This is a genomic window from Terribacillus jepli (assembly GCF_047228925.1).
Taxonomy (GTDB): Bacteria; Bacillota; Bacilli; order Bacillales; family Amphibacillaceae; genus Terribacillus.
On sequence record NZ_JBFEGH010000002.1, the window covers coordinates 1 to 56,110 of the forward strand.

Below are 56,110 nucleotides of genomic sequence, written 5' to 3' on the forward strand. Positions count from 1 at the left end.
CTGAGCCAAGATCAAACTCTCCATGAAAGTGTTGATGCTTTGTGCTCGTTAGAGCTGACGTTGATCTTAATGATCATGTCGTTTAGTTCGTAATTGGTTGTTTTGTTCAGTTTTCAAAGATCAATGACTGTCTTGCGACAGTAACTATATACTACCACCATGATTCGAGACTGTCAACACTAGTTTCTAAGAAAAATAGATTATTAGCAAAGAAGACGTCGAAACGCCTCCTTTGCCATGTTTCTCATCTCACTTGAAAACTAGTTCGCCTTTCCATTCCAGCATACCGCCATCCATATTGATCACATCATACCCTTGGTTTTCCATGAAGGCTGCTGCATTCATGCTCCGGTGGCCACGACGGCATACAAGTACATATGTCCCGTCCACAGGTAATTCCGCTAGCTTTTCAGGAATCTGCTGCAGCGGAATATGAATGGCACCCGGAATCATGCCTTGCTCCACTTCTTCATCTTCCCGTACATCAATCACTTTATAGGCAAAAGTGCCGTTTTCAATAAGTCCATCAAGTTCTTCCGGTTGTATATTGCGCATCCCACAGTTCTCCTTTACTTAAATAGAACCCCTCCTGAAAGCACAGAAGGGATTCATCTATCAATTTGCTACTACATTCACCAGCTTGCCTGGAACGACAATCACTTTTCGAACAGTCTTTCCTTCAAGCCAGCTTTGCATTTGTTCATTATCAAGTGCGATTTTCTCCAGCTCTTCCTTGGATGCATCATGCGGAACCATTGCTTTTGCCCGCACTTTACCCATCGCCTGTAATACGATTTCGATTTCTTGTTCTACAAGCTTCGACTCATCATGAATCGGCCACGCCGCATACGTAATGGTTTCCTGATGACCGAGTTTGCTCCACAGTTCTTCGGCGATATGCGGTGCAACCGGTGAAAGCAGCTTAGTGAATCCTTCCGCAAATTCGCGCGGGATGACAGGTGCTTTATAGCAATCGTTGATGAATACCATCAATTGGGAGATGCCTGTATTGAAACGTAAAGCCTCAAAGTCCTCTGTCACTTTTTTCACTGTTTCGTGGTAGCTTCTTTGCAGTTCTTCGGCATCGATATCCTGGACCTTATCCGAGAGTTCCCCTGTTTCTGTAATGAATAAGCGCCATACCCGATCAAGGAACCGACGGGAACCATCCAGTCCATTTGTAGACCAAGCGATCGAAGCATCCAATGGACCCATGAACATTTCGTATAGACGAAGTGTATCTGCGCCATGAGACTCGATGACATCATCAGGATTGACAACATTCCCTTTGGATTTACTCATTTTCTCATTGTTTTCACCAAGAATCATCCCTTGGTTGTACAGCTTTTGGAAAGGCTCTTTTGTCGGGACTGCTCCGATATCGTAAAGGAATTTATGCCAGAAACGTGCATATAGCAAATGAAGGACAGCGTGTTCTGCTCCACCGATATATACATCGACCGGCAGCCACTTCTTCAGTGTTTCGAAGTCGGCAAGCTTTTCCGGGTTCTTCGGATCGATGTAACGAAGGAAGTACCAGCAGCTTCCCGCCCATTGTGGCATTGTATGTGTTTCCCGTTTCCCTTTCTTGCCTGTTACCGGATCTGTAACATTCACCCATTCCGTAATATTTGCAAGCGGGGATTCACCAGTACCAGATGATTTGATTTCATCAGTCTTCGGAAGTACCAGCGGCAGCTCTTCCTCCGGCACACTTGTCATCGTGCCATCTTCCCAATGGATGATCGGAATCGGTTCACCCCAGTAGCGCTGGCGGCTGAACACCCAGTCACGCAGGCGGTAGCTTACCTTCTTGGAGCCGTGGTTATTCTCTTCCAGCCACTTGATAGCTGCAGAAATAGCTTCCTCTTTATTCAAACCGTCCAGGAATTCAGAATTGATATGCGCCCCCTCACCAGTATGCGCTTCTTTTTCAATATCAGCACCTTCGATAACTGCTTTGATCGGCAAATCGAAAGTCTTCGCAAATTCATAGTCACGTTCATCATGTGCCGGTACAGCCATGATTGCTCCGGAACCATAACTCATCAGCACGTAATCAGCGATCCAGATCGGCATTTTTTCCCCGTTAACTGGATTGATGGCATATGCACCAATGAATACGCCTGTTTTCTCTTTTGCAAGGTCGGTACGCTCCAAGTCACTCTTTGCAGCTACTTCTTCCTTATAGGCATCGACTGCTTCGCGCTGGCCATCGGACGTAATTTTGTCAACAAGCGGATGCTCAGGGGACATGACAGCGAATGTAGCCCCAAACAAAGTATCCGGACGGGTCGTAAACACATCGAAGCTTTCTTCTGTGCCTTCTATGCGGAAGGTAACTTCGGCACCTTCTGAACGGCCGATCCAGTTCCGCTGCATCTCTTTCAAGCTATCCGGCCAGTCCAGTTCATCCAAGTCTTCCAGCAGGCGGTCTGCATAGGCAGTAATACGTAGAACCCATTGCTTCATCGGTTTACGGATGACAGGATGACCGCCGCGTTCGCTCTTTCCATCGATTACTTCTTCATTGGAAAGGACAGTACCAAGTGCAGGGCACCAGTTAACTGCTACTTCATCAACATAAGCAAGCCCCTTCTTATACAATTGAAGGAAAATCCACTGCGTCCATTTATAGTAATCTGGATCTGTTGTATTCACTTCACGATCCCAGTCGTATGAGAAACCAAGCTCTTTGATCTGCCTTGTGAAGGTTGCGATATTCTTTTTCGTAAATTCTTCAGGATCATTCCCAGTATCCAGCGCATACTGCTCCGCCGGCAAACCGAAAGCATCCCAGCCTATAGGATGAAGCACTTCATAGCCTTGCATCCGTTTCATACGGGACAAAATATCCGTCGCTGTATAACCTTCAGGGTGCCCGACGTGCAGACCCGCACCTGATGGGTAAGGGAACATATCCAAGGCATAGAACTTTTGTTTTTCAGAGGAAGTATCTGTTTTGAACGTTTTGTTTTCTTCCCAATAAGCTTGCCATTTCTTTTCGATTTCATGATGATTGAATGACATATCGTGTGCCTCCTGTACTCTCTTCAACTTGAACAATCTGACCGTGAAGCAAAGAAAAAAGCCTCTCATCCCAATAATGGGACGAGAGGCTTCTCCCGCGGTACCACCCAACTTAGCGCAAATGCGCCCGCTCGACATTCCTTAACGCGGAAAACGGCAAAAAGTACTGGCAGTTCCCTTTTGCAATTCCAAAGGCGAGTTCACAAGATGCCGGGACGGCTTGCACCAGAGTGCCGTCTCTCTTAAACCAAGCAGTGCTTGCTACTACTCCTTCTCCTCATCGTTCACAGTATTGTTGTGTTCAGTGTACGGAACTGCGCCGCATTTGTCAAGATTCGGCAGCTTCCGTACGGAATACCGAAACAGCCTCCTGTAGTTCACGTGTTACGCGGTCAAGCTGACCGACTGTCATGGCTAGCTGCTCATATGCTCCATACTGGGCATTGGTAGAATGATGGACAACATCCGTCTTTGCTGTATTTTCCTGAAGTGTGCTGCTAATTTGTTCCACTCTGGCAAGCACCTCCGCCCCAAACCGTTCAGACTGGACACTTCCGCTCTGGATTTGGTGCAGCCGGTTGGCAATGGATTCGAATTTTTCCTCGATCTCTACAAATGATGATTCCATACTTTCCATGGAAGCTGTTTCAGCTTTGGCTGTTTCGTGACCGAATTGCACAGCCTCTGATAAATTCATCGTACCCTTGCGGATTGCACCTACTGTCTGATAGATACTATCAGCCGAAGATTTGGATTCATCAGCAAGTTTACGGATTTCCTCTGCAACGACAGCAAAGCCTTTACCCGCCTCACCGGCCCTGGCCGCCTCAATTGCCGCATTCAAAGCAAGCAAATTAGTCTGTTCCGCAACGGAAGCAACCGACGCAACCATTTGCTCGATTTGCTGTGAGTATTGTATGAAATCCCGCAAAGACGCTTCCATCAACTCCCTGCTTTCTCCGTTTCGGACTGTCAGCTTCTGCTGATTCTTTACAGTTTCACGACCGCGGAGGGCAGCTTCTGACGCAAGTTTTCCAAGTTCCACTGTCTCTGTCGCAAATGCACTGTTCTCACTTCCTTGCTTGTCCATCTGTTCAATCAAGGCCACCGTCTGCTGAAGATCGGAGGAAATGCGCTGGGAGCCGGATGTAATTTCGCCGACTGAAGCAGCAATTTCCTTATGCAGTCCTTGAAGATTCCGATTGTCCTTATCAATTTCTTCAGACATTCCAGCCACTTCATCACTTGCTTTCTCGATGGACCGGATCAGGCTCTTCAACTGTTCTGTCATTTGTCCGAATGAATGATTCATCTCGCTGATTTCCAGACTGCCAGCCTTTTCTATCGGCTGTACAGTCAAATCTCCGGATGCAATCTGATTTGTCCTTGATGCCAATGCCAGTAATGGATTAGCAATCGATTTGCTCGTCCTTCTCGAAGTATAACTTGTGATGAGAATCAGCAATAACACACCAACAACCGACACCACTATTACAAAAGTAATTTGATTCTGCAGTGCAAGCTGTTCATCTTCATATGCTGCCGTACTGTATGCATTCGCCATATATATATCATTCAGCAGCCCTTGGACTCGGCTCGATAACCGCAGTGCTTCCATCTCATTCACATTTGTCAGGAGGCTCGTCACTTCCCCTTGCCACTCATCGTATTTTTCCAATCCCGCTTTGAGATAGGCGGATGACTGGCCTTCTGATGTTGCTGCCAGTTGCTCGAAGCTCGATTGGCTCTGTTCCAAATAAGAACGTAATTCTGCAGCCGATGTATCCGTACGAATCGTAGTGGTGTTCTTTAGTATCTGTCCCGCATTATTCAGCTGGCTGTCCAGCTTCTGAAGCTGCAGGAGGTGCTGGACTTGCTCGTAGCTTGAGGCATTGATTCTCACCATACTGAAGATGATGAATGCAATAAGCGCTAAAGCTAATATACTCGTAGCTGCTGATTGAAGAAAAAGTTTCCGTGTCAGTTTCATTTAGCTCACTCCGATTCTATCAGCTTCTGTGTTGCCGTGTGAACTTTCCCTTCGACTGTGTCAGTGATACTGACCACAGCAATCGGACTCAAGCCTACCGCTTGTTCCCCCAAACCAATCACATCACCCTCAGGCAGTTGTTTGCCTTTGGATAACCGTTCCAGAAATTCGAATAAGACATGATCGATTTGCAGCATGGCAGATGTAACGACATGATCAGGAGCAAGATAGGCTTGGTCACCACCAGCTCCGATCACATATCTATCTGCCAAGGCCGCTTGCTCGATCATTGCTTTTCCGGCATCTCCCGGTCCAGCGAAAAGAATATCCACTTCCTCATCGATAAGCTCCCTCGCCAATCGCTTACCGGCAGCTTCATCATCTGCGGATGCTTCCCTGACGAGCAGTTCGGTTTCTTTGGAGGTATCCTCCACACCTTGTTGGAAACCTTTAAGATATGCACTGGATCGATCACCAATAAAGCCTGCCTTGTTAGTTTTTGTAACGGTGGCAGCGGCTACACCAGCCAAATAACCTGCCTGTTCGGCATCAAACTGGTAACCGTACAAATTATCGCCCTTCAAATCGGTTTCAAAAGCGATGTATGTAATACCAGGATTGGCTTTTGCTTGCTTGGAGACAGCATCCTTGGCTTCTGACTCTATCGTGATGATTGTATCCATACCTTCTTCAGCCAACTCTTCCAATGCTCTCTCATAGGATAGCTCTGGGGTTATTTCCTTATATGTATAAACTATATCAAGACGGTCTCTTGCTTTAGTCAGCCCCTCGACTGCCACATCATTCCATTCCTGATCACCGAGACCCGCGTCTGTCAGTATGATTCCGATACGTTTCTCTTCATCCAGTTTGGCAGCTGCCGAATTGGCGGCACACCCAGTTACATAACATAGAAGCAAAATACAAATAGGTATTAGGATGCACTTATGCATGTCGATATACTCCTTTCTTTTCCATTACACTACTACTATGGTCCTTATTCCGACACGTTTCTACATAATTTCGGTAAATTATTTGTAAAATTATCTTTACATAAGATAGATTTGATTTGCTAAATGGAAGCAGGTAGCGTACAACTAAGAGAGAACAATTTGTCAGAGAGAGGATTTCAGGAAATGCTAAAACATGTCATCGCTTATGCACACGAACTGATGGAGCAAGTGATCCAGCCAGGGGATACGGTTATTGATGCGACATGCGGCAACGGTAACGATACACTCGTGCTCAGCCGCTTGGTCGGAGATGAAGGAAAGGTGCTGGCATTCGATATACAGGAACAAGCCATCGAGATGACAGGCAAGCACTTGGCCATGCACGATGTCACCAATACGACTTTGATCCTGGATAGCCACCAGCGTGTCGATCATTATATAAAGCCTGCAGATGAAGGAAAGCTTGCCGGTGCTATTTTCAATCTGGGTTACCTGCCCGGAAGCAATAAAGCAATTACAACCAACGCAGAAAGCACCATCACTGCCATCGAGAAAATTCGCCATGCAATGAAGCCAGGCGGCAGAATCGTATTGGTTGTTTACCACGGCCATCCAGAAGGCGCGATTGAAAAAGAGGGACTGCTTGCCCATGTGAAGGATTATGATCAAAAGTATTATGGTGTCTTGCAGTACCGCTTCCTTAATCAAAAGAACAATCCGCCATTCATCATTGCCATCGAGAAGAAAAAATGAAAGAAGCGCGAGCCCCTTCAGCCAATCGGGGTACGCGCTTCTTTCATTTTATTATATGCTTTGATGTTCAAGTGGAAAAACTTCGATTTATTGCCGCTGGCCCTAAGCAGCGATTTTATCATCTGCTTGCCATCGGCTAGCAGACTCACCTTACTATCTGCCAAGTACAAACCGACAAGCCCATGATGGACCATTTCATGGAAAGAAGCATGAGGCAGACGCTGTACACTTTCATTCGTCCGTTCGATGAAATACTGCAGTCTTTCGCGCATTTCCTCAGAGTCCCGGTAGTAGTGACAGAAGTTCAGATCACCTTCGGCCTCATCCTCCATCTGATCGATATAATAATCCAGCAGGATATGCAGACCTTGCATATACGGGAAATAGCTTCGATAGATATCTTCAGCCAATTGATGATCAAGCTCCATCCCCATTCCGTAAGATACGAAGCAGAAGATGCCGAGTGTCGATCCGCTGCAAGCCGAAAATTCATACCAAGTAAGGTCACGATGGTCCTCTTGATAAAGGGAGAACCAATTCGTAAGCCGCTCGATTCTCTCTTCCTTCGCTACATGCTTATGCACTTGCAGATCGCCATATAAACCGGAAAGCTTCAGCAGATAAGGCTGCATGATTTGCAGATTCGGCTGTTTTCCGAGGATTGTCTGGCAAGTGAAAACGAGAGAATGCAAATAGCCGCCATCTTCACCCTCCTCGCGTAATGCGTAATAATCCTTCAGCTTTTCGCCAGGCTGCAGCGCATCCAGCATGGATTGATGCAAAAGCCGGAAATCATCAGGGTCAAGCGAAGTGCTGCGATCGCATAAATTATCAAGATAGTCACTGATGGTCTGATACGCAATGATGAACTTGATAGCCTGTTTCCACGCATCCCCTGCCAGCAGACTGTATACAGCCCCTCCCTGACAATGGAAGCGTTTCGTCCGGATACTTTCCAGTGCCTGTTTCCGCAATTCCGGGTCCGGGATTGCTTCTGCCCGCTGTTTCCATAGTTCCAATTCTTTATGTACTTCAGGGAATATTTTCCGATATACTTGATGCATAAGTAAAACCGATGACTTTGGTATTTGTTGGGCCATTGTTCAATATCGCTCCTCGAATCCGGGATTGTCTTCTTTCCAAAAAATCCATTAATTCTATAAGAACATAAACGAAAGGAGTATTCAAATGATATACGAATACGACAAGAAACGTCCACATGTCCACAATGAAGCGTATGTAGCTCCAGATGCTGTTATTACAGGGGATGTAACAATTCAAAAAAACGCCAGCATCTGGTTCAAAACGGTCATACGCGGTGATGTTTCACCCGTTATGATCGAAGAAGGTGCCAATGTCCAGGATCTCTGTGTTCTTCATCAAAGTCCTGATCTCCCCCTTATTATAAAGAAAGGTGCCACGGTCGGTCATCAAGTGACACTGCATTCCTGTACGATTGGAAAGAATGCTCTGATCGGCATGGGATCCCTTATCCTTGATGGAGCGGTCGTGGAAGATGGTGCGTATGTCGGAGCGGGTTCACTCGTACCTCCAGGAAAAACAATCCCTTCCGGCAAGCTCGCATTCGGCAGACCTGCCAAAGTCGTGCGGGATTTGACGGAAGCCGATTACCAGGACATGGAGCGAATTCGGTTGGAATATATCAACAAAAGTAAACTGTATAAAGAAACAACGTAAAAAAACCGTCCCTCTTGTTGGGACGGTTTTTCTGTTATACGGTCTGCAGCTTGCTTTGCACTCTGTCAACTTTTTGGAATTCCGCAAAGTCGTATTTACGTTCAACGTAAATTTGATGCCATAGCATGAATGCAAGAACAGTCCAGATTTTACGGCTGTAATCACCCTTGCCTTGGCAATGTGCATCCAGCAGATTAAGAATATAATCCTTATGCAGGAGATGATCTGTCTGACTTTCATGGATGAGCTGCTTCGCCCAGCCATTCAGTTCATTTTTCAGCCAGTGGCGCATAGGTACCGGGAAGCCGAGTTTTTTACGGTGCAATACGTGATCAGGTACAATGCCTTCCACTGCTTCACGCAGCAAGCTCTTCGTCGTATTGTTGGCGATTTTCAGATCTTGCGGAATCTCGCGGGCCACTCGGAAAACTTCTTTATCAAGGAACGGTACGCGAACCTCTAGTGAATGCGCCATTGTCATCTTATCGGCTTTAAGAAGGATATCTCCGCGAAGCCAAGTATGGATATCGATATACTGCATCTGGTTGACAGGAGGCTCATTCTTGACGTTTTCATATAAAGGTGCAGTTAACTGCTGATAGCTGATTGAGCTGTCATACGTTTTCAGCAGCTTTTGCAGATCGTCTTTCTCGAACATCTTGGCGTTGCCGATGTAGCGGTCCTTCAACGGAGTCGTGCCTCGTTCCAAGAAGCTCTTGCCGCGCACACCTTCAGGGAGGATCTTCGCTACACGGGCCAGCAATGCCTTGGCAGGTCCCGGGATGCTGTCGAACATACGCAGGGACTCTGGCTCACGATAGATATTGTATCCGCCGAACAGTTCGTCGGAACCTTCGCCTGAAAGGGCAACGGTCACATGCTTGCTGGCTTCCCTTGCCACGAAGTACAGTGCCACAGCGGAAGGGTCAGCTAATGGATCATCCATATGCCACATGATTTTCGGAAGCTTTTCAAGATATTCTTCCGGTGTGATGATGTGCGAATAGTTTTCCACGCCGATTTTTTCAGCTGTTTCTTTCGCCACATCCACCTCAGAATAGCCTTCACGCTCGAACCCTACGGAAAATGTCTTTAAGTTCGGGTTGAATTCCTTTGCGATTGCCACGATGACGGAGGAATCGATTCCGCCTGAAAGGAAGGAACCGACTGGTACATCACTTCGCATATGTTTGCTGACGGAATCATACAGCACGTCCTGAATTCGGGTGATCCAAGCTTGCTTGTCCATGATTTTCGGTGAGAATGTCGCATGCCAGTAGCGATGGAATTCGATTGGTTCACCTTCGCGTTTTACGAAGTAATGACCTGGTTCTACCTTTTTGATACCTTCTGTCATAGAGAACGGATCGGGTACGTATTGGTAGCTCAGATATTGCTGCAGCGATTCTGTATCCACAGTATCGGATTCTTCAAGAAGGGTGATGCTTTTCTTCTCGGAAGCAAAGAAGATTTCCTCGTCAGTCTCTTTATAGAAGAGCGGCTTGATGCCGAACGGATCACGAGCTCCGTAGAATGTCTTCTTTTCTTTATCCCAGATCAAAATGCTGAACATACCGCGAAGCTCCTTGAATGCTTCCGCTCCGTATGTATGGTACATCGCTGCGATGACCTCGGTATCGGATTCTGTCTTGAACTCAGAACCTTTCTCCAGCAATTCTTCACGAAGTTCTACATAATTGTAGATTTCTCCGTTAAACACCATCCAAATTTTCTCATCATCGTAGCTTAGCGGCTGGACACCAGCCTCGATGTCAATGATACTCAAACGGCGGAAACCGAATGATACATGCTCGTCATGGTAATATCCTTCATCATCCGGGCCACGGTGCGTGATGATGTTGTTCTGTTGTTTGAATTTATCCTTATCAGCTTGCGTTAGTTGTTTTACGTTTTTTCTGATGACGCCAATCAAACCACACATTTACTTATTAGCCTCTCTTTCATTACTTCTAGCCATTAATTATAGCATAAAACAATTCGGTTCTTGAAGGAAGATTATGGGCGCCGACGCAAAAAAAGCAAGAGCGGAAGATGCCGCTCTTGCTTTTACAGTTGATTATGCGAATGTATAGCTTTCCAGCTGCACTGCTCTGTCTGTCCGCTCCCAAGGGAAGTTTTTATCTGTACGTCCGAAGTGACCGTACGCAGCAGTATCTTTATAGATTGGCTGGCGCAAGTTCAGCATCTTGATGATGCCGGCAGGTCGAAGGTCGAATAGCTCGCGTACTGCTTTGACCAATGCTTCCTCGGTTTGTTTGCCTGTTCCGAAAGTATCGATGCTGATGGAAACGGGCTCAGCCACACCGATTGCATAAGCAAGCTGTACTTCACATTTATCCGCAAGACCTGCTGCAACGATGTTCTTCGCCACATAACGCGCCGCATAAGCGCCGGAACGATCCACTTTCGTTGCGTCTTTGCCGCTGAATGCACCGCCGCCATGGCGTGCATAACCGCCATACGTATCAACGATGATTTTACGGCCAGTCAATCCAGCATCACCTTGCGGACCGCCGATAACGAAACGGCCTGTCGGGTTGATGATATATTTCGTATTTTCGTCTAGCAGCTCTGCTGGCACAACAGGTTTGATCACAAGCTCTTTTAGATCAGCATGGATCTGTGCTTGCTCCGCTTCAGGATGATGCTGTGTAGAGATGACGATCGTATCAATCCGTACAGGCTGATCGTTTTCGTCATATTCCACCGTTACTTGTGTTTTCCCATCCGGGCGTAAGTAATCCACGACTTCCTCTTTGCGTATGTTCGCCAATTGCTTGGAAAGACGGTGAGCCAATGAGATTGGCAGCGGCATGAATTCCGGTGTTTCATTGCTGGCATACCCGAACATCAATCCTTGGTCACCAGCACCGATGGCATCGATTTCTTCATCAGTCATCAAACCTTCGCGGGCCTCAAGCGCTTGATCGACGCCGCCTGCGATATCGGGTGATTGTTCATCGATTGCTGTCAGCACTGCACATGTATCGGCATCAAAGCCGTATTTAGCACGTGTATAACCAATTTCCTTGATTGTCTTACGCACGATGCTTTGGATATCTACATAAGCGTTCGTTGTGATTTCGCCAGCTACTAGTACAAGACCAGTCGTAACTGTCGTTTCACAAGCTACACGGGCGTTCGGATCCTTGGATAGGATTTCATCTAATATAGCATCCGAAATCTGGTCACAGATTTTATCCGGGTGGCCTTCAGTAACGGATTCTGAGGTAAATAATCGACGATTAGCAGTCATTCTGCCAAATCCCCCTTCAACTACGATTAATACGGAAGTTTTACTCTTTCCAAGTATGTTATTAAGAAACTTGATAATGGGTGAAGGTGAAAGAACACTACAGCAAGTATTGTTCTTTTTCTATTATTAAGCCGTTACATGAAAAAAACCTTCCATCATAACAGAAGGCTGGCTTATTCCCTCTCTTATCGTTCAAGGTATCCCTTGCTCAGGTTGAGCACCATTTCACAAATGTGACGGTTGCCGGGTTTCTTAGGGCCTGTCCCTCCGCCTACTCTGAATAAGAGTGTTTTCCGTTCGCAACTATGTTATCGAAACAGCCTTCAGAAGTCAACCAAATCCTGCAATTGCCGACAAATCTTATCGGAATTATCCGTCAACTAATTCTCGGCTAATGATTGCAAATCAAAATAGTATGTATTAATATTTTAATGCGTTATACTAATTTAAAATCAATTCAAAAGGCGGGATCTATATGCGAATGATGCACGCAGTAACAGCGTTAGAGGAATTGCGCAACCAATCCAATATGAAAAGGAACCTATCTGCGGCTCAATTGACTGAGGCGGCATTGTCCCGCCAAGAGGCACGCTTGACAGAAACAGGTGCCTTGCGGGCAGCTACCGGCAAATATACCGGCCGCTCTCCAAAAGATAAGTTCATTGTCAAAGATGAACTTTCTGAAAACAAGGTGGACTGGGGCAAAGTGAATCAGCCAATAAGTGAAGCCACTTTCGATCATCTGTTAGGCAAAGTCGTCGATCATTTGCAGGCAAAAGAAGAAGTATTCTCATTCCAGGGATTTGCAGGAGCCGATGAACGCTATCACCTGCCGATACAGGTGATCAACGAATACGCATGGCATAACTTATTCGCCCATCAGCTGTTCATCAGGCCGAGTGATGAGGAACTGGCATCCCATAAGCCTTCTTTCACTGTCATCTCTGCTCCAGGCGTAAAAGCTGATCCGTTGGTCGATGGCACCAATTCGGAAGCTTTTGTGATCGTTTCCTTCAAACAGCGTATGATTGTGATTGGCGGCACGGAATATGCCGGTGAAATGAAAAAATCCATCTTCTCTGTAATGAACTTCCTGCTTCCGCAGCAGGAAATCATGCCGATGCACTGTTCTGCCAATGTAGGTGCAGATGGCGATACTGCTCTATTCTTCGGTCTATCCGGAACGGGTAAGACGACGCTTTCCGCCGATCCGAACCGGCCTTTGATCGGGGATGATGAACATGGCTGGTCACCAGATGGCATTTTCAATATCGAAGGCGGCTGTTACGCAAAGTGCATCAATCTTTCCGCAGAAAAAGAGCCTGAAATCCATGGTGCGATCAAATTCGGAACAATCCTTGAAAATGTATCCGTTGATGAAGCCGGCATTTGTGATTATGAAGATGGCTCCGTTACAGAAAACACACGTGCTGCCTACCCGATCGACTATATCAAGGGCAGTTTACCGAAAAGCTTGGCGCCCCATCCCAAAACGATCATCTTTTTGACTGCGGATGCAACTGGCGTGCTGCCTCCGATCAGCAAGCTGACGACCGAACAGGCAATGTACCATTTCTTGAGCGGCTATACGAGCAAACTTGCTGGCACGGAGCGTGGTGTGACGGAACCGGAAGCGACATTCTCTACCTGCTTCGGAGCCCCTTTCCTGCCGCTGGCACCATCCGTATATGCTGATATGTTGGGTGACAAAATCAGCGAGCATCAGGCAGAAGTGTATTTAGTCAATACTGGCTGGACCGGCGGAGATTATCATTCGGGTTCCCGGATGAAGCTTGCTTATACAAGAACGATGGTACAGGCAGCACTTCGTGGGGAGTTACGCGATGTCGATACAATCCAAGATCCCATTTTTGGCCTGCATGTTCCTGTTTCCATCGCTGATGTACCTAAAGCGCTCCTGATGCCGGAGAATGCATGGGAAGATAAAACAGCCTACAAGGAAAAAGCGCAGGAACTGGCTGTTAAGTTCCATCAGCATTTTGCAAAATTTGATTTTATTGACGACGCGGTACGCCAAGCGGGTCCGCTATACAAATAAAAGAGAACTGCCCCGAGAGACAGCTGTCTTTCGGGGCAGTTCTTTACATCGTTTTTTCGAGTTGATCTATGTGGTGCAGTGCACTGGGTAGCACTTTATCTTTCATCATGAAGCTGTATTCTGCATGCTGTGCCAGGTGGGAAGGAAACTTTTCCACCATCACTGGTCCATACGTCTCCAAGTAATTGGATTTCTTCTTCAGTTCCGAGATAATGGCGTAATAGACATTTTTCACAATATGCCCCGCTTTGCCGGCTACAAAATATTGACCGACATATCTCAACTGCTGGACAACGCCACCAGTCTCCTCCATCACTTCCCGCATGGCGGCATGCTCTGCCGTTTCGCCTTTTTCTACCTTGCCGCCTGGGAACTCCAATCCCCGATCTTTATGGCGTGTGAGCAGCCACTTGCTTCCGTATCGGCAAATCACCCACACATGTTTAGGCTGATCAGAAAATGGATGATCAGCGAAAGACATCTTCACTTCATTGTTATAGTAATCCCTGAACGTAATCATCATCCCACTGCCTTCTTCACATCAAACCTACAAGTATTTGACTGCTGCGATCTTCCAGCCTCCGTCATACAAGAATTTGATCTCGATTGTATAGTTACCGTGCAAATCATCGGTATTGCTTTGTGTAATTGTAACATACTTATCGGAGTCTGTTTCCACTTTGTATGAATTATCCGGGTCGAACCATGCAGGTGTTTCAGTCGGCAAGATATACAAGCCATCCGCTTCTTCCGAGAAATAGAAGTCGACGATCGATTCGCTTACGTCCCTTGTGGCTACTTCGTCAAAACTCTTCAATAATTCTTCTTTGGAATTGTAGTTCAAGACTTTGTAATTTTCATCTGTCTCCTGGGTGACTTTGTCCATGAAGGAAGAAGTAAGCTGTTCTATTTGTGCATTATCCAATTCCTGCTTTGCGGGAAACTGGCTTTTTTCGGCTGTTACTGCAGTTATATTGTCTGATTGGTATGATAGCGCGAATGCGAATGGGACTAGGAGCATGATGATGACACCTATTGCTTTTTTCCATGTTGGTTTAAGCATAATCAGTCCTCCTTATGTTGTCATAGTATAGCTATTCCTCATCTTTCCTTTTTTGAAACACAGGATTGGTCATGAAAGCTAACTACTAGCTTCTGCATCGAGCGAAGAACTCCTCCGAATCAAAAACCATATATTTGAAGTTCATAGTAAAGTTTACGCATCTGCCTCTAGGCATTCTTTATCTATTTCATCTTAAGCAATGAAAAATTTGTGGGGATTTCTCCTCAATTGTTGATTTTTGTAAAAAAATGTGAAACAAAACGCTGTAAAACTCGTTAAACTTTGGTAAGCTTTCCAAGGCGGACTAATTTTCAGGAATGATTTGTAATAAGACATACTTACGCAGAAATAAAGTGATTGAGTCCGTTACTTTACAGAGCAAATTATCTTTGGAGGGATTAGATGAAAGCGGTAAAACATCTTGGCTGGTTCGTATTGGCACTGGCACTATTTCTGACTGGATGCGGTACAGACAGCGCTTCTACAGATGCAGAAAGCAAAGAGAAGAAAGGTCCTACACCTGAAGAAATCCTGCAAAGCACATCCAAAGCCAATGAAGATCTGAATAGCTATGATATGGATATGTCAATGGATATGGATGTGAAAGCAACTGGTATGGATCAGTCCATGACAACGACGGCGAACGGAACGATCGTGATGGATCCATTGTCTTCTAAGCTCAGCATGGAATCCATGGGGGAACAGTTCGATATGTATATCAAAGACAATATGATTTATATGTATGAGCCAGCTTCTGCTATGTGGCTGAAAATGGATGCTGAATCGGAGATTGGCGCTTCTCTTGAAACCGATCAAGTTGCTGAGCCTTTGGATGAGCAGATCCAGCAAGTGAAGGATTTGGCTGATAACATCAAAGTATCAGAAACAGACACAGAATATGTACTGGATGTTGTAGTAGCCGAAGATAAAATGATGAGCTTCATGGAAGAGCAGATGGGTGCAGCAGGCGAAAGCATCGAGAGCTTGGGTAACTTCACTTTCGATAAGTTCAACTACACCATCTCCATCGATAAAAAGACCAATTATCCGAAGAATATCAAATTGGATATGGTCATGAATATGGAAGATGCGGGTGACGAAGCAACTGTCAACGCAGTGGTGGATATGAATTACGACAACTTTAATGCAACAGAAAGCATTGAAATTCCGGCAGAGGCTGAAAGTGCAGTTGATATCTCTGACCAAGCAGCTTTGACTTATTAAACAGAAAGAGGCACCAGGATATCCCTGGTGCCTTTTTTTAGATATTATATTTCACATCGGCGTCTTTCTCTAATTCATCCACTCTTTCAAGCATGACTGTCTGCAGATTCTGTTGTTCCATCATCGTTTTCAGCTGATCCTTGATGTCATCATATTTTGGCAGACTGTCTTCTTGATTGCTTTCTTTTGCCTGTTTTTGCATCTCTTCGTAATATGTCTTCATATCGTCTTCGGTCACTTCTTTCGGTGACAGCTCGTTATCGACATATTTATTTACAAGCAGGCCTTCTTTCAGCCGCTGCTTGTACTCATCTTCCGTTGTACCGGCAGCTTCCAAAGCTTCCTTGAATTTGTCTTCATTTTCAAATTGGTCTTTGGCAGATTGCATTTCCTCATCCACTTCTTTATCGGAAACCTCGTAGTCCTTATTCTCCGCTTCTTGGAAAAGCAGTTTATTTCCTACAAGACTTTTTAATACTTGATCCTTTAATTCTTTTGCACCATCATCTGTTGTCGGATCCTCGCCGTTTGCCTGTGATTGTTGCTGTGCAGTGGATAGGAGTGAATTATATTCCTCACCTTTAATCTCGGTACCATTGACAGTCGCGACTGTTTCGTCCGGATCCACTTGCTGTTCCTCCATCTTCTTCTGCATTTCTTCTGCTTGCTTCTGCGCTTTTTGTTCAGCACTGGAAGAATCAGATGAAGAATCCTCATCATTCCCACATGCAGCCAATACTATAGCCAGTACCAGCATTAAGCATAGGGTCATCAAACGTTTCATAAAATAGAAACCCCTCTCTTCGTGTATGGTTACGAATGTAACATCTATTAACAGCCAACACAAGTATACCATGTCATTCTAGTAGAAAAGTAAGACAAAGACGCTCCGGACAGGGCGCCTTTCTTAAGCAAATTGCTTTTGATCTCAATGATCTTTCACGACCAGGGCAGTATGTACGGTACCTGGAACGAAAAACAGTAGTGTCAAAACCAGATTCAGTAATGCCTCGAATGGTTTGCCGGTGAATGATATGGCAACTGATAGCAGTAAAATCTCCAACAGCATTCCTCCTCTTCGTTGCATTACCCTTTGACTCCTTTTGGCACCTATTTCCCTTCCTTTACCTCTTTGGATACATGCAGCAGGTAGTCCATATCCACTTCTACCCCGATACCCGGCTTAGCTGGAATTTGGATGCTCCCTTTCTCCACCCGCAGCGGCTCTTGCAGCAAATCCCTCTCAAAGTACCTGTCAGAACCAGACAAATCACCAGGTAGCGAAAAGCCCTGCAAAGAGGCTAACGCCAGATTATGCGCCTTCGAAATGCCTGTTTCCACCATACCTCCGCACCAAACAGGCAATCCGGCTTGCTGACACAAGTCGTGGATACGGATTGCAGCAGTCAGACCGCCAACCCTTCCAATCTTGATATTGATGGTCCGGCATGCTCCCAGCTCAAGGGCCTGCCAGGCATCCTGCCAGCTTTCCACCGTTTCATCAAGGCAAACAGGGGTCAGCATCTGATCTTGCAGCCGTTGATGAAGGACAATATCCCCTGAGGGAAATGGCTGTTCAATCATCTGCAGATTCAAGCTGTCCAGATCAGCAAGCAGAGGCAGATCCCGGTCCCTGTATATGCCGTTCCCATCAATCATCAGCGGAAGCTCCGGATCAATTAATTTAACCCGCTCAATTGCCTGTCGTTCGTTATATTTTGATACTTTCAGCTTGGCACGCTCAAAGCCTTGGCTGCGAATCATCTCGATCGTCTGCTCGAGATCGTCGGATAGACTGATGACAGCACCTGCCTTTGCTTTTGTCCTTGTACCGCCTATACAGGAAGCAAGACTTCTATTCTGCTGCTTGGCATATAAATCCCAAACGGCTCCTTCCACAGCAGCTTTGGCCATTTGATTACCGACGATGCCAGCAAGCAGTTTCGGAACATCTGTCGGGTGATTCACGTTTCCGGCAAACAAGAGCGGCAGCAGCGATTGCTGAAGCAGTATCCAGCTCGATGCAACTGTTTCACTCGTATAGAACGGTTCGGCAAAAGCGACTCCTTCGCCATATCCCAGCCGTCCGTCAATATCTTGTAGCTCGACGATGATTCCTTCCCTTTCATGCAGGACGCCAGCATGTGTCGTGAAAGGCTGTTTGAGCGGCAGGGTATAACGGAACAAGCGATAGCCTCTTAACTCCATCATGCACCGTCCTCTTCGAGCTTCTGCTGCAGCTTAAAGCGCATCAGCTTATTGCTCGCATTTCGCGGAAGTCCGTCGACCCAGTGCCAATATTTCGGGATTTTATAGCGCGCTAACCTCTCCTGGCAGTATGCCTGTAATTCGTCGATGCTGACATCTTTATCCTTTACAAGGAATGCAACAGGCACAGCCCCCCACTGTGTGTCAGTTTGTCCGATGACAGCGGCCTCATTGATAGCAGGATGGCTGGCCAAAACGCCTTCCACTTCGGCAGGATAGATATTCTCACCACCCGAGATGATGAGGTCTTTCCTGCGATCAAGCACGTACAAATAGCCCTCTCTATCCGTATAACCGATGTCTCCTGTCGCAAGCCACCCTTCCTTGAAAGCTGCACCGGTTGCTTCCGGGTTGCGATAGTATCCTTTCGTGATCATCGGGCCCTTCACTTGGATTTCTCCTGCTTCATCATGCTTGGCCAATCCTGATGAGGTCATGATGCGCAGCTGAGCCGGAACGAGCGCTTTTCCAGCCGAGCCCAGCTTACGGATACTGTCTTCAGGACTCAATGTCACGATTTGAGACGCGGTTTCAGTCATGCCATAGGACTGGAACACAGGAATGGCACTTGTTTTTGCCTCTTCCAGCAAATGGAGCGGCGCCGGCCCTCCCCCTAACAGCATGCAGCGAAAAGTATCCGGATAGGTAATACCGTCTTTCTTTTGCAGGCGCAAAAGACGCTGAAGCATGACAGTGACAACCGATACAATTGTGACACCATGCTTTGTGATTGCTGTCTGGACGATTTCTTCATCGAAGCCCTGTGTCACATACAGCGGCATCCCGTAGATGGCACTTTTGAAAATAGTCGATAAACCGCCAACATGGAACATCGGCAGCGGAGACAGCCATTTGTCTTCCTGGGAAAGCCCAAGATTCAAGGCCGAACCGATGGCACTCCACCAATGGTTGCCATATGTATGCTCGACACCTTTTGGATTTCCTGTCGTCCCGGAGGTATAGATGATGCTGAATACATCGTCAAGACGAAGCTCTGTGCAGCATGTATACTCCTGAGCCGGCTGTTCATGCAGCATCTCAATCGTCTGGAGAGTAACTTCAGTGGCCTCGGCCTGTTGTTCATATTTTGCAGCAGCAAGCAGTAGTTCCGCTTCGCTGTCTTGCAGTTGAAAGGACCATTCAGCCACTGTCAGTCTTGTATTGAGCAAGATCAATGTTGCACCGATATAGCTGAGTGCGTGGACAAGCACCACCATCTCTACACTATTATGGGATAGTACAGCAACGCGCGAACCATGCCGCACACCTAATGAAGCGAGTCTGCGGGCACTGTCATCGACTGCCTCATGCAGCTTTCGGAAAGTCATTTTTGTTCCTTCCGGTGTTTCCAAAGCCAGCCGCTCCGGACTGACTGATGCCTGCTTCTGCAGCCAATGCGGGATGATTTCCGACATGTTTCATCCATTCCTTTCTATCATAAAGAAGAACCTTTGCAATTTGCTGCAAAGGTTCCAGTCATTGTTTATTAAGGGAAACGCGGGAATTTTTTGAAGTCAGGTGAGCGTTTTTCCTTGAATGCGTCACGGCCTTCCTTCGCTTCATCCGTTGTATAGTAAAGCAATGTAGCGTCTCCGCCCATTTGCTGCAGACCAGCAAGTCCATCAGTATCTGCGTTTAAGGAAGCTTTCAAGAAGCGTAATGCTGTAGGAGACATCGAAAGCATCTCTTCACACCACTTAACTGTTTCTGCTTCCAGCTGATCCAATGGCACGACTGTGTTGACCAAGCCCATATCCAATGCTTCCTGTGCATTATATTGACGGCATAGGAACCAGATTTCACGAGCTTTCTTCTGACCGATGTTGCGTGCAAGAAGACCAGCACCGTATCCAGCATCAAAGCTTCCGACACGAGGACCGGTTTGGCCGAAGATCGCGTTATCTGCAGCAATCGTCAAGTCACAGACGACATGAAGCACGTGACCGCCGCCGATTGCGTAACCGGAAACTTCCGCCACTACTGGTTTCGGAATGACACGGATCAAACGCTGCAAATCAAGTACATTTAAACGAGGGATTTGGTCATCCCCGACATAGCCGCCATGACCGCGGACTTTCTGATCGCCGCCGGAGCAGAATGCTTTGTCGCCGACACCTGCAAGTACGATGACGCCGATGTTAGAGTCGTCACGAGCGTATGTAAACGCATCGATCAGTTCATTTACCGTCTGTGGACGGAACGCGTTGCGCACGTGTGGACGGTTGATTGAAATCTTTGCGATTTGATTGTATTCTTCGTATAAAATATCTTCATACGTACGGGTAGCTTCCCATGTAATTGCCATTATGATTCCTCCAATATATCCGCTTCGACATGAAGCAAGTATCTTCTTACTATTTTATCAAAAATTCGCGGTTGTTCAACATGGACACAATGACCGGCCGCTGCCACGATATGAAAATCGGCAGCAGGAAGCTGTCTTTCCATCTCCTGATTGATGCCGACGAATTTATGATCCAATGCTCCGGTGACAAGCGTCACCTGTATTTCCAACCGGGATAGTTTGTCCCAATTGGAATCCTGCCTGCCTGTCCCCATGGTGCGGAGTGACTTAGCCAAACCGCTTGCTTGCTGGGAAAGCCGCTCTAGCCTGATTGCCATTCGGAGCGGCTCAGGCAGGCTTTTTTGTGTTTCGAACAGCGGGATATTTTCCCAAAAATCCACAAACTGTTCCAGTCCTTCCTCTTCCAGCCGGCTGGCCAAACGCTCATCTTGCCGCTGTCTGGCCAGCCTCTCTTCGGCTGTCAGCAATCCAGGTGATGCACTTTCCAAAAGCAGTTCGCTCACTTTGCCTGGATAACGGCAGGCAAAGGTAAGTGCTGCCCTGCCTCCCATGGAATATCCGAGAAGCTTCACCCTTTGAATACCTAGCTTATCAAGGAAAGCAGCAATCTCATCTGTGAAACGGTCCATCGTCAGGTTTTCTTGAATGTCCGACTGGCCATGGCCAGGCATATCCAATGCTATCACATGATGTTTTTCAGCCCATGCATCCAGGAATGGCAGCCATGTCTGATGGGTACCAGTAAAGCCGTGAAACAACAAGAGTGTCTCATCATGTCCCCTACCATATTCCATGTAGTGAAAATCAGGCATGACTGTTCTCCAGGTAATGTAAAAGCTCTTTTTCAGCTTCCTGCCATTTTTCACGGTGCCAGCTGACATTGGACTCCCGTTCGGTACGCACTTCGATGATATGCATGCCTTTTTTATTATAGCTTTCCTGCAAGGCTTCGGCAAAAGCTGACCGATCAGCTGCCAGTGTATATGGCAGCTGATAAAGACCTGCCACGTGCGTGAAGTCCAAGTTGGTCGGTGTACCGAAAAGCGTCTCGAAATGAGCAGCTTCCTGCGCCTGCGGCAAGAAGCTGAAGATGCCCCCGCCATTGTTATTGATGACGACAATGGTCAAATCAAGCCCGTAATTCCGACCTGCCATCAGCCCATTCATATCGTGATAGAAAGAAAGATCCCCAATCACTAGCGTGGTGCGCTTACCGCTGGCGGCAACACCCAATGCGGTAGAAACGACTCCATCGATCCCATTCGTTCCACGGTTGCACCATGGCTGGATGTGTTTGTCCGTGGTGAAGAAAAAGCTATCCAAATCACGGATCGGCATGCTATTGCCAACGAACACATTACTTTCATCAGGAGTATTCCTGAGGATGTCTTGAACTGCGATTCCCTCTGTAAGCTCCATATTTTCTGTATCAGCAGTCAGAACCTGCCGAGCAATTTGGTTCATTTGCTGCCATTCAGGCAGCCATGTATCCATCCTGGCAGGTGAAGATTCTGATAGCGCCTCACAGAGCTTGACAGGGTCGCTGTAAACAAATTGTGTGTTCATGCCCACAGGCTCACGATATCCGGCGTGTTTTTCTACAACAATATGGTTGCTGCCTGCATACTCTTTCATAAGGAATAAATACGGCTTGGATACAGGCATTGCTCCAAAGCGGATAATGAAATCCGGCTGCAGTTTCGCACGCACAGAAGCCGATTTTAAGATTGTATCATATGTTTCGATGATAACGTCCTTTGTATGGGCTCCGCTTCTCAATTGCGATAATGGATCGGCCAGTACCGGGAGCTGCCAATTCTCCGCCAATCCGACAACAGCATGGGCAAGCTCCGCATCATCCTGGGGACCGACGACAATCAAGCCCCTCTTACCAGTCTCGAGTATTTCGACAAGACGCTGTATATCGTTTTCATGCAATCGAGTTGTGCCATACAACGGCGGCTTAGCAGCGGATTCTCCTGAGGACCATATGTTTTCAATGGTAAAATCAGGCGTAAGCGGCTCGCGGAACGGAAAATTGAGATGCACCGGTCCTGGATTTCCTTCCAACGCCTGCTGCATCGCTCTGCCCGCTTGCTGCTGTACATATCGAAGTGCTGACGGATTCGCTTCCGGCAGCATCATCTCATGGAACCATTTGACGAAGCCGCCGTACATTTGAATCTGATTGATTGCCTGTGGTGCACCTACATCACGTAATTCATGCGGGCGATCAGCCGTCAATAAAATCAAAGGAATACGACTATAAAACGCCTCAACGACCGCAGGCATGTAGTTGGCTGCTGCAGTTCCAGATGTACAGACGAGCGCCACTGGCTTTTGACTTTCCTTCGCCAGACCAAGCGCGTAAAACGCAGCGGAACGCTCATCCAAATTCACCCAATGCTTCATATGCGGATGCTCCGTCATCAAAAGGGCAAGCGGAGTGGAACGAGATCCCGGTGAAATGACGACCTGCTCCACACCACTGCGCCAAAGGGCGTCCACGAAGTGCCCTACATATTTGGACAATGTTTCAATATGGCTCATTTTGACACCTCCAAAGCTTCCAGCATCGGACGGAATTTAATCGCCGTCTCCTCGAATTCCATATCCGGATCCGAATCCTTCACGACACCGCAGCCTGCAAATAAAACAGCCTGTTTCTCATTCAGCAAGCCGGATCGTATGGCAACGGCAGTATCTCCATTACGATAGCTGTCCATCCAGCCTACCGGCGCACCGTACCAGCCACGCTCTAGCGGTTCTTTTACTTCGATGAAATCCAGTGCTTCCTGCTTAGGAAGACCTCCTAAAGCAGGTGTGGGATGCAGTTCCTGGACGATTTGCTGTAACGATGCCCCTGGGAGGAGCTTAGCGGAAACAGGCGTGTGCAAATGCTGGAGCTGACGGAGCTTCAATAACTGCGGCCCGCCAGGCAAGCGCAGGTCCTTGGCATATTTACGTATCACACCAGAAATCATCTTCACGACGTATTGATGTTCTTCGCGGTTCTTACTATCGTGCAGCAACGCCTCTCCAATCGATTGATCTTCGGCCTCATTTCTGCCTCGTGGTGCAGTGCCTGCAACACAGCTTGTATGCAATATGCCGGACTGTACACGTACAAGACGTTCAGGCGTAGCTCCGAGGAAGCAAGCTGAGCCATTTTCCACTGCGAAAATGAAACTGTCCTTTTGTGTATCCAGTAAATTACCAAGCACATTTGACACGTGGATTTTCGCTTTGAATTCCAATTTCATCCCACGTGCCAGCACGACTTTATCCAGTTCAGTCGATTTTATTGTGTCCGTTGCTTCTTTTACTAACCGCTTCCAAGCTTCTGATTCAAGCTCCTCCTTGCTGATGAGCTCTTTGCGGACAGCTGGAATAGTATCTTCAGCGAATAACTGTTCCAGCTGTCCAAGGACGGCTGTTATTTGGCTCTCGATATTTGAGCCATCGACTAACTGATTGATCGTTAGATAATAATCTGCCTTCGTTTTGGTCAAAGTAAAAGCAGGTATGCGATATTGTGTGTCCGGGAACTCTTGCCACAGGTAGCGTTCCCGCTCTTTTTGAAAGTTCATTCCACTGAAAGCGACTGGGCCCGTTCCTGCTTCTGCCGAAAGATTGTGAACAACTGCACTTTCTATAGCATGCTCCCATTCATCGGCTTTACGCATATCCATCACTGTTGGTCCGGCACCAACCAAGCAAAAGTCATCCTTTTGGCTGTACCAGAAATTACGATGCCCTTCCAAAGAAGCACCATTGGCAAAGAATCGGAGAGGATCTATCGCTCCGACTTTCTCAGTCCAGCTGACCAGTATTTTCTGCTGTCGATTCTCGGCAGCTTCACGAAGAAAAGACTCGAAATCTGTCTTATATTGTTGAATCATGTTTTCCGACCTCCACATTACTGCAAGGACAATTAAAGTACGTTTACGTTCATTTTTGGATGTCCTTCCCTATTCTATTCCCTTTTTCGCCGATTAACAAGGAGGAGCACTTATTAACTTATCTTAAGTAAGTAAATAACATTGACATGCTATCTTTGTTTCCCTAAAATTAATATGATATAATGCCCTGCATTTTTAAGGAGAGAAAGTATTATGCAATCTATCGGAAACGATAATGTGCGACAAGCACTTAATGAGCGCGAAGGCTTCCAAATCTGGTGGCGTCTTATGCGCCCCCATACATTGACTGCTTCTTTCGTTCCCGTCTTTATCGGAACGATGCTCGCTGCGCTGGATGGCAAGATCAACTGGCTGCTTTTTGGGGCCATGCTGCTTGCATGTATCTTGATACAGTGTGCGACGAACATGTTCAATGAGTATTACGACTTTGTTCGCGGTCTTGATAATGAACAGTCTGTCGGAATCGGCGGAACGATTGTACGTGATGGAATCAAGCCGAAAACTGTTCTGGCACTTGCTTTGACATTCTATTTCATCAGCATGCTGTTAGGTGTTTATATCTGTATGGAGTCTAGCTGGTATATCGCATTGATCGGACTGGCATGTATGCTTTGCGGTTATTTGTATACAGGTGGTCCTTATCCGATTTCGTATACACCATTCGGTGAATTGACGTCTGGCGTTTTCATGGGTGCCATCATCATCTGTATTACGTATTATATCCAGACGGATACGCTTACCGGCAATGTCGTATTGATCAGTATCCCCGTCACCATCTTTATTGCCTGCATCAACTTTGCCAATAATTTGCGTGACCATGACGGAGATAAAGCTAATGGCAGACGGACTGTCGCCATCTTACTCGGCCGAAAAAAAGGCGTTACGTTCCTTGGTATCTGGTTCATCATCAGCTATGTGATCACTGCGGTATTAATCGCTGTAGGATTGCTCCCAATTTGGGCTGTGATTACATTCTTGAGCATCAAGAAAGCTCGGGATGCATACCGAGGCTTTCTCGGCAAGACCAAACCGCTTGAGATGATGCCTGCCATGAAGGCCACAGGACAAACAAATACGATTTATGGACTTTTGCTAGTGATCGCTTTATTGATCCAGCAGTTCGTACCATTCTCATTCTAAAAGCGGGCAGCATGCCCGCTTTTTATTTAGGTTTAATGCATGCTTGTGCGGGAATACAATACATACAGAAAGCGGGTAAAATTTTATGGACTTCTCAAACACATTAATGGAGCAGCTGCAAATGCAGGTGGTTGAAGCAAGTAAGGAGCAAGTTGTGATGAAGATGACGGTAGGACCGCATAACCGGCAGCCAATGGGTTTTTTGCACGGCGGTGCCAGTGTTGCGTTGGCTGAAACAGCAGCAAGCATCGGCGGCAATCTGCATGCAGATCCATCAACCCAGGCTGTGTTTGGTCTGGAAATCAATGCGAACCACATTCGCAGTGTCCGATCCGGAATCGTGACAGCTATCGCTTCGCCGATCCATATCGGGAAATCGACGATGGTATGGCAAATCAATATTTCGGATGAGAACAATAACCTGCTCTCTATCGCCCGCTGTACGCTGGCTGTGAAAACGAAACAGCAATAAAGGAGATGGATGAAATGGATAAAGATAAATTGGATTCTTTCCGCAGACAATTACTTGCGATGAAAGAAGAAGCAGAAGAACAAATCAAAGGGAACGATAGCTATAACAGTGCAAAAGAATTTCCGAATGACTCAATCGGTGAAATGTCCACCATCGTCAATCACCCCGGTGATCTCGGTACGGAAATGCATGATCGTGAAACAGCGCAAACGCTTAAGGAATCTGCCCGTGAACGCTTGCGCGATATTGAGGATGCACTTGATCGCATCGAAGAAGGCTCTTATGGACTAAGTGAGAAATCCGGCAAACCTATCCCCGAGGAGCGGCTGGAAGCCGAGCCGACTGCCCGCCTCCTCGTTGAGGAACAGGAAGAAATAGAAGAAAGAAGAGCATAAGAAAAGGCACCCTCGCAGGGTGCCTTTGTTAATTGCGGCGTGTAAAGCCGTGCGGCCACATCCACACGTGTCAAAGACGTGCTTTACCGACTTATGCAATTCAGCTCATCGCTAGATTATTGTAGCATGATCTGTCGTTCTTTGCAATGACTGTTTTACTTCATTAAAAAAAGCTCCCGAGGGGGAGCTTTTAGGCTGCAGCTGTTCGTTTACGCTTGGCGAACCAAGGCTTCAATTTAGCAAACAACGGTACAAATACAATTGCTATGACAATACCTTTCACAAGGTTGAAAGGAAGGATACCAGCAGTGACTGCAACCCATTTCGCATCGTCACTCATGACAGGAGAGCCCAAGAAGATGCTATATAACGGCAGGACAATGAAATAATTCAGCACACTCATTCCGACCGCCATGGCAACTGTACCAGTAACCAACCCGGAGATGAGTGTTTTTTTGCCTGCTTTGAATTTATGATAAAAGTATGCAACCGGCATGACGAAAAGCATACCTGCCAGGAAATTGGCTGCGACTCCAAACGGATCTCCGGCTCCTGTGAAAATAAGATACAATAAGTTCTTGATTGCTTCGACAGCTACGCCTGCCAGCGGTGAAAACAGCAATGCTGCAATCAATACCGGAATCTCACTGAAGTCTATCTTCAAGTAAGAGGGAAGAATCGGAAGCGGGAAATTAAGCAGCATGAGCACCATGCTGATTGCCCCCAGTAAAGCAAAAGTGATCGTTTTAGTCAATTTGGATGAACGCATGATCGTTCTCCTCCTTCATCTTGTTTATCGATTCTAACTCTTGATGAAGGGAAAGCAGCTCATTTACGTCAAAAAGCCCCGGAGCATAGCGCTCTGGGGCTTGGAATATACGCAAATAAGCAAGAAGATGTTCCTCGTAAGGAAACAAGGGTATCCGTGTGGCACCCATCTTCTGCTTCGTATCTTCTCCCATCCAGACTTTCACTGTCGGTCCCGGACTTACACCGGATCAGCCGCAGAACAATCGTCCTGCGGGTCACGGACTTCAGCAGCTTGCTGCTGTCACCGTCGGTCGGGAATTGCACCCTGCCCCGAAGATAGAATCGATTTAGTTTGTCATTTTATTATACCTGCTTTTCATGCATTTGCAACCCCTATGCTCACAGGTCCAATGGATTCAGGCTTTCTTCGCCTGTCAGGTTTGTCAAGAATTTTACCAGCAGGTCGATTTCCTGCTGGATGACCTGCAGACTGACTGTTTCTACCGGAGAATGCATGTAGCGAAGCGGCAAGGATACTAGTGCAGTCGAAACACCTTTTCCTGAATAGCGCATCTTATCTGCATCCGTACCGGTGATGCGCGGCGTCAATTCGTATTGCAGCGGGATGTCGAGCTCTTTTGCTGCTTGCTCCAGCAAAAGGTTCGCCTTGCGGTTGATCGGCGCTCCCTTGGCCAGTACAGGACCTCCATCCAAGCTGACGTCGACTGCTTTTCGACGGTTCACACCTGGGTGGTCGGTTGCGAACGTTACATCACATGCAATCGCTAAGTCAGGCTGGATACCAGCCGCAGCGAAGTATGCACCGCCCATATTCGTTTCTTCATTCACGGTACTGGCTGCATATACGCCTACATTCAGCTTCTCTGCCTTCAGCCTGCGGACGAGTTCCCCGACGATGAAAGAACCAGTGCGGTTATCCAATCCCCGCCCAGTCAAATAGCGATCCATCAATATAGACGGCTGCCGCTGATAAACGATCAAGTCTCCCACTTGCACGTATTGCTCGATTTCCTGCTTGGACTTTGCACCGCAATCAATATACAAATCCGGCAGTTCGAAATCTCCCTTCACCCCGCCGAGATGCATCGCATTCACGCCGACAACACCAGGAATCGTCTTGCCATTTCCCAAGACTTGAACGGTCATACCCAGCGCTGCCTTGGCATTGAATCGTCCCATTTCATCGATGCGGAGGAATCCATTTTCATCGATTCCTGTAACCACCATCGCGATCTCATCACAATGCCCTGCAAGCAGGACCTTGAATTTCGCCTCCGGATTGATGACCGCAATAGCGTTCCCTGACGCATCGGTGCGCATCTCATCGGCAAATGGTGCGTATTCCTTCATCCACTTTTTCTGTATTTCCATTTCAAAGCTGGACGGTGATGCTGTCCGCAGCAGATCCATTAAAAAGTTTTGATTCTCTAGTTGCATATCTATTCCGCCTTTATATGAAGTCTTCTAACACTGTAGCACAAACAGAGGCTTATTTGTTTAGTTTAACCGAACGGTCGGGTAAACTAAACATCAGAAAGGATGAGAGATATGACGACATTGAATGAATGGTTTGACAAAGGAATCAATATCGATGCCTATTTGGAATCCATGCAGACGCATAAAGAAAATACATTGCATATTTACGATCATTACGAGCTTCCGGCCGATACGGAGTTCTTTAACACTCTCCGTTCCCAAAGACTTCGAGCCATCGTGCTGACAGAAGACTGGTGCGGGGATGCGATGCTGAACCTGCCGATTTTTTATCATATCGCCCAGGCAGGCGCGATCGATGTCCGCATCCTTCGCCGCGATGAAAATCTCGAACTGATGTACCAATACTTGACGAATGGCAAGAGCCGTTCCATTCCGATCATCATCTTCATCAACCAAAATGGGGATGAAGTCGCTAAGTGGGGTCCGCGTGCTCCTGAATTGCAAGTATACATCGATGAATCGTTCAGCAGCCTGCCCGATAAGGATGCCCCTGAATATGAAGAAAAACGTGACCAGATGCTCACCTTCATCACAAAATCCTATCGAGACAACCATGATTTCTGGCAGCGGGTATATGCAAGTATGAAAAGAGGACTTGAAGAAGCATAAAAACATCCTACATGGATGTTTTTTGCTTTGTTAGACTATTGCAACTTGCGCTCCAACTCTTCCAATAATGCATTGCTCGTTCCATTTTGCAGCAGATCATAATACAAGCCCAACTTGCATAATTGGTCTGCCCGCAGTGAAATGCCTTCTTTATCCCCTTCATAATGAAGAAGTACTTGCTCCATAAAAGCATTGCTCACCTGAGAAATACCTGCAAAATCAATAGCCGGGTCGCCGATATGTGCATCACTGAAATCAATGACGCCGATTTCAGCTGCCGCTTGCTCCCATAAAATATGTGCTGTTCTTAAGTCTCCATGTACCACAGCCATCCGTTCGGTCTGCAACGTCGAAAACAACCTCTCTGTATGATGGATGATGGATGCAGGCATGTCCGGATAAAAATTTCTTACTTTTTCAAGTAACAGGTCATAATAGCCCTTATCCCGTTTCGGCAGTTCATACCGAGACGCATCGACATGATGAAGAGTCGTGAGAAAAGAACCCAGTTGAATCGCAGCTTCTTTCAGTGCTTCCGCCGGTAGATTCCTGTGTATCGGACTACCGGGAATATATCGATAAATCATTACCAAATTACCATTCGTGGCTTTGCAAATACGATATGCCGGCAGCCTGATATCAGCTTTGAGCTGCAATTCCGATAAAAGCTTCTGTTCAGCGCGATTGACAAGCCTTTCTTCCTTCGGTATCCGCAGCACCCAGTTTCCATTCACGACATACACTTCATGATCCCAGCCCGTATCAATGGTTTCCAATTCTTTAATTGGTTCCTTGATGTATGTTTCCACCCATGTTAACGCAGTCAGATCCACCACCTCCGTTTAAAGCATGTGATTATACATATACTAACAAAAAAGAGGAGGGATAGGTTGGTCACTCAATTTTTGCGACGCTTCTATTTTCGGCTGCCTATTTTCATTCGTCTCTTCTCAACCGTACTTTTTGTCATGCTGGTTTTCGGAATCAGTATGCACTATATAGAACCAAAGCAATTCCCCACTTATTTTGACGGAATTTGGTGGGCTTTCGTGACAGCATCCACTGTCGGCTACGGTGATATCATCCCGGAAACATTACATGGCAAGATCCTTGCGATAATACTTATCCTTTCAGGTGCAGGTTTGTTCACTTTTTATTTGGCTACCATCGCGGCAGGGACCGTCAAGTACACCCAAGATCTCTCCAAGGGGCTGACCGATTTCAAAGGATCCAATCATATCATCATTGTCGGCTGGAATGAGCGGGCACGGACACTGCTGCAACGGCTGACCGAAAAACACCCGGAACAGCCCGTTGTTTTGATCGATCAGACATTGACCCAGCTCCCCTACCGTGATCATCCATTACACTTCATCCGCGGAGATGCTTCAGAGGATAAGACACTTCAAAAAGCCAACATCCAGCAAGCAACCACCGCTATTATTACGGCAAACGCAGGAAAGAACGAAAAACAAATTGATTATCTGACAATCCTGACAACGATTGCTTTGCGCGGGAACAATCCTAAAATTCATATTGTGGCAGAAGTGCTGACTCATAATCAAAAAGAAAATCTCCGACGTGCGGGAGCGGATGTCGTGATCCGGACGAATGATTTCGTTAGTACGTTGTTTTTCCATGAGGTGTATCACAAAGAGAAGAAGAGCCATCTGGAGCTCTTGCTGCATTTCCTTAAAGAACAGGAAATCCGGATCATCCCTTTACCGAGTGAATTAGTCGGTAAAAGTTACTTTGAAGCAAACCGTTATTTCGCTCGCAAAGACAAGACAGCGATCGGCTATATGCGTGAGGCAAACATGGATATGAGTCCGGACTTCCAAGAGCCGATGCATATAGAAGATAGCATTATCATCTTGCAACATATCGAATAAAAAATCCCTTCTGCCCGCTATGGACTGAAGGGATTATCTGCTTATAGTCTTTTTTCCAAGGCTGCTTTTTCTTCCTCGTAGCCAGGTTTGCCAAGAAGAGCGAACATGTTTTTCTTATATGCTTCCACTCCCGGCTGATCAAACGGATTCACACCAAGCAAGTATCCGCTGATCGCACAAGCTTTTTCGAAGAAATATACGAGATAGCCGAAGCTGAATGGATCAAGCGCCGGAACTTCCACAACCAAGTTCGGTACATTTCCATCTGTATGCGCAAGCAGTGTACCCTGGAATGCTTTGTGATTCACTTGATCGACTGTCTGACCTGCAAGATAGTTCAGGCCATCAAGATCTTCCTCTTCCGCTTCGATCGTTACATCAGATTCAGGTTGTTTGACATGCACGACTGTCTCGAACAAGTCACGACGTCCTTCCTGGACGTATTGACCGAGGGAATGCAGATCTGTGGAGAAGTTGGCAGATGCCGGGAACAATCCTTTTAGATCTTTTCCTTCGCTTTCCCCGAACAATTGCTTCCACCACTCACTGAAATACTGCAAAGACGGCTCATAGTTCACAAGCAGCTCTATTGTTTTGCCCTTGTTATATAGAACGTTCCGGATGGCAGCATATTGATAAGCCGGGTTTTCCTTAAGATCGGATACAGTCAGTTCCTCCTGCGCCTTTTGTGCACCAGCCATAATGCTGTCGATATCGACGCCAGCTGCTGCAATCGGCAGTAATCCCACTGCTGTCAGGACTGAGAAACGCCCTCCCACGTCATCAGGAATGACGAATGATTCGTATCCTTCTTTGGAAGCAAGTGTTTTCAATGCTCCTCTGGCTTTATCCGTCGTCGCATAAATGCGTTTGCGTGCTTCTTCGATGCCGTACTTTTCTTCCAGATATTTTTTGAACAAACGGAAAGCAATGGCCGGTTCAGTCGTCGTACCACTTTTGGAAATGACATTCACACTGACGTCCTTACCTTTGATTGCATCCATCAGCTGATTCAGATAAGGAGCACTGATGCTATTGCCGACAAAGAATACCTGAGGTGCTTTGCGGTCTTCTTTGGAAAGTACATTGAAAAAACTGTGCGTCAATGCTTCGATTGCAGCACGGGCGCCAAGATAAGAACCGCCGATTCCCACAACGAGCAGGACATCCGAGTCGGATTGAATCTTTTCTGCAGCTTTTTTGATGCGTGCAAATTCATCCTTATCATAATCTGTCGGTAACTGAAGCCAGCCAAGAAAATCATTGCCGGCACCCGTTTTATTATGTAGTTGTTCATGCGCAGCCTGTACGAGCGGCGCCAGGTAATCCAGCTCCTGCTCCCCGATATATGGCATCGCTTTCTTATAATCGAATCCGATGTGTGTCATATTCATCCTCCTTGAAACTGCTTACTACTGCAACTTTACCGAAACTGGACAAGTAAAGCAAGAATTGTTATAGGAATAAAATCATCCAACAAACGCATGCTAAGAAAGATTTATCATCTCGCTTCATGAAATGGAGGTTATGCAGTTGAATATGATACAGCGTATCGCTCTTGTTCTTGTCATAATCGGCGCGATCAACTGGGGACTAGTCGGTTTATTCAACTACGACTTGGTTGCAGGTATCTTTGGTAATGGCAGTCAGGCGGCCGCTTTGCCGCGGATCATCTACAGTCTTGTCGGATTGGCTGGTCTAGTGTCGATTTCTGCACTTTTCCTCGAGCGTAAAGAAGTGGAAGAAGCGACAACAACCAAGGCATAAGCGGATAAATCAAAAAAGACCCCCTGCGATAGGGGGTCTTTCCATTATTTACGGTTGCCTTCTGTTTGTTTGATCCAGTCCTGCAGTTTATCTTTCAATGTGTTGAAGCCTGCTGGCGCATCTTCGGAAACAGCTTGTTTTGGGCTGTTTTGCGTTTTGGCAGGAGCCTCTTCCGTCGCACGGATAGAAAGAGAGTACTTACCGTTTTCTTCGTTGATATCAAGGATTTTGACTCTCACTTCATCACCTACGGATAGGTGTTCACTGATATCTTTAACGAAACCATGAGTCACTTCGGAAATGTGAACCAAACCTTGTACTTGCTCATCCAAAGCGACGAACGCGCCGTAAGGCTGGATTCCCGTAACTTTTCCTGTCAATACTTGTCCTGTTTCAAACTTCTCTGCCATACTAAACAACTCCCGATTTTTTCTACTTTTATTCGCAATATATAATTCTATCATAGTAAGTTGGATTCGGCAAAAAATTATAAAATGATGTTTTTTTCTCAGAACAGGTTTGCACCGTAATTATTTGGGCAATACATACTACTGTAAGACTTTCTCGTATTCCCCCTGTAGGCAAAGCGATGCGTATCGCTTTGCTCTTTTTTTTGCATATAAAGGCGAAAGGAGCTGAAACTAATGATAATTGGAGGCAAAGGGGCAACGCAGGATGTTTTACTCGAACGATATCTACCATCACGATGAATCAGCTATTAATTACCGTTTTTACCCATCTCTCAACGATCATACTTCGGGTACGATCCTTTTGCTTCATGGTTTCCTAGCTTCAGGATACTGCTTCCACCGCATGATTCCCGAGCTGCGCCAGCGATATCATGTGCTGACAATGGATTTCCCCCCTTTCGGCAATAGTGGTAAATGTGCAAAAGCGGTGTTTTCATATGACTATTACACTCGCCTTGTCGTCTCCCTTTTGGATCATTTGCATATCAAAAAACTGGATATCGGCGGACATTCCATGGGCGGCCAAATTGCGATGCGATTTGCATATGCGTATCCCCACCGCATAAATAAACTGTATCTGTTCGCCCCATCAAGCTATATGCTGCCAACTGACGCATTCAGCAGCCTGATCGCTTCCGCCAATTTCTTCCCTGCTATCATGCAGCTCGTGTTCGAAGCAAGCAGTGTTGTCAAATTCCTGCGCCATCTCGTCGCCGATCCCGAGAAAGTCACCCTGCGCATGGTAGTGGCGTACAGCATCCCCTTCATGAAAAAGGAACTTTATCCTAATCTGGCGGCCTTCATCCAGACACGAGGCGGGGACTTGCCAAATGACAGCCTGCAACAGATCCAGGCAGAGACAGTCATTTTTTGGGGCGATTTAGATCCATTGCTTCCACCTTCCATCGGCTATCGTCTGCTTGCAGAGCTTCCCAACGCCACGCTTCATGTCCTTCCGGATGCTGGCCATCTCCTGCCGGAAGAGACACCCGAGACACTGGTCTCATTTATGGACTGATCAATCATTTCGCTTTTCGAAGCATTTATTTATATAATGGGAGAAAGAAATGATGAAAGGAATGGGGAATATGCATAATTTCGAAATAATTCATGACCGCCGGAATTCCCGCTCCGTAAAATGGGACAATTTGAAGGCACTATATGGAGCGGAAGATGTTTTGCCGATGTGGGTTGCGGATATGGATTTCCAATCTCCGCAAGCCGTGATCGAAGCCTTGAAGAATAGGGCGGAACATGGCATCTATGGCTATACGATCACTGATGCCACTGTTTCCAAAGTCGTATCCGATTGGGTAGAAAAACGCCATGGCTGGCGTGTGAAACCCAGCTGGCTCCTGTATAGCCCTGGAGTTGTGACTAGTCTGCATATGGCGATTCAGACATTCACAGAACCTGGCGATCAAGTCGTCATCCAAACACCTGTTTATGCACCTTTTTATAACGTAGTCAAAGCACATGACCGCAAACTTGTCGAAAATCCTTTGATCGCCGAGAATGGTACATACCGAATGGATTTCAGACAGTTGGAGAGCTGTTTCCGAGCAGGAGCAAAAGCGATGATCTTATGCAATCCGCATAATCCAGTTGGTCGTGTCTGGACAAAAGAAGAGCTCGGACAGCTAGCGAATCTTTGTCAAACCTATGATGTTCTGCTGCTGTCGGATGAAATCCATGCTGATTTGATTCATGAAGGACATCAGCACATCCCGATTGCTTGCCTGTCCGAGGACATGAGTAAACGGACGATCACCTTCTTGTCACCATCGAAAACATTCAATTTAGCAGGACTGCAAGCATCCTATGCAATCGTCGAACAGGAAGATAAGCGCAAGCAGCTGCAAGAAACATTCTCCAAGCAAGGGTTCCATATGCTGAATACAATGGCGGTTGCTGCGATGGAGGCTGCTTACATGGACGGCGAGGAATGGCTGAAAGGTCTCTTGGATATATTGGCAGTCAATAAAAAGCTGGCTGAAGATGCATTGGCGGATAATCCACTGATTCAGCTTGCTCCGCTGGAAGGCACCTATTTGATGTGGCTTGATTGCCGCAATATGAACCTGGAACAAAAAGAATTGATGGATTTCTTTGCTAAAAAAGCGAAGCTGGGATTCAATGACGGCATTCAATTCGGCGAAGCTGGTGCTGGTTTTGTCCGGATGAATATCGCCTGTCCACCTGAAACGATGCGTGATGCGCTCAAGCGCCTGATGAACAGCCTGAAAGAATTCGAGGCAGCGATATGAACCCATTGGAAATCGGGAGTATTGTAAAAGCTCGGTACAAAACTGGTGCCTATGTCGGTAGAATCAAGGAAGAGCGCGGCAAATTTTATTTAGTAGAAGTACTTGCAGTCCTTAAACATCCGCAACAAGGCGATCTGCACAATCCAAAGGAAACAGAAGGTGTCTTCTTCCATGAACGACGGGCACTCGCCCATCATGAAAAAGCGAATATACCGAAGTCTGCCGTAACTGCATTCACAGATGACATTCCAGACTATCCCGCTTCTTTACAGACAGCATTGCAGCAGCTCAAGGAAGATTTAAATGGACAGCCCGCCTCCGCTTACCGTGATCTCGCACTCTCAAATATGGGTTCGCTGGAAAAAGATTATTTCGGCTGAAAGAAAAAGGCAGGAAGCATTGCTCCTGCCTTTTATCAATTGTCTCGAGCTCCCGGGACCGTGTGATTACGTTTATTCGGTACTATAAATCGCCTTCGATTTCTATCCCGGATCGGGATCACAGCATGTTCCTCGACTTGTTGTATGTATAGTGATTAAATTATTAATTCGATATTGTGAAAAATATTCCTCAGAACTAAATACAAAACCTAGAAAAAACTCCCAAAAAGGAACTTTTTTGAACTAGATCCATAGTATCTTTGATAGCTGTTCCCACAGGTATAATGGAATATCCCATCCCCTTTATATCTTTAGAAAAGTAAAAAAGCCGGAGAGAATTCTCCAGCCTTTTTAATCAGCTTAAATGGTTTTCCAATATTTCTCTAATACCTTCCAATGCAGCTTCCTCATCGTTACCATCTGCAGTTATGACCACTTGTGCACCTTGCGGGACACCTAGTGACATGACACCCATGATCGATTTCAGATTGACCTTTTTCTCCTTGTATGTCAGTTCAATTTCAGAATTGAACTGACTGGCTTTATTGACGAGTAACGTTGCAGGGCGCGCATGGATCCCCGTTTCGCTTGTGATTGTGAAAGTCTTTTCTTGCATGTTATTCCCTCCAAAGCTTATGTACATGTAATTGAATGTGATTGTAATAACATATTTCATTATAGGAGATAAGAAAGCGGTTTTAAATGGATAAGCCACTTTTTTAAGTTTAAAAACCGCCACGCGGCAGAAGTTTGAGTTTATCCTGTTTTTATGGTAATTTTGACACATCTAGCAAAAAGGAGTGCTGTCATGAGTGTACATATCAATGCAGAAGCTGGCCAGATTGCGGACAAGATCCTGCTTCCTGGTGATCCGCTGCGCGCAAAATACATCGCTGAAACATTTTTGGAAGATGCGAAGCTCTACAACGAAGTAAGAGGAATGTACGGCTATACTGGTACGTACAAAGGAGAAAAAATCTCTGTTCAAGGTACTGGAATGGGTGTTCCTTCCATCAGCATCTATGTGAATGAATTGATTCAGAGCTACGGCGTGAAGAAACTCATCCGTGTCGGCACATGCGGCGCTATCCAAAAAGATGTCCAAGTACGGGACGTCATCCTCGCCTCCACATCCAGCTCCGATTCCCAAATGAACCGCCAGGAATTCGGTACGGTCGATTTCGCTCCGACAGCTGATTTCGATTTGCTATTGAAAGCATATCAGGCCGGACAGGCCAAGGGCTTGAATATCCGTGTTGGAAACGTCTTTACAAGCGATCGCTTCTATCGCGACAACACTTTGGAGTTCTATGGAAAATTAGCGGATTATAACGTCTTGGCTGTTGAAATGGAAACAACTGCCCTGTATACACTTGCAGCGAAACATGATTGTCAGGCACTATCCGTCCTCACAGTCAGCGATCACATCCTGACAGGTGAAGAAACAACTGCCAAAGAGCGTCAGACTACATTCAGCGACATGATGGAAATCGCATTGGATGCTGCAATCCAGGCATAGAAGGAGGCTTCTATGCCTTTTTCTATGCTTAAATTGTAAACCCAATAAAAAAATAGGTTGACAATAAACAGGAGCTTGTTTACTATTTCATCAAGGAGTTGATAAATGATGAGTCGTACTGGTAAATTGACTGCAAGCGCCATGTTTGTCGGCTTGATGACCGTCGGTGGGAATATTTCGGTCTGGCTGCCTTTTCTCGCCGTTCCAATCGGAGGACAAACAGTGCCATTATCGATGCAGCCTTTCTTCGCATTGCTTGCCGGTTTGCTGTTAGGGTACAAGTGGGGATCTTACAGCATGATTTGTTACATATTGCTTGGTTTGACTGGTCTGCCAATATTCGCGGATCTCTCAGGAGGTTTTGCTGTCTTTGCAGGACCTACTGGCGGTTTCTTGCTATCTTTCATATTCATTGCATTCATCGCTGGATTCATCATGGAAAAAACCCACTTCCGATTTCGAATTTTCGGAGCGGTGATCGCTGGCGTGCTGGTGAATTATCTTATCGGGGTCACCTATATGTACGCTGCCATGCAGCTTTGGATGAGCGTGGATATTAGTTATTTGGCCGCTTGGATCAGCATGGTCCCATTCTTTGTCAAAGATATCTGTTTCGCGATACTTGCAGCAATGTTTTATCCGAGAGTGGCTTATGCGTTTGGAAAAGGTAAAGTAACATATAATACTTCGTTTAAATGACATTTTCTCAGGGAAATTTAGTTATAATGATTACATCATACATTATAGCTTTTTTCCCGAAAGGATGTCGCCGCACATGTCATTGTTCCAGAATTTGCCTTTATGGAGTGCATTGATCGCGATAATATTCGCACAGGTAATCAAAGTGCCCATCCGTGCTATTGCAGATAAACGCATTCAGCCTGATTTAGCATTCAGTACAGGAGGAATGCCGAGCAGCCATTCCGCCGCGGTAGCTGCACTCACGACTTCCATTGGTTTCGAAAGCGGACTCAGCTCTCCCGTATTTGCTGCCTCCTTCGTTTTTAGCATCATCATCATGTTTGATGCATCCGGTGTCAGAAGACAAGCAGGTGAGCAAGCAATCTTGCTGAATTTGCTCTTGAAGGATTTCCAGCGCTTTGTCGAGGAAGCAAGAAACTGGGGCAGTAAGCAGGAATTCGAAAAAAATCGCGAGATCAGGGAAATGCTCGGCCACCAGCCGATAGAAGTCTTTTTCGGAGCATTAACCGGCATCGCCATCTCCCTTGTCATCTATTTGCTGTTTTGACTGTAGCTGCAGCTGCTTGCCTTCTGAATCATGTACTGGAAGCTGCCTTTGTTCATATTCGATGACGTCTTCCACTGTCAAATTGGTCAGCTGGCTCCATGTCACATACATAGCTGCAAGCCAGAGAGTACAAAGCAAAGCTCTTTTGCACCAACGTCGGATCATATCTTTCACCTCTGGTAACAGCATCGACAAATGAATCACGCCCTATACGAAAAAAGCAGCCGCTTGGCTGCTTTTTTCGTTAGCCGAAGATATTGAATTTCCCTTTTTTCAAGACCAATCCGACACCGCCCAGCTGATAGAGATAGCGATTATCGGATGCTTTCTTCATGACATCCGCTGGTTTCCCGAACAGCTTCTTGCCCATTACGACACCCATGGCATCACCGCCGCCCAAGGAAGCAAGTGTGCCTTTGATCTCTGGAACAAATTTCTGCGTATTGCTTTCCCTGCGGATGAGTGCTTTTAGATTCTGGGCACAATTAAATCCCATTTGCGTAGCTATCTGGGCTGTCGGAGGGAATGGTTTGCCGGTTTCTTCATTCATGATGGCAGCACAGTCACCAACGATAAAGATATCGTCATGATTCGGATCGCGAAGATCTTCTGTCACCATCACCTTGCCGCGGTTCACTTCGAAACCGGATTCCTCCAGGATGGAATTGCCTTTGACACCGGCAGCCCATACAGTTGTATTGGTTTTTACCGTGTGCCTTTCGCCTGCTTTTTCATAAACGATGCTGTCGGCCGTCACTTCCTTGAGGAAGGCATTCGTCTGGAATTCGATTCCGCGCGATTCCAACGAATTCAAGGCATACTCGACGAGCTGCGGATCGAATCCCATCATGACAGACGCCCCAGCCTCAATAACGATGACTCTCACTTTATCACGGTCGATATCATATTCCTTGCACAGCTTCGGCACACGTTCTGCAAGCTCTCCGGCAAACTCGATGCCAGTGAATCCTCCTCCGCCGATGACGATATTCAACCGCTCTTCTTTCTTTTCTTTTTCATTATTATAGACAGCGAAATTATGCTCGATATGTTCCCGGATCAAGCGGGAAGAGTTGATGCTGCGGATAATGTACGCATGGTCAAGAAGTCCCTCGATGCCAAAGTTCGCTGGCTCAAAGCCCAGTCCGACGACAAGATAGTCATAAGAGAGTTCGCCATTCTCCATCACCAGCTTCTTTTCCTCCGGTTTGATTTTCGTCACTGTATCCTGGACGAAATTGACTTTTTTCGCATCGATGACATCCTTGATTGCGATGCGTGTCTGGTCATGATGCCTCGTGCCAGCCGCATTTTCATGGAGCCATGTCGTCTGGTAGTGGTAATCATGTTTGTTGACGAGTGTGATGCTCGCCTCGTCCGCTCCAATCAGTTTTTGAAGTTTCACTGTCGTGATCAGGCCGCCGTAACCTGCGCCTGCAATCACAATTTTCGGTTTGCTCATCTTCGATCACATCCATTAACATAGTTTGGTTTTCCAAAGCTTGCAACAACCTAACAACACATTAATTTTTTGTTTGTGATACTATTCACTTTATAAAGCAGATGAAAACATAAAACTGTCACAAAACCTTCATCAATATTATGGTAAACGTTTTCTTTCCTTTAATCAACCAATAAAGGAGAAGCTATTCCTGGCATAGAGCCTGCTACTTTCGAGATAAAAATCCTTCTTCTTACTCATATTTCTGTAACTATGATAAAATACCAGTTGTTACGTTTAAAAATACTAGGAGGAACCGGTATGTCAGATCAAGTATATGATGTGACCATCATCGGTGCAGGTCCAGTCGGACTTTTCACCGCATTCTATGGTGGGATGCGTCAGCAAAGTGTCAAAATCATTGAAAGCCTTCCCCAAGTCGGCGGACAGCTTTCTGCCCTATACCCAGAAAAATACATCTATGATATAGCAGGTTTCCCACAGATCCGTGCACAGGAATTGGTGGACAACCTTATGGAACAGCTGAAACGCTTCGATCCGACGATTGCACTCGGTGAGTCAGTCGATAAAGTCGAGCGTTTGGAAGATGATACATTCCGCATCGAGACGGACAAGGACGTGCATTTCTCCAAGACCATCATCATCACGGCAGGCAACGGTGCCTTCCAGCCGCGCCGCTTGACGGTTGAACGATGTGATGAGTTCGAGGGCATCAACTTGAACTATTACGTGGATAATATGCAAAAATACGCCGGCAAGCGTGTATTGCTGGCCGGCGGCGGCGATTCCGCGGTCGACTGGGCGCTGATGCTCGAACCGATCGCCAAAGAAGTCATCCTCGTCCATCGCCGAGATGAATTCCGTGCCCATGAACACAGTGTGGAACGACTTATGCAGTCCAATGTAAGAATCATGACTCCTTATACTCCAGTCGAAATGCTGGGTACGGACCGCATCGAGCAAGTCGTCCTGCAAAAGGTGAAAAGCGAAGAAAAAGAAACGATTGATGTAGACGAAGTGCTTGTAAACTATGGCTTCATCTCCTCCCTTGGACCGATCAAACAGTGGGATTTGGAAATAGAGAAAAACAGCATCGTTGTCAATACAAAACAAGAAACGAATATCCCTGGTATCTATGCTGCAGGTGATATTTGCACATATCCAGGTAAAGTCAACTTGATCGCCTCTGGATTCGGTGAAGGCCCGACAGCCATCAACAATGCCAAAACGTATATCGATCCAGATGCACGTGTACAGCCAAAGCATTCCACAAGCATGTTTTAAACACAAGCGCACCGGTTACCTTTAAGGAAACCGGTGCTTTTTATATGCTTCTTGTATAAGGAAGCCCTTCTATCACACACTAGTAGCGATAAAGGAGGAGCTGTATGGAAAACGAATTCGAACATCGCTTGATTCCGCTTGCCTCGATCAAGAGCGGAAAGGAAACGACCGTCTCCCCGACCGTCCATGGATATTTGGACAGAATCGTCAACGTATTCTTCATTGAAAACCCTGATACAAAAGAATGGGTGCTTGTCGATGCCGGTGTACCCGATACCGCGGGCAATATCAAACAGGCAGCTGCCGAGCTGTTTGGAGAAGACGCAAAACCAGCCTGCATCATCCTTACACATGGCCACTTCGATCATGTCGGCAGTATAGTAGAGCTGGTGAAAGAATGGGATGTTCCTGTTTATGCGCATGAATTGGAATTGCCTTATTTGACCGGACAGCTGGACTATCCGGAAGGCAATACAAATGCAGGCGGTGGTCTGATCACGAAAATATCCAAAACATTCCCGAATGCAGGCATCGATTTGAGCCAGCATGTACGCCTCATCCCGCTTGATCATCAAGTACCGCATCTGCCGGGGTGGCAATGGATCCACACTCCTGGACATACACCGGGTCATATCAGCTTATTCCACCAAGAAGACAAAGTCTTGATTGCCGGCGATGCATTTACGACTGTCCAGCAAGAATCCCTGCATAAAGTTCTGACACAGCAAAAAGAATTCAATGGTCCTCCCCGCTACTTCACCATGGACGAGCAAGAAGCCTTTCGCTCGATCCGGAAATTGAAGGACCTGCATCCCAAAGCAGCCGGAACCGGTCACGGCATGCCTGCTTTCTTTGAAGAATTGGAAGAAGGTCTCAAAAAGTTAACTGAAACAAGCAAATAAAAATTCATCAACATTTGATTAGTCCAATTCACTTGCGAATTGGGCTTTCTTTTTGTTTTGCGCCTTGTTAGGATTTCGAATGATATAATATGTTGGAACTGTTTATTTTTGTATAAGGAGTGAAAAATATGAATCAGTTATCACAGTCATATTGGGATGAATTCTGGAAGGCCCAAGATAAACAAAAACCAAACAAAGTCAGTGCATGGCAATTCGGAGCTGATCCCGATTACTTGGCTCAATTAGTAATGGATGGTATAAAAACAGCCACTTGTTCGGGACTGATTTTTTATGAACTCGAAAACGAGCCTTTGCCCTCCGTTGATGATTACAATATTGTCTTAAGCAGCAAAGATGAACCACTGGCAATCATCAGAACCTCTGATGTAAAAATAATGCCGATGAATGAGGTTCCAGAGGAGTTTGCCATTGCTGAAGGTGAGGGGGACAGAACGTACCGATATTGGAAGGATGTTCACGTAGAATTCTTTACGGAAGAGCTGAGAAAGTTAGGACTCGAATATTCAGAAGACATGAAGCTAGTGTGTGAGCGTTTTGAATTAGTAGATATAAAAAAATGATGAAAAGACGCTTGGAAAAGTTTCCGAGCGTCTTTCCATTAGCGTTGAACTGTTTCAAACCCTTTCTCCCACTTCTGTTTTTTTCTTCATTTTCGGTACTGTTTTTCGGATTGTCTTTTGACGGAAGTCCTGCTCCAATTCCTCCAATGAGCGATTCTTCGTTTCCGGCAACGTTTTATGGATGAAGATAATCGCAGCAATACCCAGTATGACAAAGATCAGGAAAGTGCTGGACAGTCCGATTGCGCTAAGCAGGACCGGGAATGTCAAACTCACAGTGAAGTTCGTCATCCAGTGAAAGAATACCGCAATCCCCATCCCCATTCCGCGAATGCGTGAAGGGAAGATCTCAGACAGCATCAGCCATGTGACAGGTGACACCGCTCCTTGCTGGAATGCCAGGAATGTTACAGTGAGGCCCAAAACCAAATATGGCAGCAGAGCAGTACCTTCAAAGAAAGTTGTCACGATTGTTATCAAAAGCAATGCACTTGTCGTTCCGATAAAACCGGTTATCAGCATTGGTCGGCGACGTACTCTGCCTAATAGCCAGATACCGAAGATTGCGGCAGCGACGGAAATGATACCATTGGCAATATTACCTATCAATGCTGCATCCCGGCCGAACCCTGCATCACTTAAAATCTGCGTACCATAATACATGATGGAGTTGACACCGGTTATCTGCTGGATGACACCGATACCCAATCCGATAAGGACGATTCTCCTGATCCAGGGAATGGCCAGATCCTTAAAGGAAGCTTTATCAAGATTCTTTTCTTTCTCCACTGTTTTTTTGATTTGTTCGATTTCTTGTTTGGCCCGATTTTTACGGCGGATCTTTAATAGGATCTGGAAAGCTGTCTTCAGCATACCTTGCTGCGCCAGCCATCTTGGACTCTCCGGCATGACAAGCATTCCGAACCATAATACAATCGCAGGCAATGTTGCGATAACAAGCATATAACGCCAAATATGTGCAGTATCTCCAAATAGATTTCCAAGCAATGCGTTGGAAGAATAAGCAAGCAGCTGACCGGTAACGATCATCAAATCATTGATCGTCACCATTTTCCCGCGCGACTCAGAAGGTGACACCTCCGCAAGATAAGCCGGAACTGTAACCGATGCACCACCGACAGCTAGTCCGAGCAGTACGCGAAAGGCAATCATCGTCTCCGTGTTCGGCGCGAAAGAACAGCCCAAAGTCGCGATAAAGAATAAGACAGCCAAGTATAAAATGACACGCCGGCGCCCGACTTTATCGGCAAGCTTCCCGCCGGATACAGCACCGAACGCTGCACCGAGAAGCAAGGAACTCGCCACCATTCCTTCTGTTAAGGGCGTCAGATTCAGTTGGTCTTCCTGCCCCATGAAAGGCAGCGCTCCATTGATGACACCTGTGTCATATCCGAATAATAATCCTCCGAAGGTAGAGATGAATGCAATCAGTCTCAACCTCCGCTTCGAACTTCGGCCATCATCCTCGATTTGAGGGACATTCCCTCTGCCATTCGCTTGTTTGTCCATCTTCTCTCTCCTCCATTTTTCGCATGTTGTCTGCAGTACAAACAGTGCCTTTACCCTTGGTTGTATGTAGGGGTTGGTAGGAGTTATATACCCGTAATCTGTTAAGATAATCATTTTTCTTGTATGACAATTTCATTTTCCGCGTAACAGTGGTATTACAGAGCGTTTTTCACTTGTTATAGGTTTTTGGTCATAAAGACCGTTTCTATTTCTGCACCATCAGGTTTTATGACTGTTTTCCTATCACTGATGGAAAACCCTTCCTGCTCATATAATGCAATATTTCGCCGGACGGAAAGCCTCACTTGACAGCGCAGCATATTAAATCCATGACTGACAGCATGGTCGGCTAAAGCCGAAAGTAATTGTCTCGCTATTTTTCTCCCTCTTTCTTCTGGACGGACAGACAAACGGAAGAAGTATAAAGCATCTTCTTGTTCTTTGAATCGAAGAGCACCTATCGCTTTATCGGCCTGCCAATATATAAGGGCTCTTTCTTTTTCATCCTCTAATAAAGATTTAATAGAAGCTGCCGTTTCATCCAATGCACTGGATGGAGCGGCGATGTATCTGTATTCCTCAAATGCAGCGAGCATGACACGATGGATTTCATACGCATCCTTCGGTTCAGCAAATGTGATCATCCTATTCCTCCTGCTTTGGTGCTAGATTTTTTAAATATAATCCTAGCATATATTGTCACTATTTATATGTGAACACCTCCAGACACACTCAATTTGGGAAATAGAGTCTCATGTAAGGGAGAAAAAAAATGATTGCAAAGCTGATATTAGCTTTCAAATAGGAAATTAAAAGGAGGTTCATCACCACCATTTTCCCAATACCGGTTTTCCATTTTATATTTTACAATTTAAGATAGGATTACATAAATTAATATTCAGGAGGAAACATGAAATGAATAGAAGTAAGTTTATAACTGTTTTGTTTGTCAGTCTCGCAATGGTACTTTCATTGACCATCTCCTTGCAGCCAGCAAAATCCTACGCTGCTGTCAACAACACACCCGTTGTCTTCGTTCACGGCTTAACAGGATCGGATTCGAATTTCTATTTCATCGAAAGATATCTGGAGAGACAAGGCTGGTCGGATGAAGAGCTGTTTGCCATTGACCTCCCTAGCAAGCAAGGGCATCAAGAATTGAATTCAGCTGCCATTCGAGAATTCGTTGATGATGTACTCGCGGAAACAGGCAGTGACAAAGTAAACATCGTCGCGCATAGCATGGGCGGAGCAAACAGCCTTTATTACATCTTGAACAAAGGCGGAAATGATAAAGTGGATAAGCTGGTGACAATAGGAGGAGCGAATCGACTTACCACAAGCGTAGCTCCTGATGGCATAGACACTACTTCCATCTACTCGACGAGCGACTCTATTGTCAGTTCCTACTTGTCTATTTTATCTGGTGCAAATAACATCAGGATCTATGGGGTTTCTCATATCGGTCTTCTGAACAGCTATCAAGTAAACAACTATATTAAAGAGGCGCTTACAGAATAACTCTTTAATTAATGTGACTGGTATATCAAATTGATGCATTTTTAGCTGGCGGGGAATATTCCCTGCTGGCTTTTTTCACTTTCTTGGATATTTCTGGACATATGTCCTTTAAGAAATCTGAGTCTTTCGATAAACTCAGAAGAAGGAGGTCTTTTCGATGAAGTTCCTATCTGATCAAGCATTGATTCCAACTTATTTAGAACAGATCAGGATGAAGTATAAGCTATCAAACTGCAAAATCAGATGGTTGAAATTCACATCAGGCGAGCTTATCTGCCAACAGGGCAATCCCTTGGAGTATATTTAGTTTCCTCGTTAAAGGGAAGGTAAAGATTTATACCACTTCTCCTGAAGGCAGACAATTAATCGTTGCGTTTAATTGTCCTTAAGAGGTGTTTGGAGATGTGGAGCTAATTCAGAATGTACATCTATTAAATACGGTGGAAGCAGTCACTCCAATAGTCGTTGGGCGGATTTCTGTGAATGAAGCAAATCGGCTGCGGGCTGCGAGCGATTTAGACAGTACACTGCTTGATATAATAAGCCGGAAATCCCTTACAAAGTCTACCACGCTTTCTTTTCATTTACTTCATCCAACCGATGTTCGTTTTGCAAGTTATTTATACTCCATAACGCATGATGAGAATGGAAATTGTGTACAGAAAAAAATTGCAAGCAAAGACCTGAAAGAAATAGCAGGCTGTATCAATACAACAGTCCGGCATCAAAATCGCATACTCCATTCTTTTCAAAAAGAAGGCATAATCGAACGCATCCGAGGAGGTCTGCTCCTTAAAAGTCCATCACAGTTAAAAGACAAAACAAAGGATAATTTATACGAAATTCATATTAGATTTTGATGGTACATTAGCAGATTCAGCAACGTGCAGTATTTTAGCTACACAAGAAGCCTTTAAACTTTCAGGGCTGACACCCCCCGATTCCAATCAGGTTTTACACTACATGGGGATACCGATTGAACAATCATTTAAAGAAATGTCGACTGAGCCTTTATGCGAGGAATACTTCGAGCAGCTACTCACATTATTTCGCTCCACTTATAAAGAATTGGAACAAGTCACCTTAAGATCATTTGAAAACATACATAACGTATGGAAGGATTATCACAAAAAGGTATTCAGTTATTTGTCCTTTCAAGTAAAAAGACAGATGTGCTTTATCGTAATTTACAATCATTACAGCTGGATAAGTATTTTACGGATTGGATTGGTTCGGATCAAGTGACATATTACAAGCCGCACCCCGATGGTATTCATACAATTATGAAGCGCTATGGCCAGCAGCCTCATGCATGCATCATGATTGGTCATGCCATATTTGATATTGAAATGGGACATGCTGCCGGCTGCCATACATGTGCAGTTGCCTGGGGCAGCCATTCCGTCACCAGTCTTCAACAGGCAAAACCCACTTACTTAGTGAAGGAAACAAGGGAACTTTTAACATTATAACAGTGCCTAAAACGAACGAACCATATTTCTGCCTGTGCCGGCAGAAACTCCAAAACAAAAACCGAACTTGCGCGAATCTTGATGGAAAGATTCACGTCATAGTTCGGTTTTTTCTAGCTAAAGTACCAGACTCTTTCAGGAGCAGCCTCAGACTTTCGCTGAATTAATGAATCAGCAATTCTCCGGCGTACCAGCATTCGTCGCTGTCTTGAACGACGACCCACACCCGCAGCTGACAATGGCATTCGGGTTATCGATGGTGAATTATCGGTACCCTTTACGCTCGTTTTCCGATAGCCTAATCGTTGATATTTCGGGGTTTTTCGGTTATGTAGGCGGATTGTTTTTCTTCCGCAGGATTGTCGATCACGACCGTACAGAACGGTTAATCTCGTTGTAGTCAGTTTACCCTAAGTCCTCCGTTAAGACAAGCAGTAATTCTACTCTGAAGTCTATACCAAAGCACATTCTGTTCTCTATGCTGTTCGCTATGCCGTCGAGTGTCCGCAGGTGAATAGTGATCCGGAATATTCCGAATGGCTTAACGGTGCTGTTCGGCATAGTAAACGGAATATACTGCCAAGCCGCGACATTATCGTTATAATGTCGCTATCGACTTCCCTTTATCATCCTACGTTTTTTCATCGGAATTATGCGCGGCAAAATGAACACAAAAAAAAGAGGCGAAGCAGCCGTAGCCACCTCGCCTAATTAATCGATCCATTCCACTTTTATCGGCGTCCTACACCGAAGACAAATCGCAGTCTCTTGTTTCTTCCGTACAAACCGTTTCTTTCCGCAATTCGGACATTCTATTTTCGCTTCATATATAAACGGATATGCAAATGCCGCAAATGCTCCGAGCCATACCGGAATAGCAATAACGAATCCGATAATTGTGATCGTTAGTAATAACGCAATTAACGCCAGGACAAAGCCCGTTATAATCGATAGGACATTCTTCACTTTCCGCTTGCCACCCGTAGCAATCTCCGACCTGCTGACCGTTACCGTTTCATACGTGTACCTACCATTACCTTCCACACTATCCGCCCCTTTATATCACTTATTCAATACTGGATGAATAAAGTAATCATCTGCGACATTCGGATAATTATCTCGGTTGAAATTGTTCCAATTGATTTTATCGAAAGTCTCTCGAGTCATTCCAATTGTATTAATTACGGATTCCTCTTCGTTACCATACTGATCTACAAGAGGGTAGTACCAATCTAAAACGACATTGGATACTTCTTCATTTTCGAAAAGCTTTTTAAATATCTGCGAAGAGTCATCCTCGATTCCGCCCTTTATATAGCCTTCCGAAAAGTTATCGTCGGCCCGAAGTGAGGCTATTACAATCTTGTCGTCGGCCGCCTCGGTTCCCGCATTATCATTTATTTTGAGTTCCTTAATCCGCTTTTCATCCATGTTCGATTCTTTGCCAGCAGCCTTGTTAATCGCCTTAGTTATAGTCTCCTCGAGAGAAGGTTCGACTTTCTTTTTGGCTTCTGCCTTTTCGGCTTTTTCTTTCTCAGCCTTCTCTTTAGCTGCTTGCTCTTCTTCCTTCTCCTTTGCAGCTTTCTCTTCGGCAGCCTTTGCCTCTGCTTCTTTCTGTTTTTCGGCTTCTTTTGCTGCGTCGTCTTCTTTAGTTTCAGCTTTAGCTGCCGAAGGTTCCGCTTTATCCTCGCTCTTAACTTCGTCCGTATTAGCTGAAGTTGAGGTATCAGGACTCGTTCCGAAACCAATTATAGCAAGCAATATAATAACTATTGTAATGACTGATCTAGTAACCGTACTCCATTTCTTACTAACCCATAATATTACAAGTCCGACCGGGAAAAATAAAACTAGCCATAAGATAATAAACCATGTTCTTTTATACAATGGTTCTTTCAAATTAGACTCCCCTTTAATTTTATAACTGGATTATATAATACAATCGTCCTAAATAGTAGAAAATTATGTAAAAGAGGCCGAAGCCTCTTATTCTTAATACCTATCCAAAGCCCTTCTCGACCGGGCGTTCACTTCATTCACTGCTCCCGTAACACCTCTTCTCGCACCTTCAGCTCTAATTTCACGCTCGAGATATTTTACAGTGAATTTAGCCATCTCTGTCATTGATTCTCTCGTTGCTGGGCCGTGATATTCAAGTGGCATACTAATATTATACGTGTCACCAGATCCTCCAGCTCCCGACAATTCCATATTTGCAGCGGTTTCCATAGCTCGAAGGCTTGAAGACCTCATTCCACTTTCGAATTTTTCCATATTCAGGGAGTCTATCGCTGGCATTGTTGGCGTGGCTGCTGATGTTATTTCGTCCGCCATACGTTCCGCCGATTTTAATACGGAACCCATTGCGTCAGTCATACCTACGCCAATGCCCGGCGGTATCCAACGCCCGACTTCCTTCGCCATTACGCGAGAAGGCGAGTGAATTCCGAGTGGCTTCTTAATCCAGTCTGGAATTTTATCGGCCAGCCCCGCGATAACGCTGCCGAGGTCTATCGATTGGATACCCTCGATAAGTCCGTTAACAATGTCGGCTCCAATGTCGATCATATCGCCGATAATGCTGCCGATTCCGTCGAGGATTTCGCCGCCGATATCTAAGGCTGCGCTGCCGACATCGCCAAGCAAGTCGAGGACTCCGTCAATAAGCGCTAGTATCAACTCGCCGCCCATTTCGAGTAGTTCCGGCAGATGGTCGATCAAAGTATCGATAATTACGCCGATAATCTCGATGATTGCACTGATTAACTCGGGTATAATCTGGATGATTCCGTCAATTAGCGCTAGCAGTAACTGAACGCCTGCTTCTAGGATTTGCGGTAAATTGTCGATGATTGCGCCAACAACACTAATGATTAGCAATAGCGCCGCATCGATAAGCTGAGGCAAGGCATCAATCACTCCTTGTACTAAGGCAAGCAATATCTGAACACCTGCGTCGATAATCATTGGTAAATTTTGCACGATTACGTCAATTAGCGAAGTGACTAGCAGTAGTATCGCGTCGATTATCTGTGGAAGCGACGATACAAGTCCGTTGATTAGTGCAGTCACAATTTGAATCCCAGCCTCGATAATAATCGGCAATAGCTCAACAATCGTATTAATCAGCGTCGTAATAAGCGTCATCACAGTCTCGATTATTTGCGGCAAAGCCTGCACAATTCCGTTGATTAGCGCAACTAGAAGTTCAATCCCCGCTTGGATAATTAACGGAAGCAAAGCCGCAATTGTCATCGTGATTGTCGAAATCAATGTCGTTACAACCTCGATGATTACCGGTAGCGCCGTTACCAATCCCTGCAGCAACGTAGTCAATATCGTCGCGCCCGCTTCGAGAATCATCGGCAGGTTTTCGGCGATTGCTGTTATGATGAACGTTATGAGTGATGTGATCCCTTCGATAACTAGCGGTAATGCCGTTACAATACCGTCAAGGATTGTTTGAATAAGCTGAACTCCGGCCGTTAATATCATCGGCAAGTACGTCGTTATACCGGTAAGTAACGCCGAAATAATCTCGTTTGCTTTCTCGGAGATCATGTTGATATTGCTCGTTATTCCTTCGGATATAGCCGGTAGGAAACGAGATCCCGCAATTAGTAATCCAGGAAGTCCGCCGACAAGCGCACCTACAATAGTCGGAATAAGCCCCGCAACAAGATTGCCTAAGCTACTGAAGTCGCCCGCTATTGCATCGTTGAATACCGTTTTTAGCTTCGAAAGGAATCCAGATATGGCCTCGATACCGGCACCGATTACCGACTGTACTCCTGGCGGAAGCATATTATATAAAGATTGACCAAGCTCCGCTGCCTTCGCCCCTATCGTCGATGCTGTTTCTGCGATTAGAGTACCGAGTTTGCCCATCGTACCGCTGAAGTCTGTGAATAACGAAGCTGTTGCGGACTTAATTGTGTCCCAGTTCTTCGTTATTGCGACGGCCAGTCCGATGATTACTGGTACTAACGCCAATATAGCTGCAGAAATTCCAACGAATGCCCCTACCGATATTCCGAGTACGCCTGCGATGATGCCAAGACCTGCTATAAGTCCAGGTAATACCGAAATAATGTATAAAATCCCGGCACCGAACAGTAACGCTATCGGGGTTATAGCTGCTAAAATCGCGAAAGTTGTTTGCAATTCATCAGGTAGTCCATTGAAAGCATTTATCATGTCTCTAACTACGTTAGTCACGGCAATTATGGCTGGCGTTAGTGCCGCTCCTATAGTAATCTTCATTGTCTCGAAGGCACCCATAAGCTCTTCTATCGCACCTTTTAGGTTATCCTTCATCTGTTTGGCCGTCTCTGCCGAAGCCCCTGCGCTGTCTTCTAACGATGCAGTCATTTTATCGATTTCGGATGGTCCAGCTTCCATTAAAGCTAGGAATCCGGATACTGCTTCTGTTCCGACTAGCTGCGCCAGCGTTGCCGCTTTCTGAGTGTCCGTCTGACCCTCGAGTGCCTTGTTAAACTCCTCGACGACTCCCGATATACCGATAAAATTACCTTCAGCGTCTGTTACAGATACGCCTAACGCTTCCATTGCTTTCGTGTTCTTCTCCGATGGATTTAATAGAGCAAGTAACGAGGCCCGTAGTGCTGTACCTGCGTTTTCTCCGGATAGCCCTCGATCGGTCATATGACCGATTGATGCGGCTAATTCTTCGAGGCTGATCCCGAGTGCTGACGCCGGGGCTCCCGCATATTTTAAAGCGTACTGCATATCGGTAATATCCGCTGCCGATTGGTTCGCTGTCTGTGCTAAAATATCGGCAACCCTCGAAGCTTCGCCTGCTTCAAGACCCCATATATTTAACGCCGATGCAACTACGTCCGCAGTCTGCGCCATATCAGCCCCGGATGCCTCTGCCGCCGAGATAACACCAGGCATTGCCGCGATGATTTCAGTAGCCGTAAATCCGAGTGCTGCGAGGTTTTCTTGCGCTTGAGCAACTTCAGCCGCACTTTTTGAAGTACTGGCTCCGAGTTCTAATGCAGATTGTCGCAATTCCTCTAGTTCGGTACTCGTAGCCCCTGCGATTGCACCTACGCGGGATATCTGCGCTTCAAAGTCTGCCGAAGTCTTTACGGCTGCCCCCACTCCGACCGCCATTGCTGTTCCTGCGATGGCCGCCATTTGAGACATGTTTCGGCTAAAGTCTTGAAGTTGGCCGACCGCTGAATTAATACCTTTTGTAAAATCGGATATGTCGGCTGTTACCCGTACTAAAACGTCTCCTATCATAATCTAATCACGGTGTTAAACCTTTTCCTATGTTCCATCATGAAGAACCTCTCCTTTTTTGACCAATGGTCAAATATTTATAAATAAAAAAGCGCCCATAATTGGACGCTAATTATTTTTGATATTATCTACTTTTCGAATATAGGCTTCGCATGCTTCGTAATACTTTTTTGCTTTTTGCTCAATCACTTTAGTTTTCTTATCCCCGCTTTCATAATGACCCATTTGGTAAAGAACCATTGCATCAATGGAGACTTCGAATAAATCGATAAGCGCCTTTTTGCTTGGTTTTAGATTTGGTGTGTTCGGCAGCTTTTTTAACTTCTTGAGACCTTGTTTCATATTTTCCTTGATGTGCTTAGCAATTGCCTTTTGTTCATTAATATTCTGAGTTACTAGGCCATTGAATTGATTTTGTACGAAATGCTCTTGATGTATCTTTTGCATCTGCTTAGTCAAATAGGTATCCATCATTGTCTATTCACCCTCTCCTTTCTTTTTTGCTAATTTTGCAAGCTCTTCGAGTTCCGCTTCGTATTCCTCTTCGGTGAATGTCTTCCGAGTAGTAGGCTTGTCAGCAAAATACATTTCGTGACGTTCTGCGAGTCTGCCGATAAGCTTATAGTAAAGCTCCAACGCCTTCTGACTCGGTAATCCATTGTTTTGAGCGTCTCCCCGGATTGACTTAATGAGTTGCGAGTCGACCAATGGCTTAAATATAGCCAATTGCTGCTCCGATAAGGCGTCCATATAGCGAATGAAGTCCGGGCTTTTTTGCCAGTTATGGAGGCTTTGTCGGCTAACGCCCACTTCTGCAGCAATCACCTCCATCGTCTTACGCTCATTTTTGAGTTTGAATTGGTTTTCCACTAGCAATCGAGCAGCTATAGCATGCGTAGGATCCAGTGCTTTCTCATAATCTTTTAAGCTTGGCATTTTTATATCTCTCCTCTAATAGCGGTTCAATTGTGCGATACCTGTCGCCAACTTCCCGCAGTTTTTTATTTAAGTATTCATCGTCATTTAACAGTCGTTGCACTTCACGTTTATGCTCGTCCTGATCTTCTCTAGTTACGCTACCGCCCCACGGCGTAAACTGATGCCTGCCGCCGATTTTAATAAATTGGCCAGCGTAGAATGATCGGCTTTTTAAATCGTCGATATCATATTCCTCGCCGCTTTCTATTAGATCGTTACATTTCTCCACGATACCGATTGCCACTTCAAGCCCGATTGCTAGTCCGTTATCCTCCGAACAATGAGACAGGAGCACTAACGGCAGATCATATTCCTCAAATATTTCGGTATCCATCGGAATTGGTCGATTGAATTTATGCAACGTTGTAATGTACTTTGCTACGACGGGGACAAGCCCGCCTAGCTTAACGTATGCATACTCGCCGACTGTAGCCGGAACGATATTTAAATCCGGAGCATCGGCAGGTAATCCGGCAGCCAAACGACGCTTTGTAACCTCTTCGTGAAACTGTTTGATGCGCTCTTGCATTTCTTTACGATCATCTGCTACCAATCTATACACCTCCTTTTTCACAACTTAAAAATTATTTGATTTCTCCACGTCGCCATGCACGGTATACTTCTGGTTCAATGATTCCGTACTTATTAGGGCCGCTTGCTCTATCTGTGTAAATCGGATGATGTACCGACAAATTCGGAGCGTTATCTTTGGTCATTCTTTCGTTAGTTCCTAATTCACGGGCTAAGTCGTAATACTTCCCTTGACTATCAACCATTATCAAATCGTGATATGCCTTTGCTGCTTCGAGATAAGCTTGTTTAGCTTTTGCAATTGTTTCCAATGTCTCGTCCTTCTTAGATTCATAATTTACCAGTATTTCTTTTCTTGCATCTCGGAGAACTTCTTCGTGTAATGCCATGATCTTCATATTCTTAGAGTTAGTAACGGCACTTTTCCGCTCTACTGCTCCACTCACTTCCAACTCTAAAGAAGCTACCTTCCGGCGCATCTCATTTTCTTTTATTCGATTCTCTTCGGAAGGGTCGTCACCCATAGCCTCCATCGCTGCTTTTAGTTCCTCTTTAGCTACTACAAGTTCTTCTGCGACCTTTTCGTTGTGGGTTTTAATAGTCTCATTACTTTTCGCCAAACTTTCTTTTAATGACTTTAGCTCTTCGATTTTTCCTTGTAACTCTTTTGAGAATTTCATATGATCCCATCCTTATCGTATTATTTTTGTTGGATTAAACAGTCGATCGCATAGCAACTGCCAGCGGCCCTTTATTGTTCTGGAATACTCTAATTGATCTAATGCGTTGTCCATCGTTGCGATTTCCTGCCAACTTGCATCATCGTCGTTAAAATCCGTAGCTGCAAACTCCGCCGCCGAGAATCGTTTCATTAGGCGGGTTGTTGTTTTGGCTAGCGAAGGATATAACGGTGAGTTAATGCCCTCTACTTGAAATATAATCGGATCCACAAGCGGACCATCTACGTGGACAGTAAGCTGTATCACTCCGGGTTCTTTTGCCGTATCTCGTAAAGCCCGCTGCAAGGCGACATGGCTGCAGTATTCTTCGTCGTGCTTATGCTCGCCGGTTGCTACGAATATGCCAGACCGTTTTTCGCCCTCAAAGTTAGTCAGAATGTACGAATAAACTGTCCGCGCATCGTCGCCGGCCTGGGCTAGGTACAATGTGTATTTCATTCGGCTAGCCTCGGAGATTGTTCGGCAGCCGGTCGTCCAGCTTCATGATTTCCGTTTGCTATTTTAGTAGAAAGGACAAGTACGTTACTGAATGCTCTTTGATACTCACTTTCTGTTACTGTTCTTTTTGCTCCGCTTGTGCGCTGATACCTGAGTACGGTTTGTTTTGCTTCTTCTAGTTGCTTTTCCAGTTCTGCGCGTTCCTTTATCCATTGTTCGTTCATTTCGTCGCCCTCGCTTTTTCTTTGGTTTTTGATTGTAATGAACAGATAATCCATACAAAACGTGCGAATTAGAGCCGTTAGGCAGTGCCTTAGAGTGTTTATACCTCCGACTGCTTAGTTGTCTTAGAACGGCTTAAAACATTAAAAATCTGTTACCTTACAATCGAACATTCTCTCGGCCGGACGGCGTTGCTCAATCGGTATC

59 protein-coding genes, 2 pseudogenes, 2 riboswitches and 1 other annotated feature (1 of these 64 cut by a window edge) are annotated in these 56,110 nt (G+C 45.8%); of the genes and pseudogenes, 22 read left to right on the forward strand and 39 right to left on the reverse strand.

Annotated elements, in window-relative coordinates; translation table 11 throughout:
* Positions 1 to 249: 249 nt before the first annotated feature.
* From AB1K91_RS02310 to AB1K91_RS02325, 4 genes are all read right to left on the reverse strand, one after another.
* Positions 250 to 555, reverse strand: coding sequence for a rhodanese-like domain-containing protein (locus AB1K91_RS02310; protein ID WP_413087792.1), 306 nt, complete (start codon positions 553 to 555; stop codon positions 250 to 252).
* A gap of 60 nt (positions 556 to 615) precedes the next feature.
* Positions 616 to 3,030, reverse strand: a complete 2,415-nt coding sequence (gene leuS, locus AB1K91_RS02315) for a leucine--tRNA ligase (RefSeq protein WP_413087794.1) — start codon at positions 3,028 to 3,030, stop codon at positions 616 to 618.
* Positions 3,031 to 3,104: 74 nt separating this feature from the next.
* Positions 3,105 to 3,317: a binding site (T-box leader), on the reverse strand.
* 41 nt (positions 3,318 to 3,358) lie between these two features.
* Positions 3,359 to 5,020: a methyl-accepting chemotaxis protein gene (locus tag AB1K91_RS02320; RefSeq protein ID WP_413087796.1), complete on the reverse strand. Its 1,662-nt coding sequence runs from the start codon at positions 5,018 to 5,020 to the stop codon at positions 3,359 to 3,361.
* A 5-nt stretch (positions 5,021 to 5,025) separates the two neighbouring features.
* Positions 5,026 to 5,973 carry a BMP family ABC transporter substrate-binding protein gene (locus tag AB1K91_RS02325; protein ID WP_413087798.1) on the reverse strand — a complete coding sequence of 316 codons (948 nt, stop codon included), beginning with the start codon at positions 5,971 to 5,973 and terminating at the stop codon, positions 5,026 to 5,028.
* Positions 5,974 to 6,156: 183 nt separating this feature from the next.
* On the opposite strand from AB1K91_RS02325, the gene mnmM reads away from it, so the two are divergent.
* Positions 6,157 to 6,726: a tRNA 5-(aminomethyl)-2-thiouridylate-methyltransferase MnmM gene (gene mnmM, locus AB1K91_RS02330; RefSeq protein WP_413087800.1), complete on the forward strand. Its 570-nt coding sequence runs from the start codon at positions 6,157 to 6,159 to the stop codon at positions 6,724 to 6,726.
* A 17-nt stretch (positions 6,727 to 6,743) separates the two neighbouring features.
* Here the strand turns inward: mnmM and AB1K91_RS02335 are convergent, their stop codons facing one another.
* Positions 6,744 to 7,826, reverse strand: a complete 1,083-nt coding sequence (locus AB1K91_RS02335; RefSeq protein ID WP_413087802.1) for a tetraprenyl-beta-curcumene synthase family protein — start codon at positions 7,824 to 7,826, stop codon at positions 6,744 to 6,746.
* An 88-nt stretch (positions 7,827 to 7,914) separates the two neighbouring features.
* On the opposite strand from AB1K91_RS02335, the gene AB1K91_RS02340 reads away from it, so the two are divergent.
* Positions 7,915 to 8,424, forward strand: coding sequence for a gamma carbonic anhydrase (locus tag AB1K91_RS02340; RefSeq protein ID WP_413087803.1), 510 nt, complete (start codon positions 7,915 to 7,917; stop codon positions 8,422 to 8,424).
* A 34-nt stretch (positions 8,425 to 8,458) separates the two neighbouring features.
* Here the strand turns inward: AB1K91_RS02340 and asnB are convergent, their stop codons facing one another.
* Positions 8,459 to 10,366, reverse strand: coding sequence for an asparagine synthase (glutamine-hydrolyzing) (gene asnB / locus AB1K91_RS02345; RefSeq protein WP_413087805.1), 1,908 nt, complete (start codon positions 10,364 to 10,366; stop codon positions 8,459 to 8,461).
* Between the two features lie 135 nt (positions 10,367 to 10,501).
* Positions 10,502 to 11,701, reverse strand: a complete 1,200-nt coding sequence (metK, locus tag AB1K91_RS02350; protein WP_413087807.1) for a methionine adenosyltransferase — start codon at positions 11,699 to 11,701, stop codon at positions 10,502 to 10,504.
* Between the two features lie 182 nt (positions 11,702 to 11,883).
* A riboswitch (SAM riboswitch) is annotated at positions 11,884 to 11,988 on the reverse strand.
* A 188-nt stretch (positions 11,989 to 12,176) separates the two neighbouring features.
* On the opposite strand from metK, the gene pckA reads away from it, so the two are divergent.
* Positions 12,177 to 13,760: a phosphoenolpyruvate carboxykinase (ATP) gene (gene pckA / locus AB1K91_RS02355; protein WP_413087809.1), complete on the forward strand. Its 1,584-nt coding sequence runs from the start codon at positions 12,177 to 12,179 to the stop codon at positions 13,758 to 13,760.
* Positions 13,761 to 13,803: 43 nt separating this feature from the next.
* Here pckA and ytkD read toward each other — a convergent pair whose 3' ends face one another.
* Both ytkD and AB1K91_RS02365 read right to left on the reverse strand, forming a co-directional pair.
* Complete coding sequence (gene ytkD, locus AB1K91_RS02360; RefSeq protein ID WP_413088367.1) at positions 13,804 to 14,280, reverse strand: RNA deprotection pyrophosphohydrolase; 477 nt, start codon at positions 14,278 to 14,280, stop codon at positions 13,804 to 13,806.
* Between the two features lie 27 nt (positions 14,281 to 14,307).
* Positions 14,308 to 14,823: a hypothetical protein gene (locus AB1K91_RS02365; protein WP_413087810.1), complete on the reverse strand. Its 516-nt coding sequence runs from the start codon at positions 14,821 to 14,823 to the stop codon at positions 14,308 to 14,310.
* A 402-nt stretch (positions 14,824 to 15,225) separates the two neighbouring features.
* On the opposite strand from AB1K91_RS02365, the gene AB1K91_RS02370 reads away from it, so the two are divergent.
* Positions 15,226 to 16,047, forward strand: a complete 822-nt coding sequence (locus AB1K91_RS02370; RefSeq protein WP_413087812.1) for a DUF6612 family protein — start codon at positions 15,226 to 15,228, stop codon at positions 16,045 to 16,047.
* 37 nt (positions 16,048 to 16,084) lie between these two features.
* Here the strand turns inward: AB1K91_RS02370 and AB1K91_RS02375 are convergent, their stop codons facing one another.
* The 8 genes from AB1K91_RS02375 to AB1K91_RS02410 form a co-directional block, all read right to left on the reverse strand.
* Positions 16,085 to 16,831: a SurA N-terminal domain-containing protein gene (locus tag AB1K91_RS02375; RefSeq protein WP_413087814.1), complete on the reverse strand. Its 747-nt coding sequence runs from the start codon at positions 16,829 to 16,831 to the stop codon at positions 16,085 to 16,087.
* A gap of 144 nt (positions 16,832 to 16,975) precedes the next feature.
* On the reverse strand, positions 16,976 to 17,134 hold the full coding sequence (locus tag AB1K91_RS02380; RefSeq protein ID WP_413087816.1) for a YqaE/Pmp3 family membrane protein: 159 nt from the start codon (positions 17,132 to 17,134) through the stop codon (positions 16,976 to 16,978).
* Between the two features lie 23 nt (positions 17,135 to 17,157).
* The gene (menC, locus tag AB1K91_RS02385; protein ID WP_413087818.1) at positions 17,158 to 18,258 is read right to left on the reverse strand and encodes an o-succinylbenzoate synthase; all 1,101 of its coding nucleotides are present in this window, start codon (positions 18,256 to 18,258) and stop codon (positions 17,158 to 17,160) included.
* The gene (locus AB1K91_RS02390; RefSeq protein WP_413087820.1) at positions 18,255 to 19,730 is read right to left on the reverse strand and encodes an o-succinylbenzoate--CoA ligase; all 1,476 of its coding nucleotides are present in this window, start codon (positions 19,728 to 19,730) and stop codon (positions 18,255 to 18,257) included. Before AB1K91_RS02390 ends, menC begins: the two co-directional genes overlap by 4 nt.
* A 71-nt stretch (positions 19,731 to 19,801) precedes the next feature.
* A complete protein-coding gene (gene menB / locus AB1K91_RS02395; protein ID WP_413087822.1) occupies positions 19,802 to 20,620 on the reverse strand; it encodes a 1,4-dihydroxy-2-naphthoyl-CoA synthase in 819 nt (272 codons plus the stop codon).
* Positions 20,620 to 21,432 carry a 2-succinyl-6-hydroxy-2,4-cyclohexadiene-1-carboxylate synthase gene (gene menH, locus AB1K91_RS02400; RefSeq protein ID WP_413087824.1) on the reverse strand — a complete coding sequence of 271 codons (813 nt, stop codon included), beginning with the start codon at positions 21,430 to 21,432 and terminating at the stop codon, positions 20,620 to 20,622. The genes menB and menH overlap by 1 nt, the downstream gene beginning before the upstream one ends.
* A complete protein-coding gene (gene menD, locus AB1K91_RS02405; protein ID WP_413087826.1) occupies positions 21,425 to 23,170 on the reverse strand; it encodes a 2-succinyl-5-enolpyruvyl-6-hydroxy-3-cyclohexene-1-carboxylic-acid synthase in 1,746 nt (581 codons plus the stop codon). Before menD ends, menH begins: the two co-directional genes overlap by 8 nt.
* The gene (locus tag AB1K91_RS02410) at positions 23,167 to 24,522 is read right to left on the reverse strand and encodes an isochorismate synthase (protein WP_413087828.1); all 1,356 of its coding nucleotides are present in this window, start codon (positions 24,520 to 24,522) and stop codon (positions 23,167 to 23,169) included. Before AB1K91_RS02410 ends, menD begins: the two co-directional genes overlap by 4 nt.
* A gap of 213 nt (positions 24,523 to 24,735) precedes the next feature.
* Here AB1K91_RS02410 and AB1K91_RS02415 point away from each other — a divergent pair, with 213 nt between their 5' ends.
* The 3 genes from AB1K91_RS02415 (at position 24,736) to AB1K91_RS02425 (ending at position 26,550) form a co-directional block, all read left to right on the forward strand.
* A complete protein-coding gene (locus AB1K91_RS02415) occupies positions 24,736 to 25,683 on the forward strand; it encodes a 1,4-dihydroxy-2-naphthoate polyprenyltransferase (protein ID WP_413087829.1) in 948 nt (315 codons plus the stop codon).
* 85 nt (positions 25,684 to 25,768) lie between these two features.
* Entirely contained in the window at positions 25,769 to 26,155 is a 387-nt protein-coding gene (locus AB1K91_RS02420) for a PaaI family thioesterase (protein WP_413087831.1), read from the forward strand.
* Between the two features lie 14 nt (positions 26,156 to 26,169).
* Positions 26,170 to 26,550 (forward strand): TraR/DksA C4-type zinc finger protein, encoded by a 381-nt coding sequence (locus AB1K91_RS02425; protein WP_413087832.1) that lies wholly within the window; start codon positions 26,170 to 26,172, stop codon positions 26,548 to 26,550.
* Between the two features lie 190 nt (positions 26,551 to 26,740).
* Here AB1K91_RS02425 and AB1K91_RS02430 read toward each other — a convergent pair whose 3' ends face one another.
* The 3 genes from AB1K91_RS02430 to AB1K91_RS02440 form a co-directional block, all read right to left on the reverse strand.
* The gene (locus AB1K91_RS02430) at positions 26,741 to 27,319 is read right to left on the reverse strand and encodes an ECF transporter S component (RefSeq protein ID WP_413087834.1); all 579 of its coding nucleotides are present in this window, start codon (positions 27,317 to 27,319) and stop codon (positions 26,741 to 26,743) included.
* Entirely contained in the window at positions 27,297 to 27,524 is a 228-nt protein-coding gene (locus AB1K91_RS02435) for a hypothetical protein (protein WP_413087836.1), read from the reverse strand. The genes AB1K91_RS02430 and AB1K91_RS02435 overlap by 23 nt, the downstream gene beginning before the upstream one ends.
* Positions 27,497 to 27,642, reverse strand: a riboswitch (FMN riboswitch). Its footprint overlaps the gene before it by 28 nt.
* A gap of 57 nt (positions 27,643 to 27,699) precedes the next feature.
* A complete protein-coding gene (locus AB1K91_RS02440; protein ID WP_413087837.1) occupies positions 27,700 to 28,758 on the reverse strand; it encodes a M20/M25/M40 family metallo-hydrolase in 1,059 nt (352 codons plus the stop codon).
* Positions 28,759 to 28,869: 111 nt separating this feature from the next.
* Here AB1K91_RS02440 and AB1K91_RS02445 point away from each other — a divergent pair, with 111 nt between their 5' ends.
* Positions 28,870 to 29,427 carry a thioredoxin family protein gene (locus AB1K91_RS02445; RefSeq protein WP_413087839.1) on the forward strand — a complete coding sequence of 186 codons (558 nt, stop codon included), beginning with the start codon at positions 28,870 to 28,872 and terminating at the stop codon, positions 29,425 to 29,427.
* A 35-nt stretch (positions 29,428 to 29,462) separates the two neighbouring features.
* Here the strand turns inward: AB1K91_RS02445 and AB1K91_RS02450 are convergent, their stop codons facing one another.
* On the reverse strand, positions 29,463 to 30,260 hold the full coding sequence (locus AB1K91_RS02450) for a phosphotransferase family protein (RefSeq protein WP_413087840.1): 798 nt from the start codon (positions 30,258 to 30,260) through the stop codon (positions 29,463 to 29,465).
* Between the two features lie 57 nt (positions 30,261 to 30,317).
* On the opposite strand from AB1K91_RS02450, the gene AB1K91_RS02455 reads away from it, so the two are divergent.
* Entirely contained in the window at positions 30,318 to 31,319 is a 1,002-nt protein-coding gene (locus AB1K91_RS02455) for a potassium channel family protein (protein WP_413087842.1), read from the forward strand.
* A gap of 41 nt (positions 31,320 to 31,360) precedes the next feature.
* On the opposite strand, the gene AB1K91_RS02460 is transcribed toward AB1K91_RS02455, so the two are convergent.
* A complete protein-coding gene (locus tag AB1K91_RS02460; RefSeq protein ID WP_413087844.1) occupies positions 31,361 to 32,707 on the reverse strand; it encodes a glucose-6-phosphate isomerase in 1,347 nt (448 codons plus the stop codon).
* A gap of 145 nt (positions 32,708 to 32,852) precedes the next feature.
* Between AB1K91_RS02460 and AB1K91_RS02465 the strand changes: the two genes are divergently transcribed.
* Entirely contained in the window at positions 32,853 to 33,086 is a 234-nt protein-coding gene (locus AB1K91_RS02465) for a DUF378 domain-containing protein (RefSeq protein WP_413087846.1), read from the forward strand.
* A 44-nt stretch (positions 33,087 to 33,130) separates the two neighbouring features.
* Here AB1K91_RS02465 and yugI read toward each other — a convergent pair whose 3' ends face one another.
* Positions 33,131 to 33,496, reverse strand: coding sequence for a S1 domain-containing post-transcriptional regulator GSP13 (gene yugI, locus AB1K91_RS02470; protein WP_413087847.1), 366 nt, complete (start codon positions 33,494 to 33,496; stop codon positions 33,131 to 33,133).
* Positions 33,497 to 33,761: 265 nt separating this feature from the next.
* On the opposite strand from yugI, the gene AB1K91_RS02475 reads away from it, so the two are divergent.
* Genes AB1K91_RS02475 through kapB form a run of 3 tightly spaced genes read left to right on the forward strand, consistent with a single transcriptional unit; the run spans position 33,762 to position 36,203 of the window.
* Complete coding sequence (locus AB1K91_RS02475; protein WP_413087849.1) at positions 33,762 to 34,574, forward strand: alpha/beta fold hydrolase; 813 nt, start codon at positions 33,762 to 33,764, stop codon at positions 34,572 to 34,574.
* A 49-nt stretch (positions 34,575 to 34,623) separates the two neighbouring features.
* Entirely contained in the window at positions 34,624 to 35,823 is a 1,200-nt protein-coding gene (locus AB1K91_RS02480; RefSeq protein ID WP_413087851.1) for a MalY/PatB family protein, read from the forward strand.
* Positions 35,820 to 36,203, forward strand: a complete 384-nt coding sequence (gene kapB, locus AB1K91_RS02485) for a kinase-associated lipoprotein KapB (protein ID WP_413087853.1) — start codon at positions 35,820 to 35,822, stop codon at positions 36,201 to 36,203. Before AB1K91_RS02480 ends, kapB begins: the two co-directional genes overlap by 4 nt.
* Before the next feature lie 355 nt (positions 36,204 to 36,558).
* On the opposite strand, the gene AB1K91_RS02490 is transcribed toward kapB, so the two are convergent.
* Entirely contained in the window at positions 36,559 to 36,819 is a 261-nt protein-coding gene (locus AB1K91_RS02490) for a phosphocarrier protein HPr (protein ID WP_413087855.1), read from the reverse strand.
* 192 nt (positions 36,820 to 37,011) lie between these two features.
* On the opposite strand from AB1K91_RS02490, the gene deoD reads away from it, so the two are divergent.
* From deoD to AB1K91_RS02505, 3 genes are all read left to right on the forward strand, one after another.
* Complete coding sequence (gene deoD, locus AB1K91_RS02495; protein WP_413087857.1) at positions 37,012 to 37,722, forward strand: purine-nucleoside phosphorylase; 711 nt, start codon at positions 37,012 to 37,014, stop codon at positions 37,720 to 37,722.
* 105 nt (positions 37,723 to 37,827) lie between these two features.
* Positions 37,828 to 38,421 (forward strand): biotin transporter BioY, encoded by a 594-nt coding sequence (locus AB1K91_RS02500; RefSeq protein ID WP_413087859.1) that lies wholly within the window; start codon positions 37,828 to 37,830, stop codon positions 38,419 to 38,421.
* A gap of 76 nt (positions 38,422 to 38,497) precedes the next feature.
* Positions 38,498 to 38,971 (forward strand): divergent PAP2 family protein, encoded by a 474-nt coding sequence (locus AB1K91_RS02505; protein WP_413087860.1) that lies wholly within the window; start codon positions 38,498 to 38,500, stop codon positions 38,969 to 38,971.
* On the opposite strand, the gene AB1K91_RS02510 is transcribed toward AB1K91_RS02505, so the two are convergent.
* Together AB1K91_RS02510 and AB1K91_RS02515 are read right to left on the reverse strand one after the other, a co-directional pair.
* A complete protein-coding gene (locus AB1K91_RS02510; RefSeq protein ID WP_413087862.1) occupies positions 38,927 to 39,166 on the reverse strand; it encodes a hypothetical protein in 240 nt (79 codons plus the stop codon). The two genes, AB1K91_RS02505 and AB1K91_RS02510, sit on opposite strands and share 45 nt — an antisense overlap.
* A 49-nt stretch (positions 39,167 to 39,215) precedes the next feature.
* On the reverse strand, positions 39,216 to 40,433 hold the full coding sequence (locus AB1K91_RS02515) for an NAD(P)/FAD-dependent oxidoreductase (RefSeq protein ID WP_413087864.1): 1,218 nt from the start codon (positions 40,431 to 40,433) through the stop codon (positions 39,216 to 39,218).
* Between the two features lie 300 nt (positions 40,434 to 40,733).
* Here AB1K91_RS02515 and AB1K91_RS02520 point away from each other — a divergent pair, with 300 nt between their 5' ends.
* The 3 genes from AB1K91_RS02520 (at position 40,734) to AB1K91_RS02530 (ending at position 43,200) form a co-directional block, all read left to right on the forward strand.
* Positions 40,734 to 41,717, forward strand: coding sequence for an NAD(P)/FAD-dependent oxidoreductase (locus tag AB1K91_RS02520; RefSeq protein WP_413087866.1), 984 nt, complete (start codon positions 40,734 to 40,736; stop codon positions 41,715 to 41,717).
* 104 nt (positions 41,718 to 41,821) lie between these two features.
* Complete coding sequence (locus AB1K91_RS02525; protein WP_413087867.1) at positions 41,822 to 42,619, forward strand: MBL fold metallo-hydrolase; 798 nt, start codon at positions 41,822 to 41,824, stop codon at positions 42,617 to 42,619.
* Between the two features lie 128 nt (positions 42,620 to 42,747).
* Positions 42,748 to 43,200 (forward strand): ASCH domain-containing protein, encoded by a 453-nt coding sequence (locus tag AB1K91_RS02530; RefSeq protein WP_413087869.1) that lies wholly within the window; start codon positions 42,748 to 42,750, stop codon positions 43,198 to 43,200.
* Positions 43,201 to 43,254: 54 nt separating this feature from the next.
* Here AB1K91_RS02530 and AB1K91_RS02535 read toward each other — a convergent pair whose 3' ends face one another.
* Both AB1K91_RS02535 and AB1K91_RS02540 read right to left on the reverse strand, forming a co-directional pair.
* Positions 43,255 to 44,730: a sugar porter family MFS transporter gene (locus tag AB1K91_RS02535; RefSeq protein WP_413087871.1), complete on the reverse strand. Its 1,476-nt coding sequence runs from the start codon at positions 44,728 to 44,730 to the stop codon at positions 43,255 to 43,257.
* Positions 44,731 to 44,906: 176 nt separating this feature from the next.
* The gene (locus tag AB1K91_RS02540) at positions 44,907 to 45,374 is read right to left on the reverse strand and encodes a GNAT family N-acetyltransferase (protein ID WP_413087873.1); all 468 of its coding nucleotides are present in this window, start codon (positions 45,372 to 45,374) and stop codon (positions 44,907 to 44,909) included.
* A 271-nt stretch (positions 45,375 to 45,645) separates the two neighbouring features.
* Here AB1K91_RS02540 and AB1K91_RS02545 point away from each other — a divergent pair, with 271 nt between their 5' ends.
* The 3 genes and pseudogenes from AB1K91_RS02545 (at position 45,646) to AB1K91_RS02555 (ending at position 47,723) form a co-directional block, all read left to right on the forward strand.
* Positions 45,646 to 46,251 carry an esterase/lipase family protein gene (locus tag AB1K91_RS02545; protein WP_413087875.1) on the forward strand — a complete coding sequence of 202 codons (606 nt, stop codon included), beginning with the start codon at positions 45,646 to 45,648 and terminating at the stop codon, positions 46,249 to 46,251.
* Positions 46,252 to 46,730: 479 nt separating this feature from the next.
* Complete coding sequence (locus tag AB1K91_RS02550; protein ID WP_413087877.1) at positions 46,731 to 47,111, forward strand: helix-turn-helix domain-containing protein; 381 nt, start codon at positions 46,731 to 46,733, stop codon at positions 47,109 to 47,111.
* Positions 47,112 to 47,142: 31 nt separating this feature from the next.
* Positions 47,143 to 47,723, forward strand: a pseudogene (locus tag AB1K91_RS02555) (HAD family hydrolase).
* Between the two features lie 171 nt (positions 47,724 to 47,894).
* Here the strand turns inward: AB1K91_RS02555 and AB1K91_RS02560 are convergent.
* From AB1K91_RS02560 to AB1K91_RS02610, 11 genes and pseudogenes are all read right to left on the reverse strand, one after another.
* Positions 47,895 to 47,987 (reverse strand): annotated as a pseudogene (locus AB1K91_RS02560) (iron-sulfur cluster assembly accessory protein); the annotation flags it as partial.
* Positions 47,988 to 48,434: 447 nt separating this feature from the next.
* Positions 48,435 to 48,767 carry a hypothetical protein gene (locus AB1K91_RS02565; RefSeq protein WP_413087879.1) on the reverse strand — a complete coding sequence of 111 codons (333 nt, stop codon included), beginning with the start codon at positions 48,765 to 48,767 and terminating at the stop codon, positions 48,435 to 48,437.
* An 18-nt stretch (positions 48,768 to 48,785) separates the two neighbouring features.
* The gene (locus tag AB1K91_RS02570) at positions 48,786 to 49,622 is read right to left on the reverse strand and encodes a hypothetical protein (RefSeq protein WP_413087880.1); all 837 of its coding nucleotides are present in this window, start codon (positions 49,620 to 49,622) and stop codon (positions 48,786 to 48,788) included.
* A 93-nt stretch (positions 49,623 to 49,715) separates the two neighbouring features.
* The gene (locus AB1K91_RS02575) at positions 49,716 to 52,994 is read right to left on the reverse strand and encodes a phage tail tape measure protein (RefSeq protein ID WP_413087882.1); all 3,279 of its coding nucleotides are present in this window, start codon (positions 52,992 to 52,994) and stop codon (positions 49,716 to 49,718) included.
* Between the two features lie 108 nt (positions 52,995 to 53,102).
* The gene (locus AB1K91_RS02580) at positions 53,103 to 53,468 is read right to left on the reverse strand and encodes a hypothetical protein (protein ID WP_413087884.1); all 366 of its coding nucleotides are present in this window, start codon (positions 53,466 to 53,468) and stop codon (positions 53,103 to 53,105) included.
* A 3-nt stretch (positions 53,469 to 53,471) separates the two neighbouring features.
* Positions 53,472 to 53,930: a phBC6A51 family helix-turn-helix protein gene (locus tag AB1K91_RS02585; protein ID WP_413087885.1), complete on the reverse strand. Its 459-nt coding sequence runs from the start codon at positions 53,928 to 53,930 to the stop codon at positions 53,472 to 53,474.
* Positions 53,908 to 54,525: a hypothetical protein gene (locus tag AB1K91_RS02590; RefSeq protein WP_413087887.1), complete on the reverse strand. Its 618-nt coding sequence runs from the start codon at positions 54,523 to 54,525 to the stop codon at positions 53,908 to 53,910. The genes AB1K91_RS02585 and AB1K91_RS02590 overlap by 23 nt, the downstream gene beginning before the upstream one ends.
* Positions 54,526 to 54,556: 31 nt before the next feature.
* Positions 54,557 to 55,183 (reverse strand): hypothetical protein, encoded by a 627-nt coding sequence (locus tag AB1K91_RS02595; RefSeq protein WP_413087889.1) that lies wholly within the window; start codon positions 55,181 to 55,183, stop codon positions 54,557 to 54,559.
* Between the two features lie 12 nt (positions 55,184 to 55,195).
* A complete protein-coding gene (locus AB1K91_RS02600) occupies positions 55,196 to 55,681 on the reverse strand; it encodes a hypothetical protein (protein ID WP_413087891.1) in 486 nt (161 codons plus the stop codon).
* Positions 55,678 to 55,905: a hypothetical protein gene (locus tag AB1K91_RS02605; protein WP_413087893.1), complete on the reverse strand. Its 228-nt coding sequence runs from the start codon at positions 55,903 to 55,905 to the stop codon at positions 55,678 to 55,680. Before AB1K91_RS02605 ends, AB1K91_RS02600 begins: the two co-directional genes overlap by 4 nt.
* A 141-nt stretch (positions 55,906 to 56,046) precedes the next feature.
* A protein-coding gene (locus tag AB1K91_RS02610) for a hypothetical protein (protein WP_413087895.1) crosses the window boundary here: on the reverse strand, positions 56,047 to 56,110 show its 3' portion. Its footprint extends 155 nt past the window's final position; only the last 64 of its 219 coding nucleotides appear in the window; the start codon falls outside the window, past its right edge; the stop codon is at positions 56,047 to 56,049.

Excerpts from the sequence above, each read along its gene's own strand:
- AB1K91_RS02490 (WP_413087855.1), bottom strand. The coding sequence starts at position 36,819 with ATGCAAGAAAAGACTTTCACAATCACAAGCGAAACGGGGATCCATGCG.
- AB1K91_RS02520 (WP_413087866.1), top strand. The coding sequence starts at position 40,734 with ATGTCAGATCAAGTATATGATGTGACCATCATCGGTGCAGGTCCAGTC.
- AB1K91_RS02595 (WP_413087889.1), bottom strand. The coding sequence starts at position 55,183 with ATGAAATTCTCAAAAGAGTTACAAGGAAAAATCGAAGAGCTAAAGTCA.
- AB1K91_RS02475 (WP_413087849.1), top strand. The coding sequence starts at position 33,762 with ATGTTTTACTCGAACGATATCTACCATCACGATGAATCAGCTATTAAT.
- menH (WP_413087824.1), bottom strand. The coding sequence starts at position 21,432 with ATGCCTGATTTTCACTACATGGAATATGGTAGGGGACATGATGAGACA.
- AB1K91_RS02340 (WP_413087803.1), top strand. The coding sequence starts at position 7,915 with ATGATATACGAATACGACAAGAAACGTCCACATGTCCACAATGAAGCG.
- AB1K91_RS02445 (WP_413087839.1), top strand. The coding sequence starts at position 28,870 with ATGACGACATTGAATGAATGGTTTGACAAAGGAATCAATATCGATGCC.
- menC (WP_413087818.1), bottom strand. The coding sequence starts at position 18,258 with ATGATGGAGTTAAGAGGCTATCGCTTGTTCCGTTATACCCTGCCGCTC.
- AB1K91_RS02605 (WP_413087893.1), bottom strand. The coding sequence starts at position 55,905 with ATGAACGAACAATGGATAAAGGAACGCGCAGAACTGGAAAAGCAACTA.
- AB1K91_RS02425 (WP_413087832.1), top strand. The coding sequence starts at position 26,170 with ATGGATAAAGATAAATTGGATTCTTTCCGCAGACAATTACTTGCGATG.
- AB1K91_RS02375 (WP_413087814.1), bottom strand. The coding sequence starts at position 16,831 with ATGAAACGTTTGATGACCCTATGCTTAATGCTGGTACTGGCTATAGTA.
- AB1K91_RS02575 (WP_413087882.1), bottom strand. The coding sequence starts at position 52,994 with ATGATAGGAGACGTTTTAGTACGGGTAACAGCCGACATATCCGATTTT.
- AB1K91_RS02580 (WP_413087884.1), bottom strand. The coding sequence starts at position 53,468 with ATGATGGATACCTATTTGACTAAGCAGATGCAAAAGATACATCAAGAG.
- menD (WP_413087826.1), bottom strand. The coding sequence starts at position 23,170 with ATGAGCCATATTGAAACATTGTCCAAATATGTAGGGCACTTCGTGGAC.
- menB (WP_413087822.1), bottom strand. The coding sequence starts at position 20,620 with ATGGCAATTACATGGGAAGCTACCCGTACGTATGAAGATATTTTATAC.
- AB1K91_RS02505 (WP_413087860.1), top strand. The coding sequence starts at position 38,498 with ATGTCATTGTTCCAGAATTTGCCTTTATGGAGTGCATTGATCGCGATA.
- AB1K91_RS02585 (WP_413087885.1), bottom strand. The coding sequence starts at position 53,930 with ATGCCAAGCTTAAAAGATTATGAGAAAGCACTGGATCCTACGCATGCT.
- AB1K91_RS02390 (WP_413087820.1), bottom strand. The coding sequence starts at position 19,730 with ATGTCGGAAATCATCCCGCATTGGCTGCAGAAGCAGGCATCAGTCAGT.
- AB1K91_RS02540 (WP_413087873.1), bottom strand. The coding sequence starts at position 45,374 with ATGATCACATTTGCTGAACCGAAGGATGCGTATGAAATCCATCGTGTC.
- AB1K91_RS02515 (WP_413087864.1), bottom strand. The coding sequence starts at position 40,433 with ATGAGCAAACCGAAAATTGTGATTGCAGGCGCAGGTTACGGCGGCCTG.
- AB1K91_RS02420 (WP_413087831.1), top strand. The coding sequence starts at position 25,769 with ATGGACTTCTCAAACACATTAATGGAGCAGCTGCAAATGCAGGTGGTT.
- ytkD (WP_413088367.1), bottom strand. The coding sequence starts at position 14,280 with ATGATTACGTTCAGGGATTACTATAACAATGAAGTGAAGATGTCTTTC.
- AB1K91_RS02410 (WP_413087828.1), bottom strand. The coding sequence starts at position 24,522 with ATGATTCAACAATATAAGACAGATTTCGAGTCTTTTCTTCGTGAAGCT.
- mnmM (WP_413087800.1), top strand. The coding sequence starts at position 6,157 with ATGCTAAAACATGTCATCGCTTATGCACACGAACTGATGGAGCAAGTG.
- AB1K91_RS02335 (WP_413087802.1), bottom strand. The coding sequence starts at position 7,826 with ATGGCCCAACAAATACCAAAGTCATCGGTTTTACTTATGCATCAAGTA.
- deoD (WP_413087857.1), top strand. The coding sequence starts at position 37,012 with ATGAGTGTACATATCAATGCAGAAGCTGGCCAGATTGCGGACAAGATC.
- AB1K91_RS02545 (WP_413087875.1), top strand. The coding sequence starts at position 45,646 with ATGAATAGAAGTAAGTTTATAACTGTTTTGTTTGTCAGTCTCGCAATG.
- AB1K91_RS02500 (WP_413087859.1), top strand. The coding sequence starts at position 37,828 with ATGATGAGTCGTACTGGTAAATTGACTGCAAGCGCCATGTTTGTCGGC.
- kapB (WP_413087853.1), top strand. The coding sequence starts at position 35,820 with ATGAACCCATTGGAAATCGGGAGTATTGTAAAAGCTCGGTACAAAACT.
- metK (WP_413087807.1), bottom strand. The coding sequence starts at position 11,701 with ATGACTGCTAATCGTCGATTATTTACCTCAGAATCCGTTACTGAAGGC.
- leuS (WP_413087794.1), bottom strand. The coding sequence starts at position 3,030 with ATGTCATTCAATCATCATGAAATCGAAAAGAAATGGCAAGCTTATTGG.
- AB1K91_RS02480 (WP_413087851.1), top strand. The coding sequence starts at position 34,624 with ATGATGAAAGGAATGGGGAATATGCATAATTTCGAAATAATTCATGAC.
- AB1K91_RS02535 (WP_413087871.1), bottom strand. The coding sequence starts at position 44,730 with ATGGACAAACAAGCGAATGGCAGAGGGAATGTCCCTCAAATCGAGGAT.
- pckA (WP_413087809.1), top strand. The coding sequence starts at position 12,177 with ATGCGAATGATGCACGCAGTAACAGCGTTAGAGGAATTGCGCAACCAA.
- AB1K91_RS02365 (WP_413087810.1), bottom strand. The coding sequence starts at position 14,823 with ATGCTTAAACCAACATGGAAAAAAGCAATAGGTGTCATCATCATGCTC.
- yugI (WP_413087847.1), bottom strand. The coding sequence starts at position 33,496 with ATGGCAGAGAAGTTTGAAACAGGACAAGTATTGACAGGAAAAGTTACG.
- AB1K91_RS02325 (WP_413087798.1), bottom strand. The coding sequence starts at position 5,973 with ATGCATAAGTGCATCCTAATACCTATTTGTATTTTGCTTCTATGTTAT.
- AB1K91_RS02530 (WP_413087869.1), top strand. The coding sequence starts at position 42,748 with ATGAATCAGTTATCACAGTCATATTGGGATGAATTCTGGAAGGCCCAA.
- AB1K91_RS02600 (WP_413087891.1), bottom strand. The coding sequence starts at position 55,681 with ATGAAATACACATTGTACCTAGCCCAGGCCGGCGACGATGCGCGGACA.
- AB1K91_RS02460 (WP_413087844.1), bottom strand. The coding sequence starts at position 32,707 with ATGACACACATCGGATTCGATTATAAGAAAGCGATGCCATATATCGGG.
- AB1K91_RS02320 (WP_413087796.1), bottom strand. The coding sequence starts at position 5,020 with ATGAAACTGACACGGAAACTTTTTCTTCAATCAGCAGCTACGAGTATA.
- AB1K91_RS02440 (WP_413087837.1), bottom strand. The coding sequence starts at position 28,758 with ATGCAACTAGAGAATCAAAACTTTTTAATGGATCTGCTGCGGACAGCA.
- AB1K91_RS02310 (WP_413087792.1), bottom strand. The coding sequence starts at position 555 with ATGCGCAATATACAACCGGAAGAACTTGATGGACTTATTGAAAACGGC.
- asnB (WP_413087805.1), bottom strand. The coding sequence starts at position 10,366 with ATGTGTGGTTTGATTGGCGTCATCAGAAAAAACGTAAAACAACTAACG.
- AB1K91_RS02525 (WP_413087867.1), top strand. The coding sequence starts at position 41,822 with ATGGAAAACGAATTCGAACATCGCTTGATTCCGCTTGCCTCGATCAAG.
- AB1K91_RS02370 (WP_413087812.1), top strand. The coding sequence starts at position 15,226 with ATGAAAGCGGTAAAACATCTTGGCTGGTTCGTATTGGCACTGGCACTA.
- AB1K91_RS02415 (WP_413087829.1), top strand. The coding sequence starts at position 24,736 with ATGCAATCTATCGGAAACGATAATGTGCGACAAGCACTTAATGAGCGC.
- AB1K91_RS02430 (WP_413087834.1), bottom strand. The coding sequence starts at position 27,319 with ATGCGTTCATCCAAATTGACTAAAACGATCACTTTTGCTTTACTGGGG.
- AB1K91_RS02380 (WP_413087816.1), bottom strand. The coding sequence starts at position 17,134 with ATGCAACGAAGAGGAGGAATGCTGTTGGAGATTTTACTGCTATCAGTT.